Here is a 57,671-nt window from a genome sequence, read left to right as displayed (position 1 = left end):
GCAGGGCCGCGCGCCATTGCTCCCACAAGGTGGGGTCATCGCTGGCCGGCACCGTATCCAGATAAGACAGCACCGCCTCATAGCCGCCCACGCGCAGCCAATATTCAAAGGAGGTCTTGTCCTCCAGCCCCTGAAGCAGCATCTCTTCATGGTTGCCGGAAAGGCAAATGGCCCCATGGCTGCTCTGGCGGGCGATCAGCGCCTCCAGCACACCGGCCGAATCCGCCCCGCGATCCACATAATCACCCAGATAGATTTCCACATGCTGCCGGTCCGGGTGGGCGTCCCTGTCCGCGTCGATCTGCTGTTGCAGGGCGCGCAGCAGATCCAGCCGGCCATGAATGTCGCCAATGGCGTAAACGCGCACATTTTCCGGCACGCGGGGCGCTGTGTGCCCTTCGGCTTCAAGAACGGGTAATGGCTGTGCACTCATCCGCTTTCCCGCAGGCGTCTCCGCCTGCTCCTCATTCACTCTGGCATGCTGCCGCACCGCAGCATTTCAACTGTGGCGCATATTGGCCCCACCGCAAAATGCGAAAATACAGATGCACCATCGTCCAGATCGCATGGCCATGATTTTACGGCCCATGGCTGGCAAACCTAATGCCCTTGCATGACGATTTCGCGGTGCAATACCCATGCAACCAGCAAAATACGATATGAGAGAGCCGATTATCCGGTCGCGGCCTGCGGCTCATCCCAATGAGGCAAGAAAAGAGGCAAGAGAATGGGCTTTGGCGTCACGGCCATCGCGCTGCTGGTGGAAGCCGCCTTTGGCTATCCCGATGCTGTGTTCCGGCGCATTGGCCACCCGGTCACATGGATTGGTGCGCTGATTTCCCGACTGGATCGGCTGTGGAACCTTCAGGAACTGCCCGAAACCACACGCCGCTTTCGCGGTGTAGTCTGCCTGCTGGTTCTGGTGGCGGTGGCGGCCCTGCCGGCCCTGCTGCTGGAATCAGTTCTGGCTACGGTGCCCTTCGGCATGGTGCTTGCGGGCATTGGCGCCAGCAGCCTTATTGCCCAGCGCTCATTGCACTGGCATGTAGCGCAGGTCGCCACGGCGCTGGAAAACCGCGATCTGGAAGCCGCCCGCACAGCGGTGAGCCAGATTGTGGGGCGGGACCCCCGACAACTGGATGAAGCCGGCATTGCCCGCGCCTCCATCGAGACTCTTGCTGAAAACTTCTCCGATGGCGTGGTCGCTCCCACCTTCTGGATGTGCATGCTGGGCCTGCCGGGGGCGGCCGCCTACAAGGCCATCAATACGGCTGACAGCATGATCGGCCATCTCAATGCCCGCTACGGCGCTTTTGGTTGGGCAGCGGCACGCACGGATGATCTGGTGAACCTGCCGGCATCACGCCTTGCCGGGCTGCTGATCGTGGCGGCGGCGGCTCTGGGCGGGGGTGGTTCGGCCTATCTCGCCTGGCTGGCCATTGGCCGGGATGCGCACGCCCATCGCTCTCCCAATGCCGGCTGGCCGGAGGCGGCCATGGCCGGCGCGCTTCATCTTCAGCTCAATGGCCCGAAGATCTATGATGGGGTTCCCACCGAAGACGCCTTTATGGGAAATGGCCGCCGCGAGGCGACAGCTGCGGACATCCGTGCGGCCCTGCGGCTCTATCGCCGGGCCGATCTGCTGATGCTGGCTCTGGTTCTGCTGGTGGCCGGGTTGGGCTGGCTGCTGTTTGCAGGCTGAAGCCTACCCCTTCACCCGCATGGGAAGGCCGGCCACCACGAAATCCACCTGCGCAGCCCGCGCGGCCAGGCGCTGGTTGAGCCGCCCCGCGGCATCACGAAACCGTCGCGCCAGCGCATTTTCAGGTACAATACCCAGCCCTACCTCATTGGCCACACAGATGGTGAGCCCCTCTCGCGCGGCCAGCGCCAGTTCCAGTTCCGCGCTTTCAGCCTCCAGGTCATGATTGGCCAGCAGGTGATTGGTGAGCCATAATGTAAGGCAATCCACCAGAACCGGCTGCCGGGGAGGCAGAGTTTTCAGCTTGTCGGCCAGCAGCAGCGGAGCATCATGCGTCTGCCAGCCCTCCCCCCGGCTGGCGCGGTGATGTGCGATGCGCGCGTGCATTTCCTCATCCAGCGCTTCAGCCGTGGCGATATAGGCCCAAGGGCCGGGCTGCGCCTGCACCAGCCCTTCCGCATGGCGGCTTTTACCAGAGCGCGCACCACCCAGAACAAGTACCAGCCCGGCTGCATCCACCATATTCAACACCTTTTCCGGTTACCGCCACTTTGTTGCCTTAGGCATATAACACCCTGAAAGGGCTACATATATTGCCTTCCTTAAAATGCTCGTTAAAAGAGCAGAGGGGTAATATCCAGCCTTTTTCAAGGACACCAAATGAAAACACAGCATATCCTTGCCGCGGCGTTCGTCACTGCCGGCCTGTTTGCAACCCCTGCTCTGGCTCTCGATCGCAAGGTCGATATTGTCAACAAGACCGGCTACACGATGACGGCCTTCTACGCCTCCAATGTGAATGAGGAGAGCTGGGAAGAAGACATGCTGGGCGGCGATGTTCTGCGGAATGGAGAAACCCTCGAAGCCGATATTGACGACGGCACCGGCCATTGCGTCTATGACTTCAAGGCCCGGTTTGCTGATGGCGATACAGTCGTCCAGCGCAAGATCAATGTGTGCGAAGTCGGCCAGTTCACCTTCACGCCCTGAGGCTGAAGGCTGTTCCTGTGCCTGAGGCACATGCCATAATGGCTGGCCGGCGGGTGTAGCTTTCACTTCCGGCCAGCGCCTGCCCCCTCCTCTCGCCGGAGAACCTCCATGGCGGATGCCCTCACGCTGGACTGGCTTTCCCGACTTGTCGGTTTCGATACGACAAGCCGCAATTCCAACCTCGCGCTGATCGCGGCGGTGGAAGAGTTTCTGAACACCCGGAACATTCCCTGTGAGCGGGTGGAGAATGAGGCTGAAGGCAAGGCCTCGCTGATCGCCACCATCGGCCCGCGCGAGCCCGCCGGAATTGTGCTTTCCGGCCACACCGATGTGGTGCCCGTGGATGGGCAGGACTGGACCTCCCCGCCATTCACCCTCACCGCGCGTGAGGGCCGGCTTTATGGGCGCGGCAGTTGCGATATGAAGGGCTTTCTGGCCGTCTGCCTTGGCATGGTGCCTCACATGCAGGCCGCAGCGCTGAAAAAGCCCATCCATCTTGCCTTCTCCTATGATGAAGAAGTGGGCTGTCTGGGCGTACGCCCCCTTCTGCGGCACATGGTGGCGGCGGGCTACCGTGCGGAAGGCTGCATTGTGGGCGAGCCGAGCATGATGCAGGTGGTTGTGGGCCACAAGGCCAAGCGCTCCATGCAAACCGTGGTGCACGGGCGTGGCGGCCATTCCTCCCGTGCGCCGGAGCTGGTGAATGCGGTGGAATATGCCGCGCTTTTGGCCACGCGCATCATCGCCGTGGGCCAGCGCATGGCGCGTGAAGGTGCCCGCGATGCGTTATATGACATTCCCCACACCACCACCCATGTGGGCACGCTGCATGGCGGAACGGCGCTGAATATCGTGCCCGAGCGTGCCGTAATGGACTGGGAAGTGCGCGCCTTGCCGGAAGACGACATTGAGGCGCTGATGCAAGAGATCATCTCTCATGCCCGCGAGGAGCTGGAACCGGCCATGAAGGCCCGCGCCCCTGAGGCCGGGTTCCATTTCGAGGAAAAGGCAGCCTTTCCCGGTCTTTCTACCGCGCCGGACGCTCCCATCACCACGCTGGCGAAGCGCTGGGCCGGCCGCAACGATCATGCCCGTGTGGCCTATGGCACCGAGGCCGGGCTGTTTGTCGAAATGGCGCAAATCCCGACCATCGTCTGTGGCCCCGGCTCTATCGCCCAGGCCCATCAGGCTGATGAATATGTGGATGAAAGCCAGCTCACAGCCTGCGAGGATTTTGTGAAGCAGGTGATTGCCTATTGCGCGAGCTAAAGTGGCCTCGGGCTGGGTGAGGCCTCAGCGCAAGGGCGGAAAGCCCTGTTGCATACAGGTGCCAACCTGCTCCAGAAGGGCATGGCCAGCCGGGCGGCAACTCGCGCCATCCATGGGAGGTGTGTATTTGCGGGCGGCCCACGCGTCGGCAAAATATTCCAGAGCCCCGGCCCCAGAAAAAGCGGGGGCTGAAGTCCCCGCCGAAGTCCCCGCCCATGACGAAACTGGCATATTCCCGCGCGGCGAAGAGCCCCCTCATTGCCTCACAACGCCCTGTGATGAGGAGGGTTCTTGCCCGGTCATCCACAAGACTACCGCATCACAAATTGCCGAAAACGTCGGAGGCATTTCCATCCGGCCCATCCACCGTTTCCATCGGGAGCCGGCCGGGAGACAGAGACGCTTCCAAAAACAACCGTCCCATAAGCCGGGAGCGTGAAGCCGCCATCGACCACAAGAGCACCATCACAGATCGCAGCCGAGATCTCTTCCGGTGCAAACCCTGAAGGCGTCAGGCGGAAGGGTGCAAGGGTGCTTGCAAGTGAGGGTTTTCAAGCAGCGCCCACCTTTGGCAACAGGGGTAGACCATGCGGGTTCAGAAACACTCTGCCACCTCATCTCGATCTCTACCCACACAAACTCACTAACTTCAGCTGCGCGCCTTGGCCACCAGCGCAGAGGTGGAGCGCCCCTCAACCAGCGGCACCAGCGCCACCCGGCCTCCATGGGATTTCACGAAATCTCCGCCCACCACCTGATCTTCCCGATAATCCGCGCCCTTCACCAGCACATCGGGCTTCAGGGTCTGGATCACCTCCAGCGGCGTATCCTCATCGAACAGGACGACCAGATCCACACAGCGCAGCGCGCCCATCACACGGGCACGGGCGGCTTCATCCTGCACCGGCCGGCTGGCCCCCTTCAGGCGCCGGACGGATGCATCCGTATTGAGCGCCACCACCAGCTTGTCGCCCTCGCGTGCGGCAGCTTCCAGCAAGCGGATATGGCCGGGATGCAGCAGATCGAAACAGCCATTGGTGAAGACCACGCGCGCGCCTGCGGATTGCCAGTCCGCCACGATGCGAGCGGCGCGCTCATGCTCCACCAGCGCGCCCTGTTCCGGCCCTTCCGGCAGGGTGGCTTCCAGCGCGGCGGTCAGTTCCGCGCGCGTCACCACCGCTGTACCAAGCTTGCCCACCACCACGGCAGCGGCGGCATTGGCCATATGCACGGCGGTTTCCATCGTTTCGCCGGTTGCCAGCGTTACAGCCAGCGCAGCGAGTGCGGTATCACCCGCACCGGAAACATCAAACACCTCACGCGCCTGCGTGGGCACATGCAGCACCCGCCCGCCATGACGCCACAGGGTCATGCCCTTCTCGGAGCGCGTCACCAGCACATCCCCGCCGAACTGGGCGGCAGCAGCGGCGGCGGCTGTGGCGGTCTGCTCATCGCTGTTATCCGGCAGACCGGTGGCCGCCACCAGTTCCAGCCGGTTCGGCGTGACAAGGCTGGCCCCGCGATAAGCTTCAAAGGTGCGCCGCTTCGGGTCCACAATGATGGGCACACCAGCCGCCCGGCCAGCGGCAATGGCGGCTGCGATCACATGATCCGACAGCACGCCCTTGGCATAATCGGAAAGCACGACAACCTTCGCCCCCGAAACAGCCTGCTGCACAGCGTTCACCAGCGCCGCCTCTGCCTGTGGTGAAAGCGGCGCGCCATTTTCCGCATCAATCCGCACGATCTGCTGACGACCGCTCATCACCCGCGTCTTGGTGATGGTGGGACGGGCGGAATCGCGCACCATCAGCGAGAGATCGACACCCGGCCACTGGTCCAGCGCGGCGGCCAGATTTTCAGCCTGTGCATCCTGCCCCACAAGGCCCACCAGCGTGACTTTCGCCCCCAGAGCCGCAGCATTGGCAGCCACATTGGCCGCACCGCCGGGCACGATGCGCTCCGCCCCATGCACCAGAACGGGCACCGGCGCTTCTGGTGAAATGCGGGAGACCGAACCTGTAATATACTGATCCACCATCACATCGCCGATCACGACAATGCGTTGCGCGCCTTCACGATCCATATCGGACATTTCCCGCACTCAGGAGACCACGCCGCCAGTGGCCTTGAGATGCTCGCTCACATAAGCGGCCACCCCTTCCTCCAGCGACATGAAGGGGCGTTTGTAGCCAGCAGCGCGCAGCTTGGTCACATCCGCCTCGGTGAAATACTGATAGGCTTTCTGGAGATGGGCCGGCATATCCACATAATGAATGCGCGGCTCCTGCCCCAACGCGGTGAACACCGCTGTTGCCAGATCCGCAAAGGAACGCGCCTTGCCGGTGCCCACATTGAAAATGCCGGAGACGGAAGGGTTCTCCAGCAGCCAGCGCACCACTTCCACGCAATCCGATACATGGATGAAATCACGCAACTGACCGCCATCTTCATAATCGGGATGATGGGATTTGAAGAGCGTGACCTTCTCGCCCGCTTCGGCCGCCGGATAGATCTTGTGCACCACAGAGCGCATGTCGCCCTTATGATCCTCGCCCGGCCCATACACATTGAAAAAGCGCAGGCCCGCAAACTGCGGAGGGTGTGCCGCCCCGCTCTCCACATCCGCCATGATACGCCGGTCCACGAACAGCTTGCTCCAGCCATAGGGGTTCAGCGGTGCCAGAAGGCCAAGGCCCGGCAGCGACTCATCATCCGTAAAGCCTTCCGAGCCATCGCCATAGGTGGCGGCGGAAGAGGCATAGATGAAGGGCAGCCCCTTGCGAGTGCACAGCTCCCACAAATCCAGCGTGGCGCGGATATTGCGGGTAACAATCTTGTCGCCATCCCGCTCCGTCGTGGCGGAGATGGCACCCATATGCACGATGCCGGCCAGCCGCCCGCCCTCACGCTCCACAAAGGCGTTGATCGCCTCTGGGCGGATCACATCATGCAGCGGAATATCCGCGATATTGCGCCATTTGGGGCCGGTTTCCAGCCAGTCCGCCACCACAACGCGGTAGCCATCCTCAGCCGCCGCGCGCGCAATATTGGACCCGATGAAGCCGGCGCCGCCGGTGACGAGAAGAATATCCCGGCCCATGGCCGCCGCGCCTGTCATCTGCCTGTCTACCCTTGTGCATGCATCACATGGGTTTTGATGTGCCATGGCTTGCGCCCTCTTGTCCATGCACAGCCGCCATTTGCAGAAGCATTTCAGAAGGCTGGAACGCCTCACCGGGCATCATCGCCCCCTCAACCGCCAGACGGAGGCACTGAGGAAGACATGGCGACCACCATCACAGCCGCAGAATCACGCTGGCCCGGCACGCAGAGATTGAAGCGTCGCCCACACCATGCGCGCATCATGATCGGCCATGCAGGGCGGGCCTTCCTGAAAGCCCGGCATGATCCGGCAGGAGGTTTTCTCGCACGGTGCACAGTTGCGCGCCGCCGCCAGCTCCCGCACATGAGGGCCGAACATGCCTGTCAGGCGCGGGTCCGTTGGCCCGTAAAGACCCAGCGTTGGCACCCCATAGGCGGCGGCCAGATGGCCAAGGCCGGTATCCACGCTCACCACCCCGGCCGCCGCGCCCAAAACAGGCGCAATGGTTTCCAGGGATTGCGGCGGCAAGAGCTGCACCGCCGTGCAGCTTTCCGCCACCTTGCGGGCGCGGGCTTCCTCCGCCGCACCATGTGCAAACATTTTCACCTGCCAACCCGCCGCCTGCGCCAGCCGCGCCAGCGCCTGCCAGCCTTCAAGGTTCCATGTCTTGGTGGGCCATGTGGTGCCGTGAAGATAGACGAGATAAGGTGGGGCCCCTGCTTCCGGTGCGGGCACGCGCAGGCCGCTGTCTTCGGGGAGGTTTTCAATGGAATAGCCCAGCGCAAGGGCAAACAGCTTGCGAATACGGGTGGCCATGTGCTCCACCTCGGGCACATGGTGGCGGCCCTGATAGAAATGGCTCGCAAGCCCTTCACGCGCACTGGCCTTATCAAACCCATGCCGGGCGCCGCGCGCCAGCCGGGCCACGAAGGCGCTTTTCAGCAGGCCCTGCGCATCAATGATGATGTCGTATTTTTCCTGCACCAGCGCAGCCCGCACCGCCCCCGCCTCTCCACTGCGCCATGCCGCGAGGGGGCGTTTGCGCAAGCGGCGCATGGGGACGGAAATGGTGCGACGTACCGCCGGGTGCAGCGCCGCTACCGGCGCAAACGCCTCTTCCACCGCCCAGTCCACGTCCAGATCCGGGATCATGGTGCGCGCATCAGTCAGCGCCGGGAAGGTGTGAACCACATCACCCAGCGAGGACAGCTTCACGAGAAGAAGTTTCATTGGCCGCTCTGTTCGGCCACCTTGAACACTTCCTCCGCGGAAATATTCTCAAGGCAAGCCAGTGTGCCCAGCGGGCATTCGCGCTTGTGGCAGGGGCGACAGTCCAACTCCCGCGAGACGATGCGGGCCTGCGGCGAGGCTGGCGGGGTCATCAGCTCCGAGGAGGCACCATAAATCACCACCAGCCGCCTGTCGAAAGCCCCTGCAATATGCATAAGGCCGGAATCGTTGGAAATAACGACATCCGCGATGGAGAGCAGCGCCGCAGCATCAATCAGGCTGGTGCGACCGACGAGATTATCCACCGGCACGCCACTTTGTTCCGCGATGATCTGCGCCGCCTCGGCATCCTTGGGGGAACCAAAGATGCGCACGCGATAGCCATGCAGCACCGCCAGACGGGCAAGCTGCGCGAATTTTTCAGCAGGCCAGCGCTTTGCCGGGCCATATTCCGCGCCTGGGCACAAGGCCATGACCGGCCCCGCGCCCTCCAGCGGAAACTTCGCCAAAGCCTGATCCAGCGCCCCATCCGGCATGATGAGATGCGGGCGCGGGCTCACCGCCTTCACCCCCTTGGGCAGGCCGAGAGCCACGAAACGCTCAATGGTGCGTGCGGTTTTGCGGTTGGTATCAGGCCGGGCATCCGTCAGCAGCGGGCTGCGCAACTCACCCTGATAGCCAACCCGCTCAGGTATGCCGGCAGCCAGAGGCGGAATGGCGGCCTTGAAGGCGCGCGGCAGAATAATGGCCTTGCCATAACCTTCCGCCCGCAGAGCCCGGCCAGCCTTCCAGCGCGCCAGCAGCCCCAGTTCGCCATGGGCCAGCCCCAGCGGAATGGTGCGACGCACGCCGGGAATCATCCGCGCGACGGGCAGAGCCGCCGAAGGTGCCATCATATCAATGGGGCGGCCCGGCTCGCGCATGCGCAGCACTTCAACAAGGCTTGCCGCCATCACCATGTCACCCACCCAGGAAGGGCCGACAATCAGCACGGGCGAAACAGAACCATGGGCACGCATACACGGACACTCGCGGCGAAGAGACAGCTTGTCATGGCAAGGTCACGCCGCCACGTCAACCCGAAGGCATGACGCGGGATGTTGCACGCAGCCAGACTGCGCGCCCTGCCAGACGCCAGAGATGTAAAAGGCGCTTCGCGGACGGAAGCGCCTTTTAACCGAAATTCGAGCAGAAAAGCCGGCCTCATCGAGGCAACACCCAGTACCGACCTTTCAGCCCTGCGCGCCAGTTCAGCCCTTGGGCTGCTGGACGGTCTTCTCAACCGTGCTCTTGATCGGCTCGGATGTATCGGCCGCCACCTTCTGCGCCAGAGCGGACAGATCCTTCACCTGCCCGCTCACGGTTTCAAACTGGCGACGCGCATGGCCAGTGGAAAGCTCCACGAGATCCGCCATCGTCTTGGCATTGACGACGGAGTTCAGGAAATCGAACGTGGAGTTGATATTGGCTTCATACGCGGCCAGCAGGCGGGCATTATATTCCGCCACGCCCTTGCCGGCGTTTTCATAGCTGTTCTCCAGCGCAGAATTCACCTGCGCGGCATTGGCTTTCATCTTCTCATAATTCTCGCGGTATGCAGCCAGGCTCTTCTCGGCCATGTCACGCAGCGCCGGGGGCACTTCCACGGCAGGAACGCCATTGGTCGCAAACGCCTTTTTGGCAGCCTCGAGCTGGTCCTGATACGTCTTGATGAAAGAGTCGTTCATGTGATCCTCGATGATACGCACCAAATAACATTGCACTCTACTGCCCCCAGACTATCACATGAATGTGAAAGCACGGAGAAACACCCCCCTCACCAAAGGTCATGCACACCCTGGGCGGAAGATGGAGAGCGCCGGAATGCGACACGGGCAAAGCCTGACCTTGTGAAAAGGCCGGCTTTGCCGGAGAGCCAGAAGAGCCGGCGAGGCTCAGTTCTGGCCCGGCTTCATGCCTTGCTGCATTTTCGCAGCCGCCTGCTCGGCGCTGGATTTGGCAGCGGAGACCATGCTCTCACCCACGGTTTTCATATCCTGCGCGGCGTTCTGCGCATTCTGGGCTGCGGCAGCGCTCAGCGTCTTCACGCGCTCGGCCAGAGTGCGGGTGTGTTCATCCAGAGAACGCATCGTCGCCTCACCCAGCCCCTTGGCATCCACGCCAAGCGCCTGGGCCTGTTCCGCCGCACTCTGCATCTGCCGGGAGAGAAAACCGGCCTGAAGCGACATCATTTCCTGCGGGCTCTTGGCGGCCACCATCTTCTGCATGAACTCGAAGCTGGCTTCCATATTGGCCTGCATCATACCCAGCGCCTTGGTGCGCAGGCCCTGCACGCTGGCGCGCACTTCATCAAAGTGCTCATCCGTCTCGCCAACGGCCTCACGCGTGCTTTGAAACAGCGATTCAAAAGCCTGACGGGCCTGCGCCACATTTTTCTCTGCAATGGCGCGAACTTCGGCGGGCAGCTCCAGATCAGGAACGAACTTGTTCGTCATTTCCGCTACTCCTCGGGCTGGTCACAGCTCTCCCCGATGGGCCGTGACGCTTTGATTGTAGTATCCCCGGCACAGTCATTCGCAATATGAAAAGCGAAAAATTCCTCGATTGCGTCCGTGTTAACCATTTTCCTTCAGTTTCATCTGGTGATCGAATCCGGGCCGCACACATGCCGGCCCTTGCGGAGCCCTCTGTGGCAACCCCTGCTACAGCCGCATATGGACGGGACAGGAGATGATGACGGAGACGAAGGACCAGACGCACATCGGTGCGGACCCTCGCCTTGCCCCGCTATCGCGGGCGGATCTGCCGTCCTTCCTGCTGCGAATCGAGGATGGCGTCATTGCGCACGCCACCACAGCCAGCATCGCGTTGGGACTGGCCGAAGGCGAACAGGCTCCGAATCAAATTCTTGATCTGGCCCGCAGCCTTGTGGCCAACCGCCGGGCACCTCTGGCTCTGGTGCGGCTGCAACTGCCCGAGGCCGCCGACTCGCACCTCTTTCATTGCACGCTCATCACAATGCCGGAGGGGCCGGCCATGCTGTTTGCAGATTCACAATCCACCGGCACCGCCCCGCTGGAAAGTGCTGCGCCCGTACAAAACGAAGCCCCCCTCCCCCAGATTCCCGCAGAAAATGTGAAGACCACGGACGATAGCGTGCAGGATAACCCTCCCGTCCGTTTCACCTTCGCGGCGGATGCTCAAAACCGGCTATCCGGCCTGTCTTCCACGCTAATGCGGGCGCTGGGCAAAGACGCCATGCACTGGCAGGGGGCAACTTTCGCCGAGCTGGAGGCTGCCGGGCGCATCGTATCCGCACAGGATATTACAAAAGCACTGGCGGGCCAGGGCAGCTTCATTGGCGTACGCGTTACCACGCACGGCCCTCTTGTGCTGGATCTGGAACTGGGCGGCGTGCCCCTTTTCGATATTGCCCGTCGGCGTGTCGCCACGCGCGGGTTCGGCATATTGCGCACCTGGGCCGAAACCAGCACCAGCTCATGGATCAGAAGCCTGGAGCCGGCAAAATCGCGCCCGTCTTCCTCCGGCATGGAAAGCGCTGCCGCGATAGAGCCTTTCGACGGCGCGCTCTCTCCCAGCGAGAGTGAGACCTTTCGCGATATCGGGCGCACCCTGCATGCTGTCATGTCCCAGGGCGCAGACACTGCCCCCCCATCCGCAGAGGAAGAAGGCGCTCCCATCACAAGCGCGGATGAGGCCGAGCCTTCCGAAGCACAGCCTCTTTCAGCAGAGCATCTGAACCTCAGCACACTGGATCTGATGGATGCCCTGCCTCTGGCCGTTCTGCTGGAACGCGATGGCGCCCCCATTCATGCCAACAGCACCTTCTTTGACTGGACGGGTTGGGATGATCTGGACGCTTTCCAGAACGCCGGCGGCACCCATCAGCTTCTCACGCCCGATACCGCTTCCGGCCTGAGCCATCTGGTCACTCGCGATGGCATGGCGCTCACCGTTGAAACCCGCCTTCTGGAAGCCCCCTTCATCGCACCCCAGACCCAGATTCTGCTGATGCGGCAGAAGGGGCAAAGCGCGGCTTCCCCGCTTGTTTCCGTGGCACATCTGCCTCTGGGATCTGGCGAGGCCATTGAAAATGCAGCAGCCACAAGCCAGCCTGCTCCGGTGCACCGCAACCAGACACTCGACATGGTGCCCTGGCCCATTGTGCTGCTGAACCGCGATTGCCTGATCCGCTTCGCCAACAGCGCCGCCGCGAACCTGCTGGATTATCCCGCGGCAGACCTTGCAGACCAGCCCTTCACGCTCGCCTTGCCAATGGATGTCCGCGAAGATGGCATTCGCTGGCTCGACGCCATCTCCGACGCACGGCAACAGCCGCCTCAAACGCGCACATTGCAGGTGCAGCGCCGTGGCGGCCAGCAGATCAGCACCCTCGCCGTCATAACTGCCCTGGATGCCGAATTGTCCGGCGAGGCTGAAGAGTTGCTGTGCCTTGTTCTGGGACCTGAGGGCTTCTCCGCTGAAGAAGCCGATAAGACATCAGCGGCGCAACCGGCATATGAGCCGGAACAGCCTCAAGATCATCTGCGGGAAGAAGCCTCGCTTCATCACCTGGCGTGCCGCCTGAAGGAAAGCCTGGAACCCGCCTTCTCCATTCTTCTCGGGCAGGATGCAGACAGTGACCAGCTCCCGGCCGGCATGAAACCCGCCCTGCAACAGGTGCATCAATGCCTCATCGACCTTAAAGCGCTGAGTGCGCCACAAGATGATGCGCCGCTGGAACTTTGCATGCCGATTCTGGTTCTGGAAGAGGCTTTGGCGCATGTTGCAGCCTCGGCCTGCCGGCGGCGCATCACCCTGCGCACGGATATTGAAGACGCCCCCGCCATTCGTACCCGCCCGGCCCATCTGGCCCGGCTGATGCGCCTGCTGCTGGAAGAGGCTCTGGACGCCAGCCCCGCGCACAGCGCTGTTCTGGTGTCACTTGCCTTCGATATGGAGCTGGACGACGCCCCTGTGCGTCTGGCAATCGCGGATGAAGGTGAGCCGCTGGACGAAGTCACCCTTGCGGCGGCAACGGCCCCTCAGTCTGCCAGCGCGCAAAACACGACCGGCCACGAAGACCGCTTCAGCAAGGCTGGCCGCCCCCTGCGCTATGCCCGCCTGCAAGCAGAGGCGCAAAACATCGGCGCACGCCTGACAATCCGGCGGGGCCTACAAACCGGCATGTGCACCATTCTGGAACTGCCACGCTGATTTCACACCTGCTCAAGCCCTACACGGAAAAGCCCCGCCCGCGGGGCTTTTTGCACTGAATGCGGCGCAGCACATATTTTAGACTCGTTCCTAATTATGCAAACCAGTCGCATATGCAGTTGACGCTTCATCTGCATTGCTGCCTAATCAACACGAAGACGACAGTAGCTTCAGTTCAGGATACTGGACCCGCCATGATCGTATGTTCGTGTAACGTCTTCTCGGACCAGCAGGTTCGGGAGGTGGTTTCAGCAGGCGCCGGCGCCCGCAACACCAGCGATGTCTATCGCGGTCTTGGGTGTGCCCCCCAGTGCGGTCGCTGCGCACGAACCATCCGTAACATCATGAATGACGTGCAGGCGCAGTCAAGTTGCCAGAGCTGCCCGCAGGATTGCCCGGCCGCTGGCGGAGCGACCTTGATCGCTGCGGAATGAACCAATCCTGAAAACAGAAAATGCGAGAGACATGCGCAGGAGCTGTTGCGAATGGCTCTCGCGTTGCGCCGGGTGTGGAATTGGTCTAAGCGTGGAACCAATTCCATGATGACAAATGCCCCCCGTGGCATCGAGGAGCAGGACATGAAGGGCGACCCGAAGGTTATCGAGTATCTCAACCGGGGCCTTCGCGCGGAACTCACCGCCATCAACCAGTACTGGCTCCACTATCGCATGCTCGATAACTGGGGCTACAAGGCTCTCGCGAAGAAGTGGCGCGCCGAATCCATCGAGGAAATGGTGCATGCGGACAAGTTCACCGACCGCATCCTCTTCCTCGAAGGCTTTCCCAACATGCAGGTGCTGGACCCGCTGCGGATCGGCCAGGATGTGAAGGAAATTCTCGAGGCTGATCTGGCCGCCGAGCTGGATTCCCGCGCTCTCTATCAGGAAGGTGCCGCCTATTGCCAGTCCGTGAAGGACTACCCCAGCCGCGACCTCTTCGAAGAGCTGATGGCTGATGAGGAAAGCCATATCGATTTCCTCGAAACCCAGCTGGATCTGATCGCCAAGCTGGGCCTCCAGCTCTATGCCCAGCACCATATTGGCGAGCTGGACGATTGATTCCCCTCCCTCGGGGCTTGTAAAATGAAGAGCCTGGCCATGCGCCGGGCTCTTTCTTTTAACCCGTTGCGACGTGCCACAAGAGCACGGCCTTGAAAGAGACACAGACGGGAAGGATGCTGGAATATCTGAACCGGAACATTCAGGGCGCTCATCTGCATCTCATGCTGCGCTCCATAAGCCGGCCAGCACCCTGCCAGACAGGCAGACCGGGCAAACTGCCCCACCGGATGTGACCATGATCCAATCGCTTGGGAACTGATGCTGAGATCTGACGACATGCTGACCGGCGCCAAAAGGCCCGGCCTGCGCCAGTTCATGCGGGCAGCTCTGGTTCTGTGCGGGCTGGGGGCGCTGCTGCTTCTGTGCGCCATAGCTCTGGTGCCGCTGATGGTATCTGGCGGACAGATGCGGCTTGCAGCCCAGAAGGCCCTGGCCGGAAACGATCATTTCCAGGTTGAAATCGCCAACGAACCCCAGCTGCAAATGCTGCCCACCCCCCGCGTGGTGGTGAAGGGCGTCCATATTGCCCTTACGGACCAGCAGACCATCAGCGCACGACAGGTTGTCAGCCGGCTGGACCCGTGGCGTCTGCTTTTCGGTCGCATTGAAGTCGCCGATATCACCCTTGAAAACCCCACCCTGCTGATCGAGACCGGGCAGGATATGGTGGACATCATCCCCTCCTTCCTCGCCCATGCGCCCGGCCTGCGGATTGTGGATGGCACCGTGGCGCTCCGTTCACGCACCGGAAACATCCGCCCTCTCATCCGGCATCTTGATGGACGGGTGGACCGGGCGACAGGCAAAGGCGTGGCGCTCACAACCCGCTTCAGCTGGCATGATGGCGTGGTGGACAGCAGCCTCACCATTGATGACGTGTCCGCCTTTCTGGCCGGGCAATCCAGTGACACCCGCCTGCGCGTCGCGACGAAGGGCGGCATTCTGCGCTTCCGCGGGCAAGCCGGTTTTGACAGTTCTCTTTCCGCTGGCGGAGACATCACGGTGGATGTCGATTCCCTGCGCAAGATGGTGGAATGGATGGGGGCGCAAACGCCCTTCCATAATGGTCTTGGCCCCTTCAGCCTGGCGGGCCAACTGAAGATGAAAAAGGGTGAGATCGCCCTCACCGGCGCACGTGTCAGCCTGGATGGCAACCGGATGGAAGGCGGGTTTCTGGTTGATCTGAGCCAGAATCGCCCCCGCATTCAGGGCACATTCGCCTCCGAGGAACTGAACCTTCATCCTTATGATGCGCTGCATCTCACCGTGAATGGCGGCAGGGAGTGGAGCCCGGCTCCCCTCAATCTGACCATTCTGAACGCCTTTGATCTCGATCTGCGCTTTTCCGCCGGCCAAATCAGCATCGGCGCGGCCCCCTTCACCACCGTGGCCGGCAGCGCCGTGCTTTCGGATGGCGAACTGGTTCTGGCCATTGGTCAGGCTACGGGATGGGGCGGAACCCTGCGGGGAACAGCCACCATTTCCACCCAGTGGGATGATGCGCGCCAAAACCAGCGCGGTGCCAGCGTGCGGATGGAGGCCGAATGCACCTCCATCGCACTGGAGCAGGGCTTGGGCGAAATGGCCGGGCTGCGCCAGTTTGAAGGTCCGGGCACCCTCTCCTTCTCCATTCGCGGCTCGGGCCTGAGCGTACGCAATATTGCGCACGACCTTTCAGGCACACTGAGCCTCACCAGCAATGGCGGTTATCTGCGCGGCTTTGATGTGGCCCGCATGTTGCGGCGCATCGAAACCCGCCCCCTCTCGGCCAGCGCCGGCCCACAAGGCGGACGCACCTCATATATTGATCTGGATGCCCAGGCCAGCATCTCCCATGGCGTCGCCACGCTGAGCCATATGGAGCTGCGCGGCCAAGAGGTGCGCCTCAACATGGCCGGGCTCATCGGCATCAGCAGCCGCATGCTCAATCTGAAGGGCATTGCCGCCCTTGTGCCCGAAAAAAGCGGGCAGCTGGCGGAGGATGAAGATATTGAACTGCCCTTCATGGTGCAGGGCTCCTGGACATCACCGCGCGTGATGGCGGACCCGCTGAGCCTGATTGAGCGTTCCGGCGCAGCCCAACCTCTGCTAGAAGCCTTCAAGACATTGCGGGAGCAAAGCCGGGTCCGCCCCGCCGTGCAACCGGCAGCGGATACCCTGCCGACTGCGCCCCCCCTTTCCGCGCCACCTGCAACAGTGCACTGAGCGGCCTTCGCTTCAGGAGCGCTCCACCAGTTTCAGGCGCACCGGATTCGGGGCCAGCGCATCCTGTCGCAGGCGTGCGAACAAGAGATGATCCTCCCACCGGCCATTAATACGCAAATACTGGCGTGAATAACCCTCATTCACGAAGCCGCATTCCGTCAGCACCCGGATGGAGGCCCGGTTGGTGGGCATGCAGGCCGCCTCAATACGATGCAGCCGCAAGGCCTGATGCGCCACCGGCGCCAATGCCCTTACCGCCGCTGTCATATAACCCTGCCCGGCATAAGGCGCGCCCATCCAGTAACCCAGGCTGGCGGTCTGACAGGCGCCGCGTCGCACATTGGAAAGCGTGAGCCCGCCCAGCAAGGCATCATCCTTCTGCCGGAACAGCAGAAAGGGGTAGGCATCATCACGCGCAATATCCCGCGCATAGCGACGCAGCCGCGAGCGAAAGGCCGATGGATTGAGATCATCCGCTGGCCAGACTGGCTCCCATGGCGAAAGGAAGGCGCGGCTGGCCTCGCGCAGTGCGCACCATGGTGCGCAATCCTGCGGCTGGGGGGGGCGAAGATAGATCCCCACCCCTTCAATAAACAGAGAAGGTTTGGGCGCGAAAAGTGAACGCAATACCCACATCACCAGCGCGCCTGAGCCCCAAGATTATTTCAGCCCGAAGATATTATTTCGCCTGCAAACAGTCTACCACACGAACAGCCGGATCAAGCCCGGCTTTTGGCCCGAGAGCCGCAAGTGTCGGCTTTCCACCAGCCAGAATGGCGCGGGCCACACGACGAACAGAGGCAACATCCACTGCATCCACCTGCGCGACGATCTCTTCCACCGGGATGATGCGACCAAAGCCCAGCACCTGCCGGGCCAGCTGTTCGGCCCGCGCACCGGAGCTTTCCAGCGCGGCCAGAAGCCCCACCTTCATCTGGGCGCGGGCGCGGGCAATTTCCACATCGCTCACATCGTCCGCCACAGCCAGAAGCTGGTCGGCGACGGCAGATGTCAACTCACCCACATCGCCCTCATCGGTACCGGCATAGACACCAAACACCCCGGTATCGGCAAAGGCCCAGTGAAAGGCATAGATGGAATAGCACAGGCCGCGCTCTTCCCGCACATCCTGAAACAAGCGGGAAGACATGCCCCCACCCAGCACATTGGCCAGCACCTGCACGGCGTGAATATCATCATCCTTGTAGGCGCAGCCCTCAAGGCCGATCAACACATGCACCTGCTCCAGATCACGCGCGGCCAGATGAACGCCACCGGCATAGCGCGCCTGTGGCAGATCCGGCTTGGCTTCGGCTGAAATGCCGGCCAGCCGGGCACACACCTCATCCACGATGCGCTCATGCTCCACCGCACCCGCGGCAGCCACCACCATATCCGGCCCGCGATAGGTGCGGCCCATATAAGCCGCCAGATGATCGCGCCCGAAACCGCGTACGGTCTGCGGCGTCCCCAAAATGGTGCGCCCTACTGCCTGACCCGGATAGGCCCGCTCCTGAAACAGATCGAACACCAGGTCATCCGGCGTATCCAGCACGGAGCCGATCTCCTGCACGATCACATTCTTTTCCCGCGCCAGCTCTTCCGGGGCGAAGGCCGGTTCGGTGAGAATGTCGCACAGAATATCGAGGCCGAGGGGGACATCCTCCCCCAGCACCCGCACATTGTAGGAGGTCTGCTCCACAGAGGTGGCGGCGTTGATATCGCCCCCCACCTGCTCGATCTCTTCCGCGATACGGCGGGCAGAGCGACGGCGCGTACCCTTGAAGGCCATATGCTCCAGCATATGGGAGATGCCGTGCTCATTCTCCATTTCATCGCGCGCGCCCGCGCCGGACCAGATACCCAGCGAAGCAGTGCCGAGATGCGGCATGGAATCGGTGACGACGGTAATGCCGTTATCCAGCGTGGAAAGCTTGACGCTCATTCTGTTCCTGTCGCCGGTTCAGGCCGTGCCGCGACGGGCGATACGCGCCCGGCTGCGAATGAAATCCTGAACCGCATTGATATCGTGCGGCAGAACGCTCACGCGCTCCTCGCGCTTCATCAGATCGGCCATATGGGGCGGCAGCGGCGGGCGAAGGCCCGTGGCCGCTTCCACCGCATCCGGGAATTTGGCCGGGTGTGCGGTGGAAAGCACCACCTGCGGAATACCTGCGGCATGGTCCACCTTGTCGGCTACATCCAGCGCCACGGCGGTGTGCGGGTCCGCCAGATAACCGGCTTTCTTCCACATGCTTGAAATGGTGGCGCGGGTTTCCGGCTCATCTGCGCGCCCGGCGGAGAAATCCGCGGCAATGGCGGCCCACGCGGCCTGCGGCAGGCTGAAGGTACCGGACTGGGCGAGCGAAGCCATCAGGTTGCGCACGGCCCCTGCATCACGGTCCAGCGCCTCGAACAGCAGACGTTCGAAATTGGACGAAACCTGAATATCCATGGACGGCGACGAGGAGGGCTGCACCCCGCGCACCTCATAGCGTCCGCTTTCCAGCGTACGGGCGAGAATGTCGTTCACATTGGTGGCGATGGCCAGATCCTTCACCGGCAGGCCCATCTTCTTGGCCACCCAGCCGGCGAGAATATCGCCGAAATTGCCGGTAGGCACCACGAAGGACACCTCACGGTGGGGCGCACCCAGTGCGGTAGCGGCATAGAAATAATAGACCACCTGCGCCACGATACGGGCCCAGTTGATGGAGTTCACGCCCGCCAGCGCCATCTCGTCGCGGAAGGCGTGGGCGTTGAACATGGCCTTCACCATGGCCTGGCAATCATCGAACGTGCCTTCCACCGCAATGGCGTGCACATTCGGGGAAGCCACCGTCGTCATCTGCCGGCGCTGCACTTCGGAGACGCGCCCATGCGGATAGAGGATGAACACATCCACCGCATCCGAGCCCTTGAACGCCTCGATGGCCGCGCTGCCGGTATCGCCGGAGGTCGCGCCTACAATGGTGGCGCGGGCGTTGCGGGCGGCCAGCACATGGTCCATCAGCCGGGCCAGAAGCTGCATCGCCACATCCTTGAAGGCGAGCGTCGGGCCGTGGAACAGCTCCAGCACAAAACGGTTGGGGGCCACCTGCACCAGCGGCGCCACCGCCGGATGGCGAAACTGCGCATAGGCATCGGCAATCATCAGATCCAGCGCGCGCGGCTCGATCGACCCGGCCACGAAGGGGGAGATGACGGCTCGGGCCACATCTGCATAAGGCTTGCCCGCCAGCGCGGCGATTTCATCCGCAGAAAGGGTGGGCCAGCTTTCCGGCACATACAGGCCGCCATCACGGGCAAGGCCCGCCAGCAGCGCATCGGAAAAGGACAGGATGGGAGCTTCGCCGCGAGTGGAAACGTAACGCACTGGTCCTCGCCCTCGGGTTTGGGGCCACAGAAATAAGCGGCCAAACTAAACATAAGCAACGCCGGGCGAAAGCCGCCTTGGGCCTTCACCCCGCATTTAGTTGGAAACTCAGCCGATGGTGGACAGGATGGGGAAGGTTTCCAACAGCCAGAAACTGGCATTGGCGATCCAGCCTGACATGAAGGCGATGCCTGTCAGCACCAGCAGCACGCCCATCACCTTTTCAATCACCGGCAGGGCCCGGCGCATATGGGAAAGCGCGTGCAGGAAGGGCCGCACCGCCACCGCCGCCAGAATGAAGGGCACACCCAGCCCCAGCGAATAGACGGCCAGCAGTACCGCCCCGCGTGCAACCGTCGCCTCGGAACCAGCAACAGCGAGAATCGCGCCCAGCACCGGGCCAAGGCATGGGGTCCAGCCAAAGGCGAAGGCCAGCCCCATGATGAAAGCGCCCCCCACACCCTGCGGCTGGCGCATATCGGCCCGTGCCGTGCGCTGAAGCAGCGCGATGCGGAACACGCCGAGAAAATTCAGCCCCATCACGATGATGGCCAGCCCGGCAATGATGGAGAGCACCTCCATATGCGCGCGCAGCAGATCACCAATAGCCGAAGCGCCGGCCCCCAGCGCCACAAACACCACGGTGAAGCCCAGCACGAACAGCATGGCGCCGGAAATGGCGCGCCGCCCCACCTCTCGCACCGGCTCGCGCCCGGCCAGATCATCCAGCGTGCTGCCGCCGAGATAGCACAGATAGGGCGGCACCAGAGGCAGAACGCAAGGTGAAAGAAAACTGACAAGGCCGGCGAAAAAGGCGGCTGGAAAGGTAATGTCGGCCATGGCCTGTACTGAAACCCATACATCTCAGGAAAGGAGCGGGCCGGCCACCCGCCACAACGCCTCCTTCATGGGCCGGCAGCCCGGACGATGCAAGGCCCCGACTGGACCCGGACGGGTGCAGATCGTCGCGCTGGCCCTGTGGTTCCGGTCTGGACGCTCCCCCCTTTGCCCCATAAAAGGAGTGGGACAGGAGAGGCTTCATGCGCAATCTCATCACCGATGTGCCGGGCATCCGGGTTGGCCACGCCACGGATGCAGTCATGGGCACGGGCGTCACGGTGGTGCTGTGCGAAGAGCCGGCCGTGGCCGCCGTGGATGTGCGCGGCGGCGGACCCGGCACACGAGAGACCGATGCGCTTGACCCGGCCTCGACCGTGGATACCGTGGATGCCATCACTCTTTCCGGGGGCTCGGCGTTCGGGCTGGATGCGGCTTCCGGTGTGATGGCGGCGCTGGCGGCGGCCGGGCGCGGCTTTGCCATAGGCGATGCACGCGTGCCCATCGTGCCCGGCGCGGTTCTGTTTGATCTTCTCAATGGTGGCGACAAGAACTGGGGGCCGGAACCGCCCTACCGCCTGCTTGGCGCACGGGCGCTGGCGGCAGCGGGAGAGGAATTCGCCCTCGGCAGCGTGGGCGCGGGGACCGGAGCCACCACCGCAACGGTGAAGGGGGGAATAGGCTCTGCCTCACTCACCCTGCCCTCCGGCCATATCGTCGGGGCCATTGTGGCCGTAAACGCCGTGGGCAGCCCGCTGTTTGGCGAAGGCCCGCATTTCCGCGCCGCGCCTTATGAGCGCAATGGCGAGTTCGGCGATCTCGGCCTTCCCTCCAGAATCGCCGAAGAAGCCCTTCAGCCGGACCTGAAAGGTGAGGTGACCCGTTTTGCGACCACCATCGCCGTGGTCGCCTGTGATGCAGTACTGAGCTGCGCGCAGGCGCGGCGGCTGGCCATTATGGCGCAGGATGGGCTGGCGCTCTCGCTTTTCCCCATCCACACTCCGCTAGATGGGGATTGCGTGTTCACCCTCGCGACAGGCCGCAAGCCGCTCGAAAAGCCTCTGCCGGATCTGGCGCGCATGGGGGCGGCGGCCTCCACCGTACTGGCCCGAGCCGTGGCCCGCGGGGTGTTCGCGGCGCGCCGCCTGCCTTATGAAGCAGCTCAGCCCAGCTGGCATGATCGTTTCGCCTCACCCGCCGCCATGCTCCAGCACTGAACCGCGCCTGATTATCTGCCCGATAGAGACACGACATGACCGATCCCGATTCTCCCGCAGCGCCGGGGCAATCCGTTCCCGCAAGCGGGCCACGTAGCAAAAGCCGGAATACGGGCCGGAAAAACACGAAATCCTCCACCAAGGGCCCGAATGAGACATCCACGGGCAGAAACGCCCCCCGTCAGAGCAAGCTGGGCGGTGTACTGGCGGTGATCTTCTGGTGCGCCTGTGGCATTACCGCCTTGCCGATTGCGGGCCTGTTCACGCTCATTATGGCCAATGGCTTTTCCGGCCTGATCTGGGCGGTAAAGGAGATTTTCGCGGGCGTGACCCTTTCCGCGCAGGTATTGCGTCTGGGGCTCATTCCACAAGTTTTCCTGTTTGTATGGGGGCTGAGCACGGTTGTGCTCACAGTGGCCCGCCTGCGTCAGTCCCTGCTGGCCATACCGGCGCTTCTGGGGCTGTGGGTGGTGATTTCCATTCTCTGCCAGATCGGCATTCGCAATCTCATGTCTGCAAATGGCGCGGGCATCAGCGATATTGCCACATTGCTGCCCGGCATATTGATGCAGATCGCCGCCACCGCCGGCCTCTACGGCTATTTCCGGGAAGCCGAGCGCCCCCGCCTGTTCTATACACGCTGAACTTTCCGCCCGCGTCTTCCGCCAGCAGCCACAAGCGAGGCTCTTCGTGCCATGCTGGCGGAAGTTTGTGAAAACGCCGTATTCTTGACAGGATAGCCTGAGCATTAAGGCAATTGTTGAGAAACTGCGCTACAGCGAAGGGAGCCCTGCCCGCTGAAGGGCCCTTCTGTTTCGCTTCCGGAGTCCTGATTGATGGTCGTGTCGTTCCGTGGTCACCATCCGTCCGAGGTCACGCCTGCCCAGGCTGAGCTCAAGAAGGCTGCCCCGCGGCGGGCTGCCGACAGCCTGCCGGGTGGCGCCCAGCCCATGCGCATGGCCCGTGCCCTGCTGCTGGCGGCTGCCACGCTGTGCGGCATGGCGGCAGCCGCCGGGCCTGCCGCTGCACAAGGTACGGTGAAATCCGTGCATGGCGACTGGCAGATCCGCTGCGATACGCCCCCCGGTGCGCAGAGTGAACAATGCGTTCTGCTGCAATCCGTGCTGGCGGAAGATCGCCCTAATGTCGGCCTCACCGTCATCGTGCTGAAGACGGCGGATCAGAAAAGCCGCCTGCTGCGCGTGCTGGCCCCGCTGGGCGTGCTGCTGCCGGCAGGTCTTGGCCTGAAGATTGACGATCAGGATGTTGGCCGCGCCGGTTTCGTGCGGTGCCTGCCCAATGGCTGCGTGGCCGAAGTGGTGATGGACGACAACCTGATCGAGCGTCTCACCAATGGAAAGCAGGCCACCTTCATCATCTTCCAGACCCCGGAAGAAGGCATTGGCGTGCCGCTGAGCCTGAATGGTTTCAAGACCGGATATGAAACCCTGCGCTGAGCGTCCCCGCCACCGCGCTCCGATGACATGTGAAACAGGGCTGGGCCCACAAGATGGCTCGGCCCACTTGCCTGCAACGGAAGGCATTCGCCCTCCATTTCCCTGCTGAATTTGCCCCGCAACTCTTAAAATTCGGATCAAACAGCCCCATCTGGATATAAACAGATGACACAAAACAGGCTGGCTGACAGATCTCGGCATCATTTTTCGTATGCGCGCTTGTTTCGCCATATGAAAAAACCGCTATGAACGGCACAATGACTGCAAGCGCCGGGGTGGGCATGGTCTGCCTTTCTGGTAGCGCCGCGCGGAACAGGCCGGGAGCAAATGCCCGAAAGAGCTGGTGACCGGCGGGAAATGACGCGACGGCAGGCACAGGGGGAGGTGCAGATGGACCAGTTTGTGGAAATGATGCGCGCGGCGCAGGGCGGCAAGGGCATGGAGAATTTCGCCCAAATGTGCGGCCTCTCGGCTCAGCAGGCGCAAGCGGCCACAGAAGCCATGGCTCCCGCCTTCAACACCGCCCTGCGGCAGATAACCCAATCGCCCGAATCCATGGCCTCTCTGGTGAACCTCATGTTCACCGGCCCCTACGCCGCTTTTTACAATGCCCTTCCCCCGGCGTCGGGCACAGGCCCGCAAGGCGGCCTACCTCAAATGCGCTCCGGCCCTGCGGCGCAAACATCTCCCAGCCTCCTGCCCGCCGGTTTTCCTGGTGCTTCCGCTACAGGCCAGACGCCTGAAGCCCCGCCCATGAGCGTTGCCGGCATGGAAGCGCTTAACGCCGTCTTTGGTTCTTCAGAGGTCAGTCAGGCTGTGGCGAACCAGGTGGCCGCCTCCACCGGGCTGAATATTGCAGTGGTGCGGCAGGCCATGCCCACCATGGCCAGCATGTTGGTGGGGGGGCTCGCCAAATCCCTCGCCGCTTCTGGAAGCATGCAGCAAATGTTGGCTGCCCTGCTTAGTCGCATGCCCATCGGAGAAGGCCATAACCGGCCGACGCCGATTTCTTCCGGCAATCCCTGGGCAGATGCCTATATGGCCTTCACGACCTCCATGGCCAGAGCTGCGCCTTATCAGGCCCCTGCCATGGGTGCGCCCGCTGGCATGGCAGCATGGCCTGGCGCCTCTTTCTACAGCGCCATGCCTCAGGGCACAGGCAATCTGGCAGGCGTCAACCTCGCAGGCAGCCTCCCATCAACAAGCGGCAATCCCTGGCTCGATATTTTCACGCAGAGCATGTTCAACCCACTTCAGGCAGCCACCCCCAAGCCTGTGACACCCATGGCGGCCATGCCTGCTTTTTATCCGCCCCAGCAGCCGGCACAGGCCCCCACATGGCAAGATGTGGTAAGCGCCATGACCAACACCATGACGCAAGCTGGCGCGGCCATGGCAAAGGGGGCCTCGGCAGCCGCCAGTGCAGCCATGGAACAGGTCGCCGCAGCGCAAAACGCCGCGATACAATCGGCTTCGGAGCAGCATGGCGCGGGGCCCGTTGCGCCGTCTGCGCAGGGAGGCGTTTCCCCCTCCGCACATACACCGGCCCAGCCGGTTCATCCGGTTGCGCCGCCGGTTCCGAATGCGCCTTCTCCAAAGGAGGCCATGCCCAATCCCAGCGCCCTGCTACAGGATTATTATAACCAGATGCTCGCGCGAAGCCTGCCGGTTCCGGGGTATCCGGGCTCGCAAACGCAGAAGCCCTTCAACCCCTTTGAATATTGGATGGAACTGATGGCCCAGGCTCATCAGGCCAGCCTGCAAGCCGCGACTCGGGCGACCACTTCTGCCCCCTCTTCCAAAAAGAAGAAAAAATCCGATTGAGGCCAGGAGCCACGCGGATCAACGCAAATGTTGATGAAACAAACAGACATTATGTATTGATCTCAACATGATACCTCGGCTAGCCTCTGCACCTTCCTGCGCAGAGGCGAGCCCCAGCATGATCCGAAACGGCCTTGTAGACTCCATCGGCAACACGCCGCTCATCCGCCTGAAGCGCGCCTCCGAGGAAACCGGATGCGAAATTCTCGGCAAGGCGGAATTCATGAACCCCGGCCAGTCGGTGAAGGATCGTGCCGCGCTGGGCATCATAAAGGATGCCATGGCTCGTGGGCAGCTCAAGCCCGGCGGGGTCATTGTGGAAGGCACCGCTGGCAATACCGGAATCGGGCTGGCGCTGGTCGCGGCCCCCTTCGGCTTCCGCACTGTCATCGTCATTCCCGAGACCCAGTCTCAGGAAAAGAAGGATATGCTGAAGCTGGCCGGCGCCACGCTGGTGGAAGTGCCCGCCGCGCCCTACTCCAACCCCAACAATTATGTGAGAGTCTCCGGTCGTCTGGCCGAAGCTCTGGCACAGAGCGAACCAAACGGGGCCATCTGGGCCAACCAGTTTGACAATGTCGCCAACCGGCAGGCCCATATCGACACCACCGGCCCCGAAATCTGGGAGCAGACCGGCGGCAAGGTGGATGGTTTCGTCTGCGCCGTGGGCACTGGCGGCACGCTTGCGGGTATCGCCATGGCGCTGAAGGCCCGCAACCCGGATATCCAGATCGCCCTTGCCGACCCACCCGGCGCAGCCCTCTACAGCTATTACACCAGCGGCGAACTGAAATCCGAAGGCTCTTCCATCACCGAAGGTATCGGGCAGGGGCGTATCACCGCCAATCTGGAAGATGCGCCGATTGATATGGCATTTCAGATTCCCGATACGGAATCCGTGTCTGTCATCTTTGATCTGCTGGAGCATGAGGGGCTGTGCGTGGGCACCTCTTCCGGCGTGAATGTGGCTGGGGCCATTCGGCTGGCGAAGAAGCTGGGGCCGGGGCACACCATCGTCACCATTCTGGCGGATTATGGCACCCGCTATCAATCCAAGCTGTATAATCCGGCCTTCCTGCGCAGCCAGAACCTGCCTGTTCCCGGCTGGCTGGAACGCAAGGTGGATCTGCCCAACGTGCTGGTGTGAGGCCCTGCGCCTCACTCTCTCCCCCGGCTCCTTTCAGGACATTGTGATGTCTCGCACGAATCTCTTCGTTTCCACCGCATGGCTCGCCGAGCATCTGGGCGATGCCGATCTCGTGGTGGTGGATGGCTCATGGCACATGCCCGCCACCGGCCGGCTGGGCCCGCAGGAGTTTGAGCAGCAGCACATTCCCGGAGCGGTGCATTTCGATATTGACGCCATCGCCGATCTCACCAGCGATCTGCCCCACATGCTGCCCACGCCGGAAGCCTTCGCGCAGGAGGCCGGGGCGCTGGGCATTGGCGATAGCAAGACAATCGTGGTGTATGACACGGTGGGCCTGCTCGCCGTGGCCCGCGTGTGGTGGACATTGCGCCTGTTCGGCCTTGAGAACGTCGTCATTCTGGAAGGTGGCCTGCCGCGCTGGCTGGAAGAAGGCCGCCCGGTCGAAACAGGCACGGCGCGGCACGCTCCGGCGCAACTCACTCCCCGTTTCAATGCCGCCCAGGTCGCGGATGCAAATCGTGTGGCACAGGCGCTGGAAACGGCGGATGCGCAACTTCTGGATGCCCGCCCTGCCGCGCGCTTTCGAGGTGATGAGCCGGAACCGCGCATCGGCGTGCGCGCCGGCCACATGCCCGGCGCTCTGAACCTGCCCTCCTCCTGCTTCATCGAGAAGGACACGCTCGTTCCGCCGGAGCAGGTGCGGGCACTGATGGAAGCTGCCGGGGTGGATCTGACGCATCCCGTCATCACCTCCTGCGGCTCGGGGGTCACGGCGGCCATTCTGTGGCTGGCTCTGGAGAGCATCGGCCACACGCCGGAAGCGCTTTATGATGGCTCCTGGACAGAATGGGGCGGCAGTGAAGATCGTCCCGTCATTACAGGCTGAGCCAAGCCCCACCCCACCCATCACAGCCTGAAGGAGCGGCGCCATGCGCCCCCTGACCCGTTTTTACATGCACAGGCTGGCCAGTCTGCTCGGTCCTCTACCGGGCGGCGTGCGTCTGGCGGCCCTATTATCGGGTGAGTTGCCGGCAATACTGGCGCCCTTCCAGGTGCCCCGACATGGTGAAGAGGCGCGGAAGGATGAGGGGTTCACCCTCTACGCCCTGCCCTTCCGCCCCCTGCTTCTGGTGCATGGGGCGATGCAGGCCCAATCCCTGATGGTCAACCCCGGCGCAGACCTTTCCCCGGCGGCGGAACTGAATGCGCTGCTCGCTCCCCTCACTTCACAGGCTGGCGCTGAACCCGGCACGCTGAATCCGGCACAGCCGGCAGATCCATTGCTGAGCCGGACCTTCGCAGAGATGGATGAAGCCCGGATTCTCGCCACCACCCAAAGGTTGACAGAGCATACTCTCAAGGGGTGGCTGGCGCGCAAAGGCAAACCCACGCCGGTGGGGGCCGATCTGTTTCGTCTGGCACTGGATCTCATCAGCACCGGGCTGCTTGATACCCGCTTCACCCCTCAAGAAGGACTGCGCTTTGCGGCTCTGGCCGCGCGTTATTTGCAGCAGGCCAATCCCCTGCCGCTGCTTCTGGCCCGGCCGGGTGATACCGGACGGATGCGACTTGTGCAGGCCATGAGGCTCACTCCACTTGCACAGCAGATGCGGCAGATGGTGGCCGCCCGTTTCCTCCCTGCCCTGCAAGACCCGGCTACGGCCACCGCCCCCTTGCCGCATCTTCTGGCCCAAACAACGCTGCCGGCAGAACGCGCCGTGGATCTGCTGACCAGTGCGCTTGTGGGTGGAATGGACGGCATCGGCGCGCCCCTGTGCTGGCTGGCCTATGAACTGGCGCGCGACCAGATGATGCAGGAAGGCGCGGCACAGGCTGTGGGCGCGGAGCCCGCACTGGATGGCGCACCGGATCGCCGTTTTGAGAACCATGATGCAGCGACAACGCTGGAGGCTCTAACGCAGGAAACCCTGCGTCTTCATCCCGCCCCCACCCTTCTGGCATGGCAGACGCGAAGCCCGGTCACGCTCGGGCCGCACAGCCTGCCTGCGGATGCGTTCGTGGTCATTTGCCCGCGCCTGTTGGTGCAGGCAGGCCCTGCGGGCGCAGCCCATTCCCGCTTTCTACCGGAACGCTGGCTAAAGCCACCGGACGAAGCCCCTCATTCCGCGCTTCTTCCCTCAGCCGGCGCAAATCTGCATCTCAAGTTCATCCGGCACATGGCAGCACAAATTCTGGGCTCCACCCGGCTGGTTCTGGCCGGGGGGCCGGAGCCAGTTCCACTCGCCCGGCTTTCCAACCGTCCCAGCCCGGCCATTGTGCTGCGCATACTGCCGCGCCCAGCGCGTCCGAAAGCCGGCATGGATCAGCCGCACTGACAGCTTGCCCCACGGGCAGGAATGGAAGCAGCAAGCCGGCGTCATTTCTTTCCGGCCTTCCGCCAGTGAATCCGGTTTCATCCGCACCATGGTCTCGGGTAAAGGAAGACAACATTCATTGCGGAAGCTGAGGCCATGCACATTCTTCTTTTCGGCGCAGGCGGACAGGTCGGGCGCGAGATTTCGGCTCTGGCACGCACGCAGGGCCACAAGCTCACGGCACTGGACCATGCCGCGCTGGATATTACAGACCCCGCCGCCGTGGCCCGCGCCATTGAAACCAGCCAGCCGGATGTTCTCATCAACGCCGCTGCCTACACCGCCGTGGACAAGGCCGAGAGTGAGCCGGAGCGGGCAGCGCGCATCAATGCCATTGCACCGGGGCTGATTGCCGAGCGTTGCGCCCATGCGCGCATTCCCCTGCTGCATATCTCGACAGATTATGTATTCGATGGCACCAAGCCTTCGGCCTATGTGGAGAGCGACCCCATCGCCCCCCTGGGCGTTTACGGACGCACCAAGGCGGCGGGCGAAGCAGCCGTACGGGCGGCGATGGAACGCCATATCATCCTGCGCACGGCCTGGGTCTATGGTCAGCACGGCAACAATTTCCTGAAAACCATGCTGCGTCTGGCCGCAGAGCGGGACCGGCTGACCGTGGTGGCCGATCAGCGCGGCTGCCCCACCGCCACCGCGGATATCGCCATGGCGCTGCTGGCTGCGGCCCATTCCGCCGTGCGCGGAGATGCCCGCTGGGGCACCTATCATTTCGCCGGCACAGGTGCCACCACCTGGCACGGCTTCGCCAGCGCCATCATCGAAGCCGCAGCCCCCTATACCGGCCGCAAGCCGGAAGTGGCCCCCATCACCACAGCAGATTACCCCACTCCGGCCCACCGCCCGGCCAATTCCGAACTGGCGAGTGATTTGTTTGAGCGGCATTTCGGGCTGCGTGCGGCCCCCTGGCAACAGCGCGTGCGCGAAGTGGTGGCCACCCTTCAGCCCCCTGCCAATACGCCCTGAGCGCTTTTCCGGCTCATTTTGCATCAAATAACCGCTGGCGCGGCCGGGCGCCCTTCTGTTTGCGATGAACATCGTATAAAGTGAAATTAATAATTAAACATAAATTTTATGCGAAATAAGAGCGCAATCCAGAGCGCTCCGCGCGCCAGCGGACAGTGAGATGAGCAAGAACTTCAACGAAGAAACCGTCAAAAGCGTCCATCACTGGACAGAGAATCTGTTTTCCTTCACCACCACGCGCGATCAGGGCTGCCGCTTTCTGAATGGCCAGTTCACCATGATTGGCCTAATGGTGGAGGGAAAGCCTTTGCTGCGCGCCTACTCCATGGCCAGCGCCAATTATGAGGAAGATCTCCAGTTCTTCTCCATCAAGGTACAAAATGGCCCCCTCACCTCCCGCCTGCAACATCTGAAGGTGGGCGACAAGATTCTGGTCGGTCGCAAGCCCACCGGCACACTGGTGCAGGATAGCCTGCTGCCGGGCAAGCGGCTGTACCTGCTCTCCACCGGCACCGGCCTTGCCCCCTTCCTCTCCGTGACGAAAGACCCGGATGCTTATGAGCGTTTCGAGAAGATCATTCTCGTGCATGGCACCCGCACGGTGGGAGAACTGGCCTATGAAGATTTCTTCACCCGTGAATTGCCGGAGAACGAATATATCGGCGATGAGGTGAAGCAGAAGCTGATATATTACCCCACAGTGACCCGCGAGCCGTTCCGCAATCAGGGCCGCATTACAGATCTCATCACATCCGGCAAGCTGTTTTCGAATATCGGCCTGCCCGTCATTTCCCCGGAAGAAGACCGCTTCATGCTGTGTGGCAGCCCGGAAATGCTGAAGGATATGGTGCAGATTCTCGAGCAGCGCGGCTTCAAGGAAGGCAGCCAGAATGAACCGGGCCATTTCGTGATTGAAAAAGCCTTCGTCGAGCGTTGAGCATAGGGGCGGCGCAACATGTATGCGCCGCTTTCAATCCTCCCTGCGAGGCTCAAGCTGCAAGCGCGCCCCGTTTTTTGCGGGCTTTTCCAGCACTTCCGCCACAGAACCTACAGCTTGCCTGTGGCCAATTTCCCCTCGCAATGGCAGCATGCGCCCCCAAAGGGGCCGTGGAATCGGATTGCGCGGCATCTGCCAGCCCTGTGATGAAGGAAGCACCCATGATGACGATGCTGCCGAAGATCGGTTCTGCGCTCCCCACTGGCCTGCGGGCCAAATTGCGAGGCAAGCGCACGGCGGCAACCCTTCTGCTTGGCCCTGCCCTGGCCGGCTTCTGCGCGCTTTCAGCCGCCTTTCTGGCCTCATCGCCCGCTCTGGCGCAGGGCACTGCGGCCCAGAGCGCCAAGCCCGCAACAGAGCGCATGCCCACATTACAACGCGTGAAGGAAACCGGAACATTCCGCATCGGCCACCGCCACGCCGCCCCACCCTATTCCTATGTCGACAAGGATGGCAAAGTCTCCGGCTATATGGTCGATATCTGCCGCGAGGTGGCGCGCAATGTCCAGAGCACGCTGAAAATGCCGCAAATGGATGTGCAATATATCGAGGTTTCCGCAGAAGACCGGCTGAAGGCCGTGCGTGACGGCAAGGTCGATATTCTGTGCGAGCCCACCTCCATGACCATGTCCCGCCGCACCATGGTCGATTTTTCCCTGCCGACCTTTCTGGATGGCGCCAGCGTGGTGACCCGTGACAAGCCCGTGCAAAGCCTAGAAGATCTTCAGGGGCGCAAGGTGGGGGTGCTGAAAAACACCACGACAGCAAATACCCTGCGCACGACGTTGCAGGAAATGCACCTGCAAGCCGATGTCACGCCGGTCAACAGCCATCCTGAGGGCCTGCGCATGCTGTCCGAAGGCAAGCTGGACGCTTATTTCGCAGATCGCGGCATTCTCAATTTCCTGCTCACCAACAGCCCCTATTCCGATCAACTGGCGCTGGCCGACCAGTATTTCACCTTCGAGACCTACGCACTGGCCCTGCCGCGCGGCGATACCCAGTTCCGCACGCTGGTTGACGGCACGCTGGCCAACCTCTACCGCTCTGAGCGGGTTCACGGCATTCTTGCCCGTACCTTCGGCGAATTTCCGCCGGATCAGTTCCTCAATGCCCTGTTCATCATCAATGGTGTGCCGAACTGAGGCAGGGGAGACAGCCTGTGGCAAACATCGTGACCGGGATGGAGATGGAGGGCCTTCTCACTGCCTGGGAATTTGACGGCAAAGGCACAGGCAAGCGCATAGGCTGGGCGGATATTCACAACCGCCCTGTTCCCGAAGATGGCTTTCGCTGGCTGCATTTCCGCCATATCGAGCATATGCCGCAATATTGGCTGAGGCGGGAAAGCGGCATTGATCCTTCCGCAGTTGAAGCCATGCAGGAGCCGGAAGCCCGCCCTCGCTGCGTCTTCTTTGCTGATGGCGCTCTGCTCTCCCTGCGCGGCGTCAACCTGCCCCGCAATGCCTTGCCGGAAGAGCTCATCACCATGCATCTGTGGGTTGATCCGCAGCGTGTCATCTCGGTGCAGCATGAGGCGCTTTCGGCAATCGCCGATTATGAAGACAGTCTGGAAAGAGGGCGCTGCCCCCGCACTCAGGGCGAATTTGTCGCCGAACTGGCCATGCGACTGGTGGACCGCATGGATGTGGTCGTCACCAATCTCATTGATCATGCCGATGAGCTGGAGGATGATGTTCTGAAGGCGGAAAGTTCCGAACTTCTGCCACAGATTGCCGTTCTGCGCCGTGTGGCCATCAAGCTGCGCCGTCATATTGCGCCCCAGCGTGAGGCGCTGAACCAGTTCTCGCTCGAAGATGATGACTGGCTCGGCCCAAAGGACAGGAACCGCCTGCGCGATGCGGCCGACCGCGTGACCCGCTTTGCAGAAGAACTGGATAGCGTGCGCGAACGCGCCGCCGTGATCCGCGATCAGATGGTGGACCGGCGGGCCGAACAAATGAACCAGTCCATGCTGGTTCTGGCCGTGGTGACAGTGGTGTTCGCCCCCCTCACTCTCATTTCCGGCATGTTCGGCATGAATGTGGGCGGCATTCCCGGCAATGATGACGGTGAAGGCTTCTGGATTGTCAGCGTGATTCTGGTTCTGCTCGGCCTTTTCTTCCTCTGGGCCTTCCGCCGCCTGCGCTGGATCTGACTTTTCGCCCACAGACAAAGAAAAACCCCGCCCGGAAAGGGCGGGGCTGATCGGTGTGGCCGAAATGGCCGATCACACAGCCTTGCTGTACAGCTCGGCCACGTAATCCCAGTTCACGAGATTCTCGACAAACGCCTTCATGTAATCAGGGCGGCGATTGCGGTAATCAATGTAGTAGGAGTGCTCCCACACATCCACGCCGAGGATCGGAGTGGCACCGTGAACCAGCGGGTTCTCGGCATTGGAAGACTTGGAGATTTCGAGCTTGCCATCCTTCAGCGAAAGCCAGGCCCAGCCAGAGCCGAACTGAGTGACGCCGGCATTGATGAAATCTTCCTTGAACTTCTCGACAGAGCCGAAATCTTCAATGATCTTCTTTTCCAGCTCACCGGGAATGGCGCCGCCGCCATTGGGCTTCATCCACGACCAGAAGTGCAGATGGTTATAGTGCTGGCCCGCATTGTTGAAGAGGCCCGCATTCTTGCCGAAAGAGCCCTTCACAACCTCTTCAAGGGATTTTCCTTCAAATTCAGTTCCCTTTAGGAGATTGTTGCCATTATTGACATAAGCAAGATGATGCTTGTCGTGATGGTATTCGAGGGTCTCGCGCGACATATAGGGGGCGAGAGCATCGTAAGCGTAAGGCAGGTCAGGCAGGGTAAAAGACATGAAACGTCTCCGCTCAGCGATCTGGCGTCGTGCCCGGGGCAAGGTTGCTGAACTGAGGAGCCCTCGGGACGTGATGCGCCCGGCCGATACCGCGGAGCGGTCTCGCGTCCGAGCTAAGATCTAGATAGGGCGGAGTCCGCCGCCAAACAACCATGCTGATGCCGATTTGTGGGTCAGCGGCGTTCGTGGTTCAAACGGCCAGATGCCGGAACATGCAACGGAGTAACGAGATGTGGTGGTTCCTTGTCCTTCTGGGCCTGTTGATAGCCGTGGCGGGGCTTGCCGTGGTTGCTATCGGCATCTCCATCTTCGTCACGACATTTGGCAATGCGCTGGTCACCACAGGCGCAGTGGCGGCCTCTGGCGGCTTCATCATCATCGCCATGGGGCTGGTGCTGCGCCAGCTTGAGCGGCTGAACCAGCGGCTGGAAGATCTGGTATCAAAGCGGCAATTCGAGCTTTCAGACAGTGGCTCCGAGGATGAGCCCCGGTTCATCGCTCCTGCTCCCCAGATGGCCCCGGAACCCGCTGCCTCCGTCGAGGACAAGCCCGTTCAGTTCGAAGCCTCCCGCACACAGGAAGAGGCCGAGCAGGAGAACGACGCCCCGCAGGCCTCCTCCCGTCTGCCGCCCTATTTGCGCGCCAGAGCCACCAGGACGACCGAAAGCGAAAATGACGCGGCGAAAGAGCCTGCATCCGCAGCTGAAATGGAAGCCCCCAGCCCGTCAACGGCTGAAAGCGATGCCGAACGCTCTCCAGAACCTCAATTGCGCCCTTCCCGCACCATGGAGCCCCCTCCCGTTCGCCTCTCTGTCAATAGCGCAGAGAGCGACAGCGAAGAAAACGCCGAAGCAGAACCCCGCATTCTGAAATCCGGCATTGTGGGTGGTATGGCTTATACGCTGTATTCGGATGGCTCCATCCAGGCTGATCTTCCAGATGGCGTGGTGCGGTTTTCTTCCCTGCATGAACTGCGGGACCATGTGGCAAAAGCGCAAAACCGCTGATCGCCCTTTATAGGCCGCGCGGAACATGTGCCTGCCTGAAATTTCAGGCAGGCACCCCATTTTCTAAAGCCCAGATCAGCATGTGGTGCGGACGACGGGGGTCGAACCCGTATACCCGGAGGTGAGGGATTTTAAGTCCCTTGCGTCTACCAGTTCCGCCACGTCCGCCTGTTGTTTCTTCTAGCCGCACTCACCGCAAGACACCAACAGGCAGCCGCATTTCTGTGGCAGTTTTTCACTATTTGCGACCAGAAACACACGAGCGGGCAGCCTGAGACACACCGGCTCCGCCGCCTGCACGTCCCCGCATCTCATCCATCAGGCGTTGCGCGGGCAGGATGCCGGATCCACCGGCGTGATGGAGACGGATTCACCGCACCCACAGGCCGAGACCTGATTGGGATTATTGAACACGAACTGCGCCGACATCTTATCGGTCTTGAAATCCATTTCCGTGCCCAGCAGAAACATCAGCGCCTTGGCGTCAATCACCACGCGCACGCCCTTGTCATCCACCACTGTATCATAAGGGCTGATTTCGTCGGTGTAATCCATGGTGTAAGCCATGCCGGCGCATCCGCTCTTTTCCACCCCGAGGCGAACCAGCAGTTCATCATCATCCTGCTCCGAGAGCAGCGCCTTCAACCTCTCGGCGGCAGCATCCGTAATGCGCAATATGGGCGGGGGCGTACGCTTTTGCGAACCGGATACGGTGATCTCGCTCATCAGAACCCTCCAGAACGTGGCGGAAGGCCACTTCCATCATCGTCTTCAAATGGGTGATCCATCGCATTTCGGCAAGCCCGGACGAACGGAACCGCGTTTCATTGAAACGTTTCAATCATAGCCGCCACATCCCCTTCCGAAAGCAGCAGCCCCACCACCCGGCACACCACAGATTGCCGCATGGCTGACATGAGGAGAACTTGTTGTCAGCAAACAAATTTTCGTATTGAGGATGCTCCGCATTGCTATAAACTGCAAGCCTGCTATCAGCTCTGGCTTACTTCACGATTCTAAGGCGGCCGAATATTCTCGGGAGCACATTTGAGAACAGCCCTGCATAATTCCTCCGGCTCTGCCGGAACCAATACTACCCCCTAGGGGTGTTATCTTTTATTGCCCTGATGCACCGACTCCTCGACGCGGACTTCATGTCTCAGCTTTTGTCCAAGCTCTCGCTCCGGCATAAATCCCCCCTGCGCTCAAGCGCCCTGCCGCTTGCTGCCATCGTGCTGCTGGGGTGCGGTATTATTGCCATTGTGGCCTATGCCTATATCTCTGCCTCAACGAGCATTCTGCTCGATAATCAGCGTGTGCTCAGCGCTTTGGCGGAATTCCAGGCCCAGGCCATCACAGACCGCGTGCGCCAGCGCATTCTCTCGACAAAGGCTGTTGCTTCTGACCCCAATCTGCAAAAAAGCCTTGTGGAATGGGAGCAGACAGGGGAGGAAAATGCGCGTGAGGCCATTCGCACACGTCTTTCCCATTTCCAACGCACATTCGATTTTGCGGATCTCCAGCTTTTTGACGATCAGGCCCGGCGCATCACGGGCGTGATGTTGCAGGCGGAAAATCCGCGCAATCTGCCGCAATTCATCAAGAAAGCCATCAAGACCGGACGTCCGGTGATGGTGCCGGCGTGGCGGGCGCATAATGGGCAGTATCTCACCGCCCTTGTCATGCCGCTCCTGATCCAGAAAGACGATCATGCGCCCCTGCATGCAGCGCTTCTCACGGAAGCTGCGCTGAACGACACGCTGTATACCTCTCTTGCCCGTGCCATGCGCACCTCCCGCACGGCAGATCTGTTCGTCATGCGGCAGGAAGATAATGATCGCTGGATCATCTCAACCCCCCAGCGTGATCCCTCCCTCAAGCCCCTTTCCACCCATGTGGAGCATGGGGTGTATGATTTTGCCGCGCCGGCCGATGCCCCTGAAGACATCTCTCTCATGCCCGCCCTGGGTTATGACCATAAAGGGCGGTCGGTGCTGGCTGTACAGCAGGATATTCCCGGCATTCCGGGCAAGCTGATTGCCAAGGTCGACAAGAATGAAGTGTTGCAGACCACGCGCATGGTCATGGCGCTATCTGTCGCCATTGCGGGGCTGGCCTTTCTGCTGGTTCTGGCTGTCGGTGTCGCAATACGGCAAAGCCAGCAAAGTCGCGCCAGCCAGCGCATGCTGGCGCAGGCCAACGCCCTGCGGCGTTCCGAGGCGCGTTTCCGCGCGACTTTCGAACAAGCCGCTGTGGGTATCGCCCATGTCAGCATGGATCACGTTCTGCTGCGCGTGAACCAGACCCTCTGCAACATGATGGGTTACAAGCGTGAAGAGATACAGGGCGATGTATGCGTGCGCTATCTCTCGCCAGAAGCCGCAGTCCATGTCAAAGCCGCGCGCCAGAAGGTTCTGGATGGACACCTGCCCTACAGCATCCTTGAGGAACGCTATATCCGCAAGGATGGGTCTCCCATCTGGCTGGCCTGCACGACCTCTCTCGCACGCGACGAGAATGGCGCACCTGATTATTTCATCATTGTCTTTCAGGATATTTCCGCCCGACGCGCCCAGGAGGAAGAGCTTCGCGAAAGTCGCGAAAGGTTCGAGCTGGCCGTTGCAGGCACGGAAGAAGGCGTATGGGACTGGGATCGCAAAACCCTCGGCCTTTATCTTTCACCGCGATGCCGCTTGCTTCTGGATCTGCCGGAAGACATGCCCCTCAACCTGTTCGACATCTGGTCACGCCTGATTCACCCGGAGGACAAACCCGTCTTCCGTGATGCCTGGCGGCGATTGCAGGCTCAAAACAGCTCGCTGTTCGAATGCGAGTTGCGCATGCTCAAGGGTGAGACGGAGTATCGCGAAGTGCGCATCCGCGGGTTTGGCAACCGGGATGAAAATGGCCGTTTGCGCCGGCTTGTCGGCCTTCTGGCCGATATTACGGAACGCAAGCAGACAGAACGGCGTCTTCGTCTGGCCGCAGCCGTGTTCAGCAACTCCCGCGAGGGTATCGTCGTCACAGATCTTGAAGGCAGGATTTCCACCGTCAATCCATCCTTCACACGCATCACCGGCTATGATGAAGCGGATGTCATTGGCCGCAGCATGCGCCTGATGCACTCCGGCCGACATGATCGCCACTTCTATGCCGATATGTGGAGGCATCTGCACAAGAAGGGGAGCTGGGAAGGCGAAATCTGGAATCGGCGCAAGGATGGCGTCGTCATTCTGGAGCATCTTTCCATCAGCACCGCCTATGATGAAAATGGCGCGCCGCAAAACTTTGTCGGCGCCTTCCATGACATCACCGAAATCAAGCGCTCCGAGCTGGCGCTGGATCATATGGCCCATTTTGATCCGCTCACGGATCTGCCGAACCGCACACTACTGGCCTCGCTTCTTGACCATGCCGTGAACCGGAACGAAGCCCAGTGCGCCGTGCTATGTGTGGATCTTGATCGCTTCAAAACCATCAATGAAAGCTTTGGCCACCTCGCCGGCGATCAAGTGTTGCGCACCTCGGCAGACCGGATGCGCAATATTCTGAACTCCAACGCAGTTCTGGGCCGGTATGGCGCGGATGAATTCCTTGTCATCTTGGAAGCCATGAAGTCTCCAGACGAAGCCGGAATCGTTGCCCAGCAGATCATTTCCACGCTCGCCCAACCCTATATTCTGGGCGATAGTCAGGAAGTTTATGTCGGCGCCAGCATCGGCATCAGCATTTATCCTGATGATGCCGCAACAGCCCAGCATCTGATCCAGCATGCCAATTCCGCCCTCTCCGAGGCCAAGGCCAATGGGCGCGGCACCTACAGCTATTATACGCAGGGCCTCACGCAGGAAGCCAAGACCCGTGTGGAGCTGGAAAGCGATCTGCGCCGTGCGCTGATCCGCAATGAATTCGTCCTGCATTACCAGCCCCTTGTGGAGCTGGCGAACGGCAAAGTGCGTGGCGTGGAAGCGCTGGTGCGCTGGCAAAAACCCAATCAGGGCCTTGTCATGCCCGGACACTTCATTCCTCTGGCCGAAGAAACCGGCCTGATCGTGCCTCTCGGCGATTGGGTGATGGAAGAAGCCTGCCGCCAGATGGCCCAATGGCTGAAGGATGGGAAGGTCTGCGATTATGTCGCCGTCAACCTGTCTCCACGCCAGTTCAACCGTGACAATCTCTGCCAGTGGGTGGAAAAGGTTCTGGAAAATGCCGGCCTGCCCCCACAACGGCTGGAAATCGAGATTACGGAAAGCGTTCTGTTTGACAGCCGCGCCGAAGCCGAAAAGAAATGCGAAAGCCTGCACGCCATGGGTGTCAGGCTGGCGCTGGATGATTTCGGCACCGGATACTCCTCGCTTGGCTATCTCAAACGCTTCCCCATCACCAAGCTGAAGATCGACCATAGCTTCGTGCACGATCTGCCCCGCTCTGTCGCAGACAGCGAGATTGCAGATGCCATCATCGCCGTGGCGCGTGCGCTGGGGCTGGAGGTTGTGGCGGAAGGGATCGAGACTGAAGAGCAGTATCGCTTCCTCAGCACCCATGGCTGCGATCTGGGGCAGGGCTATTTGTTCAGCCGCCCCCAGCCGGTGGATATTCTGGAAAAGCTCACCGCAGAGGGCCTGCCCTTTCCCAAGGCATGAAGCCGCTCACAGCACGGCTTGGCGGAGCCCGCAAGGACAAAGCCGGGCGAGCACCATGGTGGGGCGAGAAACTGAAGCGCCCTACCCTTGCATATTAAAAATAAAAAGCGCCGGGTCGCCCTGATATGGGCCACCCGGCGCTTTACATTCTGAACCAGACAACCGACCAGTTCACCACAGATTCAGGGTCAACCGCGCCTCTTCCGACATGCGGCTTTGATCCCAAGGCGGATCAAAAGTGATTTCAACCCGCGCACCGGAAACCCCCGGCACTGCCGCCACGGCGCTTTCCACCATGCTGGGCAACTGGGCCGCTGCCGGACAATTGGGCGTGGTCAGGGTCATTTCCACCGTCACCATCCGATCATCGGCAATATCGACCTTGTAGATCAGCCCCAGCTCATAGATATCAACCGGAATTTCCGGGTCATAAACGCTCTTCAGCGCATCCACGATGGCATCCGTGAGCTGGGAAAGCTCTTCACCAGCAACCGCCGCACTGGAAACCTCGGCCTGCATCTCTTCGCCAGCCTTGGGGGGCACACCCTGCTTGTGAGGGTCCGCATCCGTCATATGAACCTCGCTCATGCCTACAGCTCCCGCGTCTGGAAGGTGGAAGCCCACAGGGCATGGCACCCTGCGGCCCGCAACGGCATGGCGGAAATCTGGTCCTTGTGCCGGCACATATCGCCCTTTGCGATGGCGATCTCCCGAACGGCTCGCATCTTGTCTTCTCCTCTCCCGCGCGGGGTCAAGGCCCGCGGGTCAAGTCTCACGCCGCCCGTATGGAGCGACCTCTCACTCGCGGCACAACCTTCCTGAAGGCTTCTACCGCCAGATCCACATCATCCTCACAACTGGACCAACCCAGCGAGAGGCGTATTGCCCCGCCTGCCCATTCCGCCGGAACCTGCATGGCCGCCAGCACATGGGATGCACCCACCTTGCCGGAGGAACAGGCAGAGCCGGAACTGATGCTGATACCCGCCAGATCCAGCGCAATCACCAGCGTTTCGGCCCGCACATCCTCAAAGGTCAGAAGGGTGGTGTTGGGCAGCCTTTCGGCCCCTGCACCCATAACCCGTACACCGGGCAGCGAGTCAACGATTTCACGCTCCAACCTGTCCCGCAGGGCGGAAAGGCGCAGCGCTTCCGTTTCCAGATCCGCCAGCGCTGTTGCAGCAGCAGCGCCGAAGGCCGCACAAGCCGGCACGTTTTCAGTGCCAGCGCGCCGGCCGCGCTCCTGCCCGCCACCGGCCAGCATCGCAAGTGGGCGATGCCCCGCGCGCGCCAGCACCAATGCACCCGCACCCTGCAAGCCGCCGATCTTGTGCGCGGAAAGACTCAGAAAGTCTACATCCAGCACCGACATATCCAGCTTCATGCGCCCTGCGGCCTGCACGGCATCACACAAAACAAGCGCATCATGCGCCCGGCTCAGGCGCGCAGCCTCCGCAACAGGCTGAAGCACGCCGGTTTCATTATTGGCCGCCATCACCGCCACCATGGCCCTGCGGCCCGCTGCGGCATGGCGCTTCAAGGCGCTTTCCAGTGCATCCAGATCCAGCCGGCCACGCGAATCCACAGCCAGCGTTTCCATCTCCGCGAAGCGATGGCCACGCAGCACAGCGGGATGTTCCACGGCGCTGGCCAGAAGAATATCACACTGCGCAAATTGCCCATCCATTTCAGGAGAGGGGTGCAGCCCTAGCGCCAGCGCTTCCGTTGCCCCGGAGGTGAACACCACACAGCGGCTTTCCGCCCCCGCAAGATGGGCGACATGAGTGCGCGCCCTCTCCAGAATGGCGCGCGCTGCACGTCCCTCCGCATGGACGGAGGATGCGTTGCCCGGCCCCTCCAGACAGGACAGAGCCGCCTGGCGCGCCTGCGGGCGCAGCGGGGCCGTGGCGTTATGGTCGAGATACACCCGACGTCCTGCCTTGCGTGCCATACCCTCTGCGCTCATCTTCCGCTCGTGTTCAATTCTGTGCGCGTCAATCCGCAGCGCAACAGCCAATGCCCGACGGCGAAAGCCGGATAATCTGCCGCTCGGCGCATGGCTTAATAACGCCACCCTTGCAATTGCCTAAAATATAAGGCATATGCAAAATTCCGTCCATTTCTATCATGCCGCGTGGCTCCACCCTAAAGAGCCATATGTGGGCCGGATAGAAAATCTGCAATGATCGTGAGCGATAGGTTGCACCTGCCCCGGTGTCAAGGCATCACCCCAACAGCACAGGGCTATCCTGGCCTGAGGCCGTATAGCCCTGCCCTGAATGATGCCTCATCTGGCTTGCCCACACGGCCTGTTGCGGGATGTTCCAGTTCGCCACGTTGCCCACGGCACTGCTACCCAGAGGTTGCGGAAACATATGCCTGAAGTCATCTTTCCGGGGGAAAAGGGGCGCCTTGAAGGCCGCTACCAGCCCGCCAAGACCCGCAATGCCCCCATCGCCATCATTCTTCATCCGCATCCGCAGTTTGGCGGCACGATGAACAATCCGGTGGTGTATAATCTATACTACCAGTTCGTGAACCGCGGCTTCTCTGTGCTTCGTTTCAACTTCCGTGGTGTCGGCCGCTCACAGGGCTCGTTCGACCATGGGCAAGGTGAACTGGCGGATGCCGCCGCCGCACTTGACTGGGCGCAATCCGTCAACCCGGATGCCCGCGCCTGCTGGATCGCCGGCTTCTCCTTCGGCGCGTGGATCGGCATGCAGTTGCTGATGCGCCGGCCCGAGGTGGAAGGCTTCCTCTCTGTCGCCGCGCCGGCCAATCTGTACGACTTCTCCTTCCTTGCACCCTGCCCGTCTTCCGGCCTGTTCGTGCATGGCAGCAAGGATGCTGTTGTACCCACGAGCGCCGTCGCCACGCTGGTGGAAAAACTGAAGACCCAGAAGGGTATCGTCATCGAACAGCAGGTGGTGGATGGTGCCAACCACTTCTTCGATGGCCAGACCGAAGAGTTGATGGAGATTGTCGGCTCCTATCTGGACAAGCGCCTGCCCGGCTCCCGCAAGGTGGAGAGCGAGGACTGACGCATCAACCGTCCAGGTCAGAGATGCCTCAAGGGCCGGAGCTTCTCCGGCCCTTTTTCATGGAATAAATCGGGCGTTCTGCTCAGCCTTCTCTCCCTGCCACAACCTCAGGGATAGAAGATGCGCCCACCGGATACCGGAGAGGATATACCTGTCGTCGTGGGAAAGGTGAGCGGCAAGCCACATCTGGAGCGCGCCGCCAGAAAGCCAAAGGCATGCGCCTCCAACGCATCAGCAGACCAGCCCACAGCATCCGCAGGCTCCACGCACATCCCCAGCCGCTGGCTCAGCATGGCGCAGAGCGTGGGGTTGCTCGCCCCGCCCCCGGCGATGATCCAGCGTCGGGGCGCTTGCGGCACATGCGGTAACACACTGGCGACCGTGGCCGCTGTCAGCGCTGTCAGTGTCGCCGCGCCATCTTCGAGCGAGAGAGCCTCAAGGCCGCCATGCTCTTCGGCAAACAGCCGGAAAGCGTTTCGGTCCAGAGATTTGGGCGAAGGCTGAAGAAAGAAGGGATGCGCCAGCAGGCGCGCCACAATCTCCTCATGCACATGGCCGCGCGCGGCAGTCGCGCCATCCGCATCAAAAGCACGGCCCGTGCGTGCCATCATGAAATCATCCAGCAGCGCGTTACCCGGCCCGGTATCACAGGCGATGGGCGGTGCATTGGGACTGATGATGGTAACATTCGCCACGCCCCCCACATTCAGCACCGCCAGCGGCCATGGCCCGCCCAGTTTTCTTGCCAGCGCGGCGTGAAACACCGGCACCAGAGGCGCGCCCTGCCCGCCTGCCGCCACATCCGCCGCCCGGAAATCCGCCACGACAGGCACACCCAGCCGTGAGGCAAGGCGCTGTGCTTCGCCGATCTGCACGGTCAACCGGGTTTCAGGCCGGTGCAGAACGGTTTGGCCGTGAAAGCCAACCAGATCAATATCAGCAGGTGAAAGCCGCACAGACGCCAACAGCACTTCCACCGCTTCGGCGTGGAGATCCGTGATGCGTCTTTCCGCCTCAGCCAGAGCGCCCGGCCTGTCTGTGCGCACATTCAAGCCACGCGCATCGTCCATGGCGGCCACCAGAAGCGTGCGAATGCTGGCATCATAAGGCCGGGTGATGGCTGGGCCAAGCCAGAACACATCCCGCCCATCCGTATCAATCAGCGCCGCATCCACCCCATCCATGGAGGTGCCACTCATGAGCCCCACGACGCGCATATGCCTGTTCCACTTTCTGGCTGATGCAATTCAGAACAGGAACTGTTACACCAGCCATCTTTCCGGTTTGAAAACAACCAACAGAATGAACAGCTGAACAGAGATCGATGAACGCGCCCGCCTTCCGCTCCGAATTCATGCGCACTCTTCAAGAGCGCGGCTACATTCACCAGTGCTCGAACCTTGAAGCGCTCGACGCCAAGGCTGCGGAAGGCCCCATCACCGCCTATATTGGCTTTGATGCGACGGCCTCCAGCCTCCATGCTGGGCATCTGCTGTCCATCATGATGCTGCGCACGCTTCAGCGCACCGGCCATAACCCCATCGCGCTGATGGGTGGCGGCACCACCAAGATCGGCGATCCTTCCGGCAAGGATGAAGCGCGCAAGATGCTCACGGATGAGCAGATCAACGCCAATATCGCCTCCATCCGCAAGGTGTTTGAGAAATTCCTGGATTTCGACGCCGGCGCGAAGATGGTGAACAATGCCGAATGGCTGGATGAGCTGAAATATATTCCCCTGCTGCGTGAAGTGGGCCCGCATTTCACCATCAACCGCATGCTCACCTTTGATTCCGTAAAGCTGCGGCTGGATCGGGAGCAACCGCTCACCTTCCTCGAATTCAACTACATGATCCTCCAGGCATATGACTTTGTGGAGCTGAACAAGCGCCATGGCTGCCTGTTGCAAATGGGTGGCTCCGACCAGTGGGGTAACATCATTAACGGGCTGGAGCTGGGCCGGCGCATGCATGGGCTGGAACTGTTCGGCCTCACCACGCCGCTGCTCACCACATCTTCCGGCGCGAAGATGGGCAAGACCGCCGGCGGCGCGATGTGGCTGGATGCAGAACTGCTGAGCCCCTACGAATACTGGCAGTATTTCCGCAATACCGGCGATGCGGATGTCGAGCGTTTCCTCAAGCTGTTCACCGAACTGCCTCTGGATGAAATCGCCCGCCTCGCCGCCCTTGAGGGGCAGGAAATCAATGCTGCGAAGGAGGTGCTCGCCACCGAGGCGACGGCTATTCTGCATGGCCGGGCAGCCGCCGAGCAGGCCCGTGAAACCGCACGCACCACCTTCGCCGAAGGTGCGCTGGCCGTGAACCTGCCCACCATCGAGGTTCCCTCAGCAGAGCTGGAAGCCGGGCTCGGCGTCGCCAATGCCTTTGTGCGCGCCGGCCTTGTGGCCTCCACCAGCGAGGCGCGCCGCCAGATCAAGGGGGGCGGGCTCAAGGTGAATGATACCGCCGTAACGGATGAGAAGGCCCAGCTTTCCCTGAAGGATGCGACGGCTGAAGGCGTCATCAAGCTCTCGCTCGGCAAGAAAAAGCATGTGCTTGTGAAGCCTCTCTGAAGCTGCAAGCCCATACAGATACGGATAAGCCGGCCCAAAAGGCCGGCTTTTTATTGCCTGAACGAGAGATGTCCATGCAATTTTATGTTGAGCATAAAAACACATCACATATATATGGTTGTAAAATGTGATTGTTTTTACGGATACAGGCCATGTTTTTCAGCAGGTATGCCAAGCCTGCCCATTTCGAGCGGGTCATCAGCCTCGGCCATTTTTGTGTGACGCGCCACCAGATTTCTAGGCACCTGAAAGCGGAGAAAATCACCACCCCCGGTACGCAGTTGTTTGACTGGCAAACGACGCCACCTGCGGCAATGCTGGAATATTTTGCACGGGATTTTCAGGGCCTGTTTCATTTCGAAGATCTCGAAATCGCCCCGGAAGGTTGCGCCCGCCACAGGGAGTTATTGACCCTGCATCCGCATGAGTTTGGCGAACCAATATACGAACTCACGCCCGAAAGGCTTGCGGCCGTTTACCCCGAGGCGCGTCAGCGTCATGATTATCTGGCCGAGAAGTTCCGTGCGCAAATCCGCAGCAGAAACACGCCAACTCTCTATGTCATCGCGCATTTTCTGGATGAAGAACAAAGCGAGCAACTCGTGGCCGCATTGGGCCGCCACAGAGGACATCGCTTTCACATCGCCATGATCGCCTCAGATGGCATCCCCCCGCCACCGCGTAGCGAGATTTCAGCTTTTTCCATTGACCCCAACATGCCCGGCGGATGGCGCTGGGAAGGACATGATGACGAGTGGACGCGCGTGCTGTCGCAATTCCAGATCATCAGCCCACGGCCCCATCGCCACGGGCTTGCCGGAATACTGAAGCGACTGCGGGGAAAATAGCCTCAGTCTCGCCCCGAGTACCCCCTCAGGGCGTCACCTCATTCGAGGAATCCCGGAACTCGAACAGCTTGCGCAGGAAGCCCGGTGCCACGGCGGAAATGGGGTTGATACGCAAGGTGGGCCCATCACTCATGTCGCCCACCACTTCGAAAGTCACGCCCACCAGCCCCTCATTCGGCCCACCCCCCAGAAACAGGCCCAGCACCGGCAGCTTGGAGAACATGTTGTTGAGCGCATAGGCGGGCACAAATGTGCCGCGCATGGCGATATGGTCCGTGGCGAAATTCAACGTGCCATCAAAAGTCGCCCCAACAGAAGGACCCCATATAGCCCCATCGCTGATGGTCATTTTGCCGGGAGAGCGCACAAAGCTCGCCTCCGCTTTCTCAAAGGGGGCGGAATCGCCCACCACCCGGCCAGAAGAATCGCGCACCGCTGAAGAAAGCTGCTGCAAGGCAGGCTCATTGGTGATTGCAAAATCACGCAGGTGAATGACCCCGCCCTGCGGCTTGTCATCACTGCGGGGCGGGTCCACCATCAGCACTGCCTCGCCGCCCTGCACCTTCGCGTACAGATCAAGAAAGCGCATGATCGCCCCGGCATCAGAGGTAGAAACCTGCAACACCTTGCGCTTGTCCTGCAATGTCCGCATCTGGCCGCGCACGCTGCTGTCACGCCCGGCCTTGGCATCCAGCCGGAAATCCGTGACAGCCACACCGCGCCGTGCAACCCCAAGGTTGAACTGCCGCAGCACCTCGCCATGATTACCTGTCAGCGCACCAATCTTCACGCTCACATCCACATCAGGCATCTTGCCCTGTGATGCAGAATTGTTGCCCGGCGCCCCCATGAGGCTGTTCATGACACCACGGGCATCCATCACATCCCCGGTGATACTGATTTTCAGAACATGACCACTTTTATCAACCTTCAACGCCGCCTTGTCGCCATCTGAAAGCTGAAACACAGGGAACTGGGCAGAAAGCAGATCCCCTTGATCGGAAATTTGCAGCCCGCCCTTCAGCAAGGTGCCCGAGCCCTGCATAATCAGATCTTTCAGCCGCACCACGGCTCCGGCATCATCCACCGAGAAACTGGCCTTCAGGGGCTTTCCCGCCCGCTTGCTGAGACCGGGGATAAGATCCGAAAGGCGGGCTGCAGTCAGATCCAGCTCAATGCGAGCCTTTGTATCCTTGTTATTGGTGGTGCCCATAAGGCTTACCCCCACCGTGCCGGAAAGGCCCGGCAGCGCCACGCCCAGCTTCTTGCGGGCGGCATCATTCAGCTTGGCGCTCAGGCGGATATCGGAATCCACCTCTTCCTTCTTTTTCTCATATTCAAAAGCCATGGGAGCGCCGGCCAGCCGCCCGTCACCCCGCAGCACAATGCCGGCGGGCGAGGCGAAGGCCTTCACCGTTGCCCCTTCGATCCGCTGATCCTTGAAGACCTTGTCCACGCCAAAATCCGTCAGCGTGGCTTCCAGGGAATAATCAAGATCCTCCGGACGTGGCACTTTGTGAAACACCATATTGAGCTGCAACAGGGCGGAAAAACGCCCCCGCGTCGTCGCCGGGTTGAAAGCCTGCCCGGCCGGACCCTTCAGCGGCTCCATACCCAGCACTTCCACTGCGGCATCCGCCGGCCCATCAAAATGAACACTGATCTGCGAGGCGGGCTCCCGCGGGAAATAATCCGGCAGGAACATCACGCCATCACGCACGGCGATCTTGCGATCATCCGGCGTCACCATCGTGCCTTCCGGCAGGTCGATGCGCACGGTGCGTCCTGTCACGACAATAGCGAGGCGCGAATCCTTCACCGGCGGCAGGCCCTTCACCGGGCGCAGGCTCACCCCTTCGCCATTGATGGTAAAGCGCACAGCCTCTTGCGGCAGAGGTACGTCCTTCTGTCCAATCAGCTTGAGCGGCAGATTGACGGCAATGGTGATACCGCTGGCTGTGCCACCTGAAACATTCTCAACAGCGAATTGCCGCGCGGCTGGCGCAATATTCACGGGCCAGAAACGCTTGACCGTAGAAACCGGCATGGGCGAAGCCGCCCCGTCCAGCTGGAGATAAGGTTCTGCCGCGCCAAAATTGAGAAGGGCCGTAAAGCCGAAACTACCGGCAGCGCTACCAAGAAAGCCCTGCTCCACCTGCAATTGCATATTCTGCGGATTGTACTGGCCCCTCACCACCACCTTGTCGATCACCAGTGGCGGCTCATCCATCTCATCGCCCTGAAGCACAATTTTGGTGGGGGCAAGAGAAAAGGGCCACAGGTCGCGGACCTGCCGTGGAATATCAATCTGGCCATGCAGGGCTACGGTATTCTCATTCTTCACCGCCATCACCGGGCCCAGCACAATGCGGCGGTCTGCCGGGTCCAGCCGTGCGCCGATACGGGCATAATCAATCGCAAAGCGCTCTTGCGGCACTTCGCCATTGCCCATTTCGCCCGTGCCCAGATTCACCATGGCTTCAGCCGCCAAAAGCTCACCACTGGCAGCCAGACGCGCCGAAAAATCCGCGTTCAGCGGCGTATCCATGTAAAAACGCCGGTGATCCTTGGTGAAAGCCTGCACCAAATCCCGCGTCGAGACATTCCGTACCGTGAAATTGATGTCCCGCTCACGCTGCCGCAACGGGCCGATCTGCGCCACGGCGGTGGCGACGCCATGGGGTCCCTCAGAGGTAAAGGTTAGCTGTGCACCGCCCTTTTGAGAGCGCGCAAGCAGGATGCTGATATTCTGAAAGACAATGCGCCGGCCCGAACTTTCATTTTCCACAACCAGCGTGCCATTGCGCAGGCCCACATCCGCCAGCGCATTACCGTCGAAACCCGCCTTGTCCAGCTCATTGGCCCAATGCGCCAGAGCAACCAGGTGCAGCGGATCTGCCGCACCAATGCTGGCCGCCAGATCGACCGCCGCCCCCTGAGATGGCTGTGCACCGGGTCGTGCAGCAGGCGCGGCATTATCCGCCCCGACAGAAACCGAACGACCTGCGCCCAACGGTGAAAGCGCCTTCGCGCCAGCACCCGTACTCACGGCCAGGCGCCCGGAAGCGCTGATGCGCACCGTCATTTCCGCACCAATCAGGTCCACCCGCCGCGCCTTGGGCATGGGGGAAAGCAGCGAGCCATCCAGTTCCACAGCCGCGCTCGGGGCCGTGGCCATCAATTCTCCATCCGGCCCGGTGATGCGGATATCATGCACCACAACGGTCGTGAGGCCCTTTTCAGCAGCCTCCAGCGTAGTGGAACCGATGAACACCTTGTGCCCGGCCCCCAGACGCGCGGCCAAGGCCTGCTCGATATAGGGCGTTGCAATATTGGCCGTAACTGCGCCTGTGGCGACAAGACCATAAAGAATCAGAGCCGCAAGCCCGCCAAGGCCGATCAACCCCAGACAGATGCCCAGAAAGATTCGCGCTGTTCGCCCATGCGGCACCAGCGCACCCATCAGACGACGCACGGGTATCGGACGCGGCAGGCGGCGCTTCCGTTTGGGCGACGGCTTCCCCTCCTGCATCCCGGTCCGATCCTCCCGCAACATCGCGCTCATTTTCAGGCGCGCAAAACAGCCTTTACGGAATGAGATTCCGTCTCGATTCGCCCACCTTGCACACTGCCCAGCCTGCCTCCATGCCGTAAAGATGGAGTGGCGCCCCCCGCGCGTGATACCATCATCCACAACATGCTTTTATCACGGTGCAAGCTGGCGGCATGATTAAAGCAAATGCTTGCACGCAAGCCCTAAAGCGCTGAACACGTCGAAAGGAAGGCGAATGTCGAATATTCTGGAGATTGGCGCACAAGCACCCGCCTTTCACCTCCCGCGGGATGGCGGTGGGGAAGTCTCTCTCGCAGATTATGCCGGCCGCAAACTTGCCCTCTATTTTTACCCCAAGGCCAGCACCCCCGGCTGTACGCAGGAGGCGATCGCCTTCAACGGCCTGAAGGCGGCCTTTGCTGAGGCTGATACACAGATTCTCGGCATTTCCGCAGATCCGGTAAAAGCGCAGGACAAATTTCGCGACAAGAATGAGCTGACCTTTCCCCTCGGTTCGGACGAAACCCACGAAATGCTCGAAGCCTATGGCGTGTGGGGGGAAAAGAACATGTATGGCCGCAAGTTCATGGGCATTACCCGCGCCACCTTCCTGATCGACCGCGACGGCAAAATTGCCCGCATCTGGCCCAAGGTGAAGGTCGCCGGCCATGCCGAGGCTGTGCTGGAGGCCGCGCAGGAACTGGCCTGACCCTCCTCAAAACGCAAAAAGGCGCGGCCCCGTTTCCAGAGCCGCGCCTGATCTGTCTCAATTTTGAACATACCTCAGGCCGCTGCGCCACCATGGGCAGGTGAGCGGATATTCTGCGGCAGAACATACGGCCCGGCGGGCGGCACGCCCACACGCACACGCACCCCAAAGGCCTCCTCGATCACCTGATCGCAGATCACCTCATCCACCGGGCCATTGGCGACGATGCGCCCACCGGCCAGCACCACGATCCGATCAGCCACCATGGCCGCGAGGTTCAGGTCATGCAGCACCGCCAGTACGCCCCCGCCATTGTCGGCATGCGCCCGCGCCAGTCGCAACACCACAAGCTGATGCGCCAGGTCGAGGCTCGCCGTCGGTTCATCCAGAAACAGGTAGCTGGCCTTGTCGGCATGGCCGCACTCAAGCTGGGCCAGAACACGCGCCAACTGCACGCGCTGGCGCTCACCACCAGAGAGACTGTCATAGCGGCGCCCCGCGAAACCGGGCAGATCCACAGCAGCGAGCAAACGCGCCACCCGCCCCTGCTCCCGCACACCGGCGCTCATCAGGCCCACACTGACCACCTCAGTCACGGTGAAAGCGAAAGCCACCTCCACCGATTGCGGCAACACGGCCCTGCGACGCGCCATTTCCAGCGGTGAGAGCGCGTCAATGCTCCGGCCATCAAGCCGCACATGCCCGCCAACGATACGCTGCTCGCCTGACAGTGCTTTCATCAAGGTGGATTTGCCCGCCCCGTTCGGCCCCACCAGCACCGTGACCTTTCCGGCCTCGACCTGAAGATCCACCCCATCCAGAAGGGTGCGACCATTCACGACAACACGAACATCTTTTCCTTCGTACATGCTCACCCCACGAAGGCACGGCGGCGCAGCAGCAGCCACAGGAAGAAAGGCGCGCCCACAAGCGCGGTGACGATCCCCAGTGGCATTTCAGCCGGCGCGGCGATCATGCGCGCGACAATATCTGCCCCCAGAAGCACCGCCGCCCCCAGCAAAGCGGAAGCCGGCAACAAGGCACGATGGGAAGGCCCCAGCACCAGGCGCGCCAGATGCGGCACCATTAGGCCCACAAAGCCCACAACGCCTGCCGCAGCAACAGCGGCACCAACGCCGGCGGCCACGCCGATAATCGCGATCCGTTTCAACCGTTCCACCGGAATACCAACATGGAAGGCCTCGGCCTCCCCCAGCGCCATGGCATCCAGCCCGCGCGCCAGAAAGGGCGAGAGCACAAACAGCGCGACAATAAAGGGGGCTGCCATCATCACCTTCACCCATGTAGCGCCACCCAGGCTGCCCATGGTCCAGAACAGCAGTTCACGAGTTTGCTGCTCTGTAGCTATAAACACCAGAACGCCAGTGCCCGCCGCCGCCAGCGCTCCCAGCGCCAGGCCGGAAAACAGCAAGGTCGCCACAGATGTGCGTCCGTCCTTCGTGGCCAGCCGGCTGATGAGCAATGTCGTCACCAGCCCGCCGAAAAAGGCTGCGAGCGGCAACCCCATAATCTGGAAGAAATCCGGTAGATGAACCAGTAGGGAAGAGCCAAGAACCATCCACGCCACAGCAGCAAGGCCCGCACCGGGCGCAACGCCGATCAGGCCTGGATCCGCCAGCGGATTACGGAACACACCCTGCATGATGGCCCCGGCTACCGCCGTGCCCGCCCCCACGAGAATACCCAGAACAGCACGCGGAAAGCGCACATCCATCACCACAATGCGTTCCCGCAACATGGCGCTGGTATGGGTTTCCACACCGCTCCAGGCCTCCCACATCACAGCCAGAATACGGCTCGGAGAAATGGAAAACGGCCCGATCGCCAGTCCTCCAATGAAGGCCAGCAGAGCCAGAACGCCAAACAGCACCAGCCCGGCCATCACCGGGCGTGCCGCCGTTGCTTCCGTCAGCGGCAGGGATGAAGACCCCGGCTCCGCACTCATTGGGCCGGCTCCACATTCCAGGGCCGCTCCGGCAGTTCCGGGATTTCCACATTCGGATGCAGCGCCACTGCCAGATCACGCACGGCATGGGGCGCGCGCGGACCAAAACCGAGAAGGTAGGAGCCCGGAAACGTCAGCAACTTGCGGTTCTGCGCCGCCGGCGTGCCCATGAAGGTAGGCAGGGAAAAAAGCGTATCGGCGTCCAGTACCTGCCCGCCATCGCGCATCACCACAATGGCTTCAGGCTCGGAGGTCATCGCCGCCTCATCCTGTGCAGGCTTGTAGCCCTTGATGGAGGCCATGGCATTGGTGATACCCGCCAGACGGAACATGGCGTCGGCGCTGGTATCCGCCCCCCCCACCACAGCCGCACCGCCCGAGGCCGACAGCACGAAGACCGCGCGCGGATGCTGCTTCACGCTGGCCAGAGCCTTCGCCACAACATCAAAATCCTGTTGCACGGCATCGGCCAGCTTCCGCCCTTTTTCCGGTTCGCCCACGGCTTCGGCGATGGCCCTGATCTTGCGCACCACGCCGGCGGCATCATGCGCAGCGGGAATGATGACCACCGGGACAGAGGCATTTTCCAGCACATCCAGCGTGGAGCGCGGCCCCGCGCCTTCCATCGCCAGAATCAGGCTGGGCCCGACCGAGAGCACGCCCTCCGGTGAAAGCGTGCGGGAATAACCCACAATCGGCAGGGCCTTCACCTCAACCGGATAAGTGCTGGTCTGATCCACAGCGATCACCTTGTCCGCCAACCCCATGGCGTAAAGAATTTCGGTGACGGCACCGCCAATGGAGACAATGCGCGATGTGTCGCGCACCTCGACCACGCGGCCTTCCGCATCCGTCACCTTGTAAGGCGCTGCGATGGCCGAGGAGGCATGGGGGTGTGGCTGCTGTAACGAGGCATCTCCGCCTTCCGCAGCCGCGCTGGCCGCAAGGGCCGCGCCAGACAGAACAGGCGCGCAAGAGAGGGAGAGAGCAAGGAGCACGCTTTTGAGCACTTTAAAACAGCTCCATATTAGAATATCTCCAGCCTGATCGCCGGAACAGGATTACAAATCCGGTATATGCGACATACCTATATACGAAAACCCATATCCAATAAATTCAATCAGCTTTGAATGACTCTAACCTTCATGGCAAATATATGACGATTACTTGACTATAAGGAGACGCGCCGATAGTCAAAAAACCGCAGGCAGAACACACCATGCCTTGCGGCACGCCACGCCCGCCCCGCGGACGGTAGCCAGCCTTATAGATTTGGAGATGATCTATGGCTCGACGGCCGTCCCTTTTGCCCTTTTCCTCTCGATTCCAGGCTTGCCTGTTGCGTGGCGTCGCGGCCGGCGCGCTCATCATGGCCTCAGGCGGCACAGCGCTGGCCCAGAGCGCACCTGCACAGGAAACCGCCAGCAGCAAGACTGACGACATTGCGCTTGATACGCTGACCGTCGTGGCCTCCCGCTCCAGCGCCGAACGCGCTGTTGATACTCTGGCCGGCGTGAGCATCGTCAACCGGCAGGAATTGCAGGATTACACGCCCACGACCGTACAGGACGTGTTTTTCGGCATGCCCGGCACGACTGTACTTCAGAATGGAAACTCAACTCAGTCTTCCATAAATATTCGTGGCTTGCAGGATTTCGGCCGCGTGGCCGTGGTGATTGATGGTGCACGCCAGAACTTCACCCAGCTTGGCCATAATGATGGAGCGGGCTCATTTTTTCTTGAGCCGGCCCTGCTCTCCAATGTAGAGGTTATTCGCGGCCCGGTCGCCAACATCTATGGCTCGGGCGCCATTGGCGGCGTGGTGAATTTCCGCACCAAGGATGCCAGTGACCTGTTGCAACCCGGCCAGCAATGGGCGGTTGAAGGCAATGGCGAATTCGGCTCCAACGGCCCCATGGGCTTCGGCTCCATCTTCGGTGCGGCGCGCATTAATGAGAATATCGACTTCTTCATTGGCGGCACAACACGCGCCCAGTCCAATTATGAAGACGGTGATGGCCATGTGGTGCCGAACACCAATTATGAAACCTGGACAGGTCTCGCCAAGCTGACCGTGCGGCCGTGGGAGTTCCATGAGCTGAAGTTCGAGTTCCTGAACTTTGACAGCTCCTACACCACCTATAATACGGCGTTGGTGAACGGTGAGATTCCCACCACGGCCACCCAGTATGATAGCACCGTTACCAACCGCACGGCGTCTGTGGCCTATAATTACACCCCCGAGAATGACTGGGTGGATCTGCGTTCCAACTTCTACTGGAACCAGGTGAATCAGGATCAGATCAAGGTCGCCGGCACCTGTAGCAACACCACAGGTTGCGTTGGCGACCCGCGCAGCTTCAAGATCGACACGCTGGGTTTTGATGTTCACAACAGCTCATATGTGGATATCGGCACGGTGAAGAACACCTTCACCATCGGTGGCGACTATTTCCATGATGATGTGACGAACGAAGACAATTATGGCTTCGGCAATGGCTACAACCCTTCGGGTGAACGCTGGGTTGGCGGCGCTTTCGCCCAGTGGAAGGCGGACTGGACAAGCTGGCTGCAAACCGTGGCCGCCGTGCGCTGGGATGGCTATGATCTCACCAGCGCCACGGTGGATGGCACCAGCGGTGACCGGGTTTCCCCCAAGATCACCGTCGCTGTCACGCCGCTGGAGTGGATCACTGTTTACGCCACCTATGCGGAAGGCTATCGCGCCCCGGCCGTGACGGAATCTCTCGTCAGCGGTGAACATCCGCGAGTGAGCCAGTATTTCACCTTCGGCTTCCTGCCCAACCCCAGCCTTCGGGCTGAAGTCGGCAAGAATGCGGAGATCGGTGTCAACCTGAAATATGATGATCTCTTCATCTCCGGCGACAAACTTCGCGCGAAAGCCAACTTCTACCGCAATGATGTCGATGATTATATCGAGGTTGATTATTTCACAGCCGCCAACCCCAGCTGCGCCTCCGCCGGCTGGATGGTCTGCTACCAGTATCAGAATGTGGCTGAGGCCAAGCTCGAAGGCTTCGAGTTTGAAGGCATGTATGACACCGGCCCCTGGTTTGTCGGGTTCAATGCCACCGTCTCTTCTGGCGAAAACAAGGAAACCAACGCGCCGCTCACCTCGGTGATGCCGAACACCGTGGCCACCACCCTGGGCACGCGCCTGTTCAATGACCGCCTGACCGCAGCCATACGCTGGCAGTGGGTGGCCGCCAAGACCCTTGAGGACCTGCCCTCCGATACCGCGCTGGAGCCCACGCCCAGCTTCAATCTGGTCAATGCCTATGTGAACTATCAGGCCACGGAATGGGTGACAGCCACCTTCGCGCTGGAGAACCTGCTGAACGAACAATACACTCAGTATCAGCAGTTTTTGCCGAGCGCCGGCATCACCTTCAAGGCGGGCCTGCGTGTTGTTCTGGGCGGCGATGTAATTGCGAACGCCACCCCGGCCCCCATCTACAAGTGAGCTGAGGGCTACAAGCACCCCACCCAACCGGCGTTCGCCTGAGGACGCCAGACCTCAAACGGAGCAAGACCCATGTTCATTGCCACCAACCGCTTCAAGGTGAAGCACGGTTCGGAAGCCGAATTCGAGCGGATCTGGCGCGAGCGCGACAGCTATATTGCCGATGTGGCCGGCTTCGTCGCTTTCGACCTCTGCAAGGGTCCCGTGAAGGAAGATTACACCCTCTACATCTCCCACACCGTGTGGGCGACAAAGGCGGACTTCGAGGCTTGGACCAAGTCTGACGCCTTCCGTCTCGCACACAAGAATGCAGGGGCTGCGGCCAACAGCGTCAATTATATTGGCGGGCCTGAGTTTGAGGGTTTTGAATCCGTGCTTTCCCTCACCCGTGAAGGCCAGGCAGCCTGAAACTGCCCTGTCAGCGCCGCTACGGCGGCGCTGCTCTTTTCTCAAGATGACCTCCATGCCCGGCGCCTGACCCGCGTCGGGTCTTTTTTGTTTGCAACACCAAAACGGACTTCAGAACGGAAAGTTCCGCCAGCGCTTCCCCTCCCGCGACGCCAAGGCTACCTTCCGGCAGCATGTCTGCGGGGCCGCCCCGTCTGCGTTCAGGAAGTGACCCAATGTCCGCATCTGCCTATGCCACGCTGCGCGCCCATTTCAGCCGCGCATCCGCTCTCTCAAACGCCATCGGCATCCTGCACTGGGATAATGATACCATCATGCCGAAGGGGGCCGCCGCCACCCGCGCCGAAAGCCTGGCGCTGCTCCGCGTGCTGCATCACGGGCAGATCACGGATTCCCGCATCGGGGAATGGCTGGCCGAAGCCGAGCTGGATTCAAACCTTGGGGAATGGGAGCGCGCCAACCTGCGGGAGATTCGCCGCATCTGGACCGTGGAAACAGCCCTGCCCTCAGAACTGGTCGAAGCCTCCAGCAAGGCCAATGCCGCCTGTGAGATGGCATGGAGGCAGGCGCGCGAGGATTCGGACTTCGCCGCCCTCCTGCCCCATCTTGAGGACGTGCTGAAACTTCAGCGCGAAATCGGTGCAGCCAAGGGCGAGAAACTCGGCCTGTCAGCCTATGACGCACTGCTGAATGATTATGAGCCGGGCGGTCGCTCTGCCGAGATTGATGCTCTTTTTGATGATCTCGCCGCCTTCCTGCCCGGCTTTCTGGCTGAAGTGATGGAGGTGCAGGCCCGGTGGCCGCACACGGAAGAACCGCAGGGCCCCTTCCCGGTCGAGGCGCAACGCGCGCTGGGGCTGGACATGATGAAGATCGCAGGTTTCGATTTTGAGCGTGGGCGGCTGGATATCTCCACCCACCCCTTCTGCGGCGGGGCAGATAATGATGTGCGCATCACCACCCGCTATGATGAGGCGGATTTTTCCAGCGCCTTTCTAGGGGTGGTGCATGAAACCGGCCACGCCCTTTATGAACAGGGCCGTCCGGCCGCCTATATGGATCAGCCCGTTGGGCAGGCCCGCTCCATGAGCGTGCATGAGAGCCAATCCCTGCTCATGGAGATGCAGGCTTGTCGCAGCCCGCAATTCCTCACTTTTGCAGCGCCCCACATGCAAGCGGCTTTTGGCGGGAGCGGGCCGGCATGGGAAGCGGATTCACTTGCGCGGCTCTACACCCGCGTTTCACCCGGCTTCATTCGGGTGGATGCTGATGAAGTGACCTATCCGGCCCATGTCATTCTGCGTTACCGGCTGGAGAAGGCCCTGATTGCCGGGGATATGAAACTGGCTGATCTGCCGGAGGTGTGGAACCAGCAGATGCAGGCCCTGCTGGGTATCACCCCTCCAAATGACCGGCTGGGCTGCCTTCAGGATATTCACTGGCCGAGCGGCGGCTGGGGCTATTTCCCCACCTACACACTGGGCGCCATGACGGCAGCGCAGCTTTTTGATGCCGCTTGCCGCGCGGATGAAAAGATTCTTCCGGGTATTGCAGGCGGGGATTTCACCCCTCTCCTGGCTTGGCTGCGCACG

Annotated in this window: 49 protein-coding genes and 1 tRNA gene (2 of these 50 cut by a window edge); 27 read left to right on the top strand and 23 right to left on the bottom strand. The window is 61.3% G+C overall.

Translation table 11 applies throughout. The features are described 5' to 3' along the window. Positions 1–433: the 5' portion of a metallophosphoesterase family protein gene (locus ACT6QH_RS09385; RefSeq protein WP_444974553.1), read on the bottom strand. It extends 311 nt beyond the left edge of the window; only the first 433 of its 744 coding nucleotides appear in the window; the start codon lies at positions 431–433; its stop codon lies beyond the left edge, outside the window. Positions 434–727: 294 nt separating this feature from the next. On the opposite strand from ACT6QH_RS09385, the gene cbiB reads away from it, so the two are divergent. Next, entirely contained in the window at positions 728–1,702 is a 975-nt protein-coding gene (gene cbiB, locus ACT6QH_RS09380; RefSeq protein ID WP_444974552.1) for an adenosylcobinamide-phosphate synthase CbiB, read from the top strand. 3 nt (positions 1,703–1,705) lie between these two features. Here the strand turns inward: cbiB and cobU are convergent, their stop codons facing one another. Continuing rightward, a complete protein-coding gene (cobU, locus tag ACT6QH_RS09375; protein ID WP_444974551.1) occupies positions 1,706–2,224 on the bottom strand; it encodes a bifunctional adenosylcobinamide kinase/adenosylcobinamide-phosphate guanylyltransferase in 519 nt (172 codons plus the stop codon). Between the two features lie 138 nt (positions 2,225–2,362). Between cobU and ACT6QH_RS09370 the strand changes: the two genes are divergently transcribed. Both ACT6QH_RS09370 and argE read left to right on the top strand, forming a co-directional pair. Further along, complete coding sequence (locus ACT6QH_RS09370; protein WP_444974550.1) at positions 2,363–2,692, top strand: hypothetical protein; 330 nt, start codon at positions 2,363–2,365, stop codon at positions 2,690–2,692. A gap of 108 nt (positions 2,693–2,800) precedes the next feature. Beyond that, positions 2,801–3,961 (top strand): acetylornithine deacetylase, encoded by a 1,161-nt coding sequence (gene argE, locus ACT6QH_RS09365; RefSeq protein ID WP_444974549.1) that lies wholly within the window; start codon positions 2,801–2,803, stop codon positions 3,959–3,961. Between the two features lie 649 nt (positions 3,962–4,610). Here the strand turns inward: argE and rfaE1 are convergent. The 6 genes from rfaE1 to ACT6QH_RS09335 all read right to left on the bottom strand — a co-directional run bounded on the left by rfaE1 (position 4,611) and on the right by ACT6QH_RS09335 (position 10,792). Then, positions 4,611–6,056 (bottom strand): D-glycero-beta-D-manno-heptose-7-phosphate kinase, encoded by a 1,446-nt coding sequence (gene rfaE1 / locus ACT6QH_RS09360; RefSeq protein WP_444974548.1) that lies wholly within the window; start codon positions 6,054–6,056, stop codon positions 4,611–4,613. A gap of 9 nt (positions 6,057–6,065) precedes the next feature. Then, positions 6,066–7,052, bottom strand: coding sequence for an ADP-glyceromanno-heptose 6-epimerase (gene rfaD / locus ACT6QH_RS09355; RefSeq protein WP_444974643.1), 987 nt, complete (start codon positions 7,050–7,052; stop codon positions 6,066–6,068). Positions 7,053–7,274: 222 nt separating this feature from the next. Further along, positions 7,275–8,297, bottom strand: a complete 1,023-nt coding sequence (gene waaC, locus ACT6QH_RS09350) for a lipopolysaccharide heptosyltransferase I (RefSeq protein ID WP_444974547.1) — start codon at positions 8,295–8,297, stop codon at positions 7,275–7,277. Next, positions 8,294–9,316 carry a lipopolysaccharide heptosyltransferase II gene (gene waaF, locus ACT6QH_RS09345; protein WP_444974546.1) on the bottom strand — a complete coding sequence of 341 codons (1,023 nt, stop codon included), beginning with the start codon at positions 9,314–9,316 and terminating at the stop codon, positions 8,294–8,296. Before waaF ends, waaC begins: the two co-directional genes overlap by 4 nt. A gap of 231 nt (positions 9,317–9,547) precedes the next feature. Next, positions 9,548–10,024: a phasin gene (locus tag ACT6QH_RS09340; protein ID WP_444974545.1), complete on the bottom strand. Its 477-nt coding sequence runs from the start codon at positions 10,022–10,024 to the stop codon at positions 9,548–9,550. A gap of 207 nt (positions 10,025–10,231) precedes the next feature. Further along, entirely contained in the window at positions 10,232–10,792 is a 561-nt protein-coding gene (locus ACT6QH_RS09335) for a phasin family protein (RefSeq protein WP_444974544.1), read from the bottom strand. Positions 10,793–11,030: 238 nt separating this feature from the next. On the opposite strand from ACT6QH_RS09335, the gene ACT6QH_RS09330 reads away from it, so the two are divergent. The 4 genes from ACT6QH_RS09330 (at position 11,031) to ACT6QH_RS09315 (ending at position 16,801) form a co-directional block, all read left to right on the top strand. Continuing rightward, positions 11,031–13,535, top strand: a complete 2,505-nt coding sequence (locus ACT6QH_RS09330; RefSeq protein WP_444974543.1) for a hypothetical protein — start codon at positions 11,031–11,033, stop codon at positions 13,533–13,535. Between the two features lie 59 nt (positions 13,536–13,594). Continuing rightward, the gene (locus ACT6QH_RS09325) at positions 13,595–13,969 is read left to right on the top strand and encodes a (2Fe-2S)-binding protein (protein WP_444974542.1); all 375 of its coding nucleotides are present in this window, start codon (positions 13,595–13,597) and stop codon (positions 13,967–13,969) included. A gap of 144 nt (positions 13,970–14,113) precedes the next feature. Then, complete coding sequence (bfr, locus tag ACT6QH_RS09320; protein ID WP_444974642.1) at positions 14,114–14,593, top strand: bacterioferritin; 480 nt, start codon at positions 14,114–14,116, stop codon at positions 14,591–14,593. Positions 14,594–14,854: 261 nt separating this feature from the next. After that, entirely contained in the window at positions 14,855–16,801 is a 1,947-nt protein-coding gene (locus ACT6QH_RS09315; RefSeq protein WP_444974541.1) for an AsmA family protein, read from the top strand. Positions 16,802–16,813: 12 nt separating this feature from the next. On the opposite strand, the gene ACT6QH_RS09310 is transcribed toward ACT6QH_RS09315, so the two are convergent. The 4 genes from ACT6QH_RS09310 to ACT6QH_RS09295 form a co-directional block, all read right to left on the bottom strand. Beyond that, positions 16,814–17,383: a GNAT family N-acetyltransferase gene (locus ACT6QH_RS09310; RefSeq protein ID WP_444974540.1), complete on the bottom strand. Its 570-nt coding sequence runs from the start codon at positions 17,381–17,383 to the stop codon at positions 16,814–16,816. Between the two features lie 97 nt (positions 17,384–17,480). Then, positions 17,481–18,746 carry a M16 family metallopeptidase gene (locus tag ACT6QH_RS09305; protein WP_444974539.1) on the bottom strand — a complete coding sequence of 422 codons (1,266 nt, stop codon included), beginning with the start codon at positions 18,744–18,746 and terminating at the stop codon, positions 17,481–17,483. A gap of 18 nt (positions 18,747–18,764) precedes the next feature. Beyond that, complete coding sequence (gene thrC, locus ACT6QH_RS09300; RefSeq protein WP_444974538.1) at positions 18,765–20,177, bottom strand: threonine synthase; 1,413 nt, start codon at positions 20,175–20,177, stop codon at positions 18,765–18,767. Between the two features lie 108 nt (positions 20,178–20,285). Then, positions 20,286–21,017, bottom strand: a complete 732-nt coding sequence (locus ACT6QH_RS09295; protein WP_444974537.1) for a cytochrome c biogenesis CcdA family protein — start codon at positions 21,015–21,017, stop codon at positions 20,286–20,288. A 200-nt stretch (positions 21,018–21,217) separates the two neighbouring features. Between ACT6QH_RS09295 and ACT6QH_RS09290 the strand changes: the two genes are divergently transcribed. The 11 genes from ACT6QH_RS09290 to ACT6QH_RS09240 all read left to right on the top strand — a co-directional run bounded on the left by ACT6QH_RS09290 (position 21,218) and on the right by ACT6QH_RS09240 (position 33,176). Beyond that, a complete protein-coding gene (locus ACT6QH_RS09290; protein ID WP_444974536.1) occupies positions 21,218–22,231 on the top strand; it encodes a P1 family peptidase in 1,014 nt (337 codons plus the stop codon). A 35-nt stretch (positions 22,232–22,266) separates the two neighbouring features. Continuing rightward, on the top strand, positions 22,267–22,875 hold the full coding sequence (locus ACT6QH_RS09285; RefSeq protein WP_444974535.1) for a hypothetical protein: 609 nt from the start codon (positions 22,267–22,269) through the stop codon (positions 22,873–22,875). A 312-nt stretch (positions 22,876–23,187) separates the two neighbouring features. Next, positions 23,188–23,688: an invasion associated locus B family protein gene (locus ACT6QH_RS09280; RefSeq protein ID WP_444974641.1), complete on the top strand. Its 501-nt coding sequence runs from the start codon at positions 23,188–23,190 to the stop codon at positions 23,686–23,688. Between the two features lie 327 nt (positions 23,689–24,015). Continuing rightward, positions 24,016–25,512 (top strand): DUF937 domain-containing protein, encoded by a 1,497-nt coding sequence (locus tag ACT6QH_RS09275; protein ID WP_444974534.1) that lies wholly within the window; start codon positions 24,016–24,018, stop codon positions 25,510–25,512. Between the two features lie 118 nt (positions 25,513–25,630). Further along, positions 25,631–26,659, top strand: coding sequence for a cysteine synthase A (locus tag ACT6QH_RS09270; protein ID WP_444974533.1), 1,029 nt, complete (start codon positions 25,631–25,633; stop codon positions 26,657–26,659). A 46-nt stretch (positions 26,660–26,705) separates the two neighbouring features. After that, the gene (sseA, locus tag ACT6QH_RS09265) at positions 26,706–27,548 is read left to right on the top strand and encodes a 3-mercaptopyruvate sulfurtransferase (RefSeq protein ID WP_444974532.1); all 843 of its coding nucleotides are present in this window, start codon (positions 26,706–26,708) and stop codon (positions 27,546–27,548) included. A gap of 43 nt (positions 27,549–27,591) precedes the next feature. Next, a complete protein-coding gene (locus ACT6QH_RS09260; RefSeq protein ID WP_444974531.1) occupies positions 27,592–28,998 on the top strand; it encodes a cytochrome P450 in 1,407 nt (468 codons plus the stop codon). 117 nt (positions 28,999–29,115) lie between these two features. After that, positions 29,116–30,021 carry a dTDP-4-dehydrorhamnose reductase gene (rfbD, locus tag ACT6QH_RS09255; RefSeq protein WP_444974640.1) on the top strand — a complete coding sequence of 302 codons (906 nt, stop codon included), beginning with the start codon at positions 29,116–29,118 and terminating at the stop codon, positions 30,019–30,021. Positions 30,022–30,181: 160 nt separating this feature from the next. Next, a complete protein-coding gene (locus ACT6QH_RS09250) occupies positions 30,182–30,958 on the top strand; it encodes a ferredoxin--NADP reductase (RefSeq protein ID WP_444974530.1) in 777 nt (258 codons plus the stop codon). 221 nt (positions 30,959–31,179) lie between these two features. Next, on the top strand, positions 31,180–32,163 hold the full coding sequence (locus ACT6QH_RS09245) for an amino acid ABC transporter substrate-binding protein (RefSeq protein ID WP_444974529.1): 984 nt from the start codon (positions 31,180–31,182) through the stop codon (positions 32,161–32,163). Positions 32,164–32,180: 17 nt separating this feature from the next. Further along, positions 32,181–33,176: a zinc transporter ZntB gene (locus ACT6QH_RS09240; protein WP_444974528.1), complete on the top strand. Its 996-nt coding sequence runs from the start codon at positions 32,181–32,183 to the stop codon at positions 33,174–33,176. 72 nt (positions 33,177–33,248) lie between these two features. On the opposite strand, the gene ACT6QH_RS09235 is transcribed toward ACT6QH_RS09240, so the two are convergent. Continuing rightward, the gene (locus ACT6QH_RS09235) at positions 33,249–33,845 is read right to left on the bottom strand and encodes a superoxide dismutase (RefSeq protein ID WP_444974527.1); all 597 of its coding nucleotides are present in this window, start codon (positions 33,843–33,845) and stop codon (positions 33,249–33,251) included. 212 nt (positions 33,846–34,057) lie between these two features. Here ACT6QH_RS09235 and ACT6QH_RS09230 point away from each other — a divergent pair, with 212 nt between their 5' ends. Beyond that, positions 34,058–34,852, top strand: a complete 795-nt coding sequence (locus tag ACT6QH_RS09230; protein WP_444974526.1) for a hypothetical protein — start codon at positions 34,058–34,060, stop codon at positions 34,850–34,852. Between the two features lie 83 nt (positions 34,853–34,935). Here the strand turns inward: ACT6QH_RS09230 and ACT6QH_RS09225 are convergent. Continuing rightward, positions 34,936–35,020: transfer RNA gene (locus ACT6QH_RS09225), tRNA-Leu, on the bottom strand. Positions 35,021–35,170: 150 nt separating this feature from the next. Continuing rightward, positions 35,171–35,578, bottom strand: a complete 408-nt coding sequence (locus ACT6QH_RS09220) for a HesB/IscA family protein (RefSeq protein WP_444974525.1) — start codon at positions 35,576–35,578, stop codon at positions 35,171–35,173. A 428-nt stretch (positions 35,579–36,006) separates the two neighbouring features. Here ACT6QH_RS09220 and ACT6QH_RS09215 point away from each other — a divergent pair, with 428 nt between their 5' ends. Continuing rightward, positions 36,007–39,495: a sensor domain-containing protein gene (locus ACT6QH_RS09215; RefSeq protein WP_444974524.1), complete on the top strand. Its 3,489-nt coding sequence runs from the start codon at positions 36,007–36,009 to the stop codon at positions 39,493–39,495. A 171-nt stretch (positions 39,496–39,666) separates the two neighbouring features. Here the strand turns inward: ACT6QH_RS09215 and ACT6QH_RS09210 are convergent, their stop codons facing one another. The 3 genes from ACT6QH_RS09210 to ACT6QH_RS09200 all read right to left on the bottom strand — a co-directional run bounded on the left by ACT6QH_RS09210 (position 39,667) and on the right by ACT6QH_RS09200 (position 41,446). After that, the gene (locus ACT6QH_RS09210; protein ID WP_444974639.1) at positions 39,667–40,014 is read right to left on the bottom strand and encodes an SUF system Fe-S cluster assembly protein; all 348 of its coding nucleotides are present in this window, start codon (positions 40,012–40,014) and stop codon (positions 39,667–39,669) included. A gap of 71 nt (positions 40,015–40,085) precedes the next feature. Then, positions 40,086–40,220, bottom strand: a complete 135-nt coding sequence (locus tag ACT6QH_RS09205; RefSeq protein ID WP_444974523.1) for a hypothetical protein — start codon at positions 40,218–40,220, stop codon at positions 40,086–40,088. A 47-nt stretch (positions 40,221–40,267) separates the two neighbouring features. Then, a complete protein-coding gene (locus ACT6QH_RS09200; protein WP_444974522.1) occupies positions 40,268–41,446 on the bottom strand; it encodes a cysteine desulfurase family protein in 1,179 nt (392 codons plus the stop codon). A 424-nt stretch (positions 41,447–41,870) separates the two neighbouring features. On the opposite strand from ACT6QH_RS09200, the gene ACT6QH_RS09195 reads away from it, so the two are divergent. Continuing rightward, on the top strand, positions 41,871–42,536 hold the full coding sequence (locus tag ACT6QH_RS09195; RefSeq protein ID WP_444974521.1) for an alpha/beta hydrolase: 666 nt from the start codon (positions 41,871–41,873) through the stop codon (positions 42,534–42,536). A 107-nt stretch (positions 42,537–42,643) separates the two neighbouring features. Here ACT6QH_RS09195 and ACT6QH_RS09190 read toward each other — a convergent pair whose 3' ends face one another. Then, a complete protein-coding gene (locus ACT6QH_RS09190) occupies positions 42,644–43,753 on the bottom strand; it encodes an anhydro-N-acetylmuramic acid kinase (protein ID WP_444974520.1) in 1,110 nt (369 codons plus the stop codon). Positions 43,754–43,860: 107 nt separating this feature from the next. Here ACT6QH_RS09190 and tyrS point away from each other — a divergent pair, with 107 nt between their 5' ends. Together tyrS and ACT6QH_RS09180 are read left to right on the top strand one after the other, a co-directional pair. Next, on the top strand, positions 43,861–45,111 hold the full coding sequence (gene tyrS, locus ACT6QH_RS09185; protein WP_444974519.1) for a tyrosine--tRNA ligase: 1,251 nt from the start codon (positions 43,861–43,863) through the stop codon (positions 45,109–45,111). A gap of 152 nt (positions 45,112–45,263) precedes the next feature. Continuing rightward, positions 45,264–45,959, top strand: a complete 696-nt coding sequence (locus ACT6QH_RS09180; protein WP_444974518.1) for a DUF1796 family putative cysteine peptidase — start codon at positions 45,264–45,266, stop codon at positions 45,957–45,959. 25 nt (positions 45,960–45,984) lie between these two features. Here ACT6QH_RS09180 and ACT6QH_RS09175 read toward each other — a convergent pair whose 3' ends face one another. Beyond that, entirely contained in the window at positions 45,985–49,491 is a 3,507-nt protein-coding gene (locus ACT6QH_RS09175) for a YhdP family protein (protein ID WP_444974517.1), read from the bottom strand. A 256-nt stretch (positions 49,492–49,747) separates the two neighbouring features. On the opposite strand from ACT6QH_RS09175, the gene bcp reads away from it, so the two are divergent. Then, on the top strand, positions 49,748–50,221 hold the full coding sequence (bcp, locus tag ACT6QH_RS09170; RefSeq protein WP_444974516.1) for a thioredoxin-dependent thiol peroxidase: 474 nt from the start codon (positions 49,748–49,750) through the stop codon (positions 50,219–50,221). A gap of 74 nt (positions 50,222–50,295) precedes the next feature. Here bcp and ACT6QH_RS09165 read toward each other — a convergent pair whose 3' ends face one another. Genes ACT6QH_RS09165 through ACT6QH_RS09155 form a run of 3 tightly spaced genes read right to left on the bottom strand, consistent with a single transcriptional unit; the run spans position 50,296 to position 53,197 of the window. Next, on the bottom strand, positions 50,296–51,090 hold the full coding sequence (locus tag ACT6QH_RS09165) for a heme ABC transporter ATP-binding protein (protein ID WP_444974515.1): 795 nt from the start codon (positions 51,088–51,090) through the stop codon (positions 50,296–50,298). Positions 51,091–51,092: 2 nt separating this feature from the next. Next, positions 51,093–52,187, bottom strand: a complete 1,095-nt coding sequence (locus tag ACT6QH_RS09160; RefSeq protein ID WP_444974514.1) for a FecCD family ABC transporter permease — start codon at positions 52,185–52,187, stop codon at positions 51,093–51,095. After that, positions 52,184–53,197, bottom strand: coding sequence for a heme/hemin ABC transporter substrate-binding protein (locus tag ACT6QH_RS09155; protein WP_444974513.1), 1,014 nt, complete (start codon positions 53,195–53,197; stop codon positions 52,184–52,186). Before ACT6QH_RS09155 ends, ACT6QH_RS09160 begins: the two co-directional genes overlap by 4 nt. A gap of 275 nt (positions 53,198–53,472) precedes the next feature. On the opposite strand from ACT6QH_RS09155, the gene ACT6QH_RS09150 reads away from it, so the two are divergent. The 3 genes from ACT6QH_RS09150 to ACT6QH_RS09140 all read left to right on the top strand — a co-directional run. Next, positions 53,473–55,671, top strand: coding sequence for a TonB-dependent hemoglobin/transferrin/lactoferrin family receptor (locus ACT6QH_RS09150; protein WP_444974512.1), 2,199 nt, complete (start codon positions 53,473–53,475; stop codon positions 55,669–55,671). Between the two features lie 72 nt (positions 55,672–55,743). Next, a complete protein-coding gene (gene hmuQ / locus ACT6QH_RS09145; RefSeq protein ID WP_444974511.1) occupies positions 55,744–56,079 on the top strand; it encodes a heme-degrading protein HmuQ in 336 nt (111 codons plus the stop codon). 215 nt (positions 56,080–56,294) lie between these two features. Continuing rightward, positions 56,295–57,671: the 5' portion of a carboxypeptidase M32 gene (locus tag ACT6QH_RS09140; protein ID WP_444974510.1), read on the top strand. 123 nt of this gene lie beyond the right edge of the window; the window shows 1,377 of its 1,500 coding nt (coding positions 1–1,377); it begins with the start codon at positions 56,295–56,297; the stop codon falls past the right edge of the window.

It is taken from the genome of Haloleucobacter albus (assembly GCF_052492075.1).
The sequence above is the reverse complement of the archived record's forward strand: the minus strand, read 5'-3'. Positions and strand labels throughout refer to the sequence as shown.

Coding starts and splice junctions, on each gene's coding strand:
- cbiB (WP_444974552.1), top strand. CDS start 728: ATGGGCTTTGGCGTCACGGCCATCGCGCTGCTGGTGGAAGCCGCCTTT.
- cobU (WP_444974551.1), bottom strand. CDS start 2,224: ATGGTGGATGCAGCCGGGCTGGTACTTGTTCTGGGTGGTGCGCGCTCT.
- ACT6QH_RS09370 (WP_444974550.1), top strand. CDS start 2,363: ATGAAAACACAGCATATCCTTGCCGCGGCGTTCGTCACTGCCGGCCTG.
- argE (WP_444974549.1), top strand. CDS start 2,801: ATGGCGGATGCCCTCACGCTGGACTGGCTTTCCCGACTTGTCGGTTTC.
- rfaE1 (WP_444974548.1), bottom strand. CDS start 6,056: ATGTCCGATATGGATCGTGAAGGCGCGCAACGCATTGTCGTGATCGGC.
- waaC (WP_444974547.1), bottom strand. CDS start 8,297: ATGAAACTTCTTCTCGTGAAGCTGTCCTCGCTGGGTGATGTGGTTCAC.
- waaF (WP_444974546.1), bottom strand. CDS start 9,316: ATGCGTGCCCATGGTTCTGTTTCGCCCGTGCTGATTGTCGGCCCTTCC.
- ACT6QH_RS09340 (WP_444974545.1), bottom strand. CDS start 10,024: ATGAACGACTCTTTCATCAAGACGTATCAGGACCAGCTCGAGGCTGCC.
- ACT6QH_RS09335 (WP_444974544.1), bottom strand. CDS start 10,792: ATGACGAACAAGTTCGTTCCTGATCTGGAGCTGCCCGCCGAAGTTCGC.
- ACT6QH_RS09330 (WP_444974543.1), top strand. CDS start 11,031: ATGACGGAGACGAAGGACCAGACGCACATCGGTGCGGACCCTCGCCTT.
- ACT6QH_RS09325 (WP_444974542.1), top strand. CDS start 13,595: ATGCGGCGCAGCACATATTTTAGACTCGTTCCTAATTATGCAAACCAG.
- bfr (WP_444974642.1), top strand. CDS start 14,114: ATGAAGGGCGACCCGAAGGTTATCGAGTATCTCAACCGGGGCCTTCGC.
- ACT6QH_RS09315 (WP_444974541.1), top strand. CDS start 14,855: ATGCTGAGATCTGACGACATGCTGACCGGCGCCAAAAGGCCCGGCCTG.
- ACT6QH_RS09305 (WP_444974539.1), bottom strand. CDS start 18,746: ATGAGCGTCAAGCTTTCCACGCTGGATAACGGCATTACCGTCGTCACC.
- ACT6QH_RS09295 (WP_444974537.1), bottom strand. CDS start 21,017: ATGGCCGACATTACCTTTCCAGCCGCCTTTTTCGCCGGCCTTGTCAGT.
- ACT6QH_RS09290 (WP_444974536.1), top strand. CDS start 21,218: ATGCGCAATCTCATCACCGATGTGCCGGGCATCCGGGTTGGCCACGCC.
- ACT6QH_RS09285 (WP_444974535.1), top strand. CDS start 22,267: ATGACCGATCCCGATTCTCCCGCAGCGCCGGGGCAATCCGTTCCCGCA.
- ACT6QH_RS09280 (WP_444974641.1), top strand. CDS start 23,188: ATGGCCCGTGCCCTGCTGCTGGCGGCTGCCACGCTGTGCGGCATGGCG.
- ACT6QH_RS09275 (WP_444974534.1), top strand. CDS start 24,016: ATGCCCGAAAGAGCTGGTGACCGGCGGGAAATGACGCGACGGCAGGCA.
- ACT6QH_RS09270 (WP_444974533.1), top strand. CDS start 25,631: ATGATCCGAAACGGCCTTGTAGACTCCATCGGCAACACGCCGCTCATC.
- sseA (WP_444974532.1), top strand. CDS start 26,706: ATGTCTCGCACGAATCTCTTCGTTTCCACCGCATGGCTCGCCGAGCAT.
- ACT6QH_RS09260 (WP_444974531.1), top strand. CDS start 27,592: ATGCGCCCCCTGACCCGTTTTTACATGCACAGGCTGGCCAGTCTGCTC.
- ACT6QH_RS09250 (WP_444974530.1), top strand. CDS start 30,182: ATGAGCAAGAACTTCAACGAAGAAACCGTCAAAAGCGTCCATCACTGG.
- ACT6QH_RS09245 (WP_444974529.1), top strand. CDS start 31,180: ATGATGACGATGCTGCCGAAGATCGGTTCTGCGCTCCCCACTGGCCTG.
- ACT6QH_RS09235 (WP_444974527.1), bottom strand. CDS start 33,845: ATGTCTTTTACCCTGCCTGACCTGCCTTACGCTTACGATGCTCTCGCC.
- ACT6QH_RS09230 (WP_444974526.1), top strand. CDS start 34,058: ATGCAACGGAGTAACGAGATGTGGTGGTTCCTTGTCCTTCTGGGCCTG.
- ACT6QH_RS09220 (WP_444974525.1), bottom strand. CDS start 35,578: ATGAGCGAGATCACCGTATCCGGTTCGCAAAAGCGTACGCCCCCGCCC.
- ACT6QH_RS09215 (WP_444974524.1), top strand. CDS start 36,007: ATGTCTCAGCTTTTGTCCAAGCTCTCGCTCCGGCATAAATCCCCCCTG.
- ACT6QH_RS09210 (WP_444974639.1), bottom strand. CDS start 40,014: ATGCAGGCCGAGGTTTCCAGTGCGGCGGTTGCTGGTGAAGAGCTTTCC.
- ACT6QH_RS09205 (WP_444974523.1), bottom strand. CDS start 40,220: ATGCGAGCCGTTCGGGAGATCGCCATCGCAAAGGGCGATATGTGCCGG.
- ACT6QH_RS09200 (WP_444974522.1), bottom strand. CDS start 41,446: ATGGCACGCAAGGCAGGACGTCGGGTGTATCTCGACCATAACGCCACG.
- ACT6QH_RS09195 (WP_444974521.1), top strand. CDS start 41,871: ATGCCTGAAGTCATCTTTCCGGGGGAAAAGGGGCGCCTTGAAGGCCGC.
- ACT6QH_RS09190 (WP_444974520.1), bottom strand. CDS start 43,753: ATGCGCGTCGTGGGGCTCATGAGTGGCACCTCCATGGATGGGGTGGAT.
- tyrS (WP_444974519.1), top strand. CDS start 43,861: ATGAACGCGCCCGCCTTCCGCTCCGAATTCATGCGCACTCTTCAAGAG.
- ACT6QH_RS09180 (WP_444974518.1), top strand. CDS start 45,264: ATGTTTTTCAGCAGGTATGCCAAGCCTGCCCATTTCGAGCGGGTCATC.
- ACT6QH_RS09175 (WP_444974517.1), bottom strand. CDS start 49,491: ATGCAGGAGGGGAAGCCGTCGCCCAAACGGAAGCGCCGCCTGCCGCGT.
- bcp (WP_444974516.1), top strand. CDS start 49,748: ATGTCGAATATTCTGGAGATTGGCGCACAAGCACCCGCCTTTCACCTC.
- ACT6QH_RS09165 (WP_444974515.1), bottom strand. CDS start 51,090: ATGTACGAAGGAAAAGATGTTCGTGTTGTCGTGAATGGTCGCACCCTT.
- ACT6QH_RS09160 (WP_444974514.1), bottom strand. CDS start 52,187: ATGAGTGCGGAGCCGGGGTCTTCATCCCTGCCGCTGACGGAAGCAACG.
- ACT6QH_RS09150 (WP_444974512.1), top strand. CDS start 53,473: ATGGCTCGACGGCCGTCCCTTTTGCCCTTTTCCTCTCGATTCCAGGCT.
- hmuQ (WP_444974511.1), top strand. CDS start 55,744: ATGTTCATTGCCACCAACCGCTTCAAGGTGAAGCACGGTTCGGAAGCC.